The 56,349-nt window shown below is 66.4% G+C and carries 47 protein-coding genes and 1 rRNA gene (1 of these 48 only partly in view); 26 read left to right on the plus strand and 22 right to left on the minus strand.

From position 1 onward, the window contains the following. The first annotated feature begins 64 nt into the window (after positions 1–64). A 5S ribosomal RNA gene (gene rrf, locus ACM1PE_RS05985) occupies positions 65–177 on the plus strand. Between the two features lie 148 nt (positions 178–325). Here the strand turns inward: rrf and ACM1PE_RS05990 are convergent. Both ACM1PE_RS05990 and ACM1PE_RS05995 read right to left on the minus strand, forming a co-directional pair. Beyond that, positions 326–1,735 carry a sigma-54-dependent transcriptional regulator gene (locus tag ACM1PE_RS05990; protein ID WP_419342680.1) on the minus strand — a complete coding sequence of 470 codons (1,410 nt, stop codon included), beginning with the start codon at positions 1,733–1,735 and terminating at the stop codon, positions 326–328. Then, positions 1,719–3,698 carry a sensor histidine kinase gene (locus ACM1PE_RS05995; protein ID WP_419342681.1) on the minus strand — a complete coding sequence of 660 codons (1,980 nt, stop codon included), beginning with the start codon at positions 3,696–3,698 and terminating at the stop codon, positions 1,719–1,721. The genes ACM1PE_RS05990 and ACM1PE_RS05995 overlap by 17 nt, the downstream gene beginning before the upstream one ends. Before the next feature lie 292 nt (positions 3,699–3,990). Here ACM1PE_RS05995 and ACM1PE_RS06000 point away from each other — a divergent pair, with 292 nt between their 5' ends. Continuing rightward, a complete protein-coding gene (locus ACM1PE_RS06000) occupies positions 3,991–5,364 on the plus strand; it encodes a dicarboxylate/amino acid:cation symporter (RefSeq protein ID WP_251877094.1) in 1,374 nt (457 codons plus the stop codon). 131 nt (positions 5,365–5,495) lie between these two features. Here the strand turns inward: ACM1PE_RS06000 and ACM1PE_RS06005 are convergent, their stop codons facing one another. From ACM1PE_RS06005 to ACM1PE_RS06035, 7 genes are all read right to left on the minus strand, one after another. Next, the gene (locus tag ACM1PE_RS06005; RefSeq protein ID WP_419342682.1) at positions 5,496–6,110 is read right to left on the minus strand and encodes a Maf family protein; all 615 of its coding nucleotides are present in this window, start codon (positions 6,108–6,110) and stop codon (positions 5,496–5,498) included. 35 nt (positions 6,111–6,145) lie between these two features. Beyond that, entirely contained in the window at positions 6,146–6,616 is a 471-nt protein-coding gene (gene rlmH, locus ACM1PE_RS06010) for a 23S rRNA (pseudouridine(1915)-N(3))-methyltransferase RlmH (protein ID WP_059378867.1), read from the minus strand. Positions 6,617–6,623: 7 nt separating this feature from the next. Next, positions 6,624–7,025, minus strand: a complete 402-nt coding sequence (rsfS, locus tag ACM1PE_RS06015) for a ribosome silencing factor (protein ID WP_013392761.1) — start codon at positions 7,023–7,025, stop codon at positions 6,624–6,626. 75 nt (positions 7,026–7,100) lie between these two features. Beyond that, the gene (gene nadD / locus ACM1PE_RS06020; RefSeq protein WP_059378868.1) at positions 7,101–7,688 is read right to left on the minus strand and encodes a nicotinate (nicotinamide) nucleotide adenylyltransferase; all 588 of its coding nucleotides are present in this window, start codon (positions 7,686–7,688) and stop codon (positions 7,101–7,103) included. Continuing rightward, complete coding sequence (gene hemF / locus ACM1PE_RS06025; protein ID WP_059378870.1) at positions 7,685–8,596, minus strand: oxygen-dependent coproporphyrinogen oxidase; 912 nt, start codon at positions 8,594–8,596, stop codon at positions 7,685–7,687. The genes nadD and hemF overlap by 4 nt, the downstream gene beginning before the upstream one ends. Before the next feature lie 12 nt (positions 8,597–8,608). Continuing rightward, positions 8,609–9,916, minus strand: coding sequence for a phosphoribosylamine--glycine ligase (purD, locus tag ACM1PE_RS06030; RefSeq protein WP_419342683.1), 1,308 nt, complete (start codon positions 9,914–9,916; stop codon positions 8,609–8,611). Positions 9,917–10,054: 138 nt separating this feature from the next. Then, positions 10,055–10,786 (minus strand): YebC/PmpR family DNA-binding transcriptional regulator, encoded by a 732-nt coding sequence (locus ACM1PE_RS06035; RefSeq protein WP_059378872.1) that lies wholly within the window; start codon positions 10,784–10,786, stop codon positions 10,055–10,057. Between the two features lie 161 nt (positions 10,787–10,947). Here ACM1PE_RS06035 and ACM1PE_RS06040 point away from each other — a divergent pair, with 161 nt between their 5' ends. The 3 genes from ACM1PE_RS06040 (at position 10,948) to ACM1PE_RS06050 (ending at position 14,687) form a co-directional block, all read left to right on the plus strand. Next, a complete protein-coding gene (locus ACM1PE_RS06040) occupies positions 10,948–12,474 on the plus strand; it encodes a helicase HerA-like C-terminal domain-containing protein (protein WP_059379031.1) in 1,527 nt (508 codons plus the stop codon). Positions 12,475–12,626: 152 nt separating this feature from the next. After that, positions 12,627–13,694 (plus strand): tartrate dehydrogenase, encoded by a 1,068-nt coding sequence (locus ACM1PE_RS06045; RefSeq protein ID WP_059379033.1) that lies wholly within the window; start codon positions 12,627–12,629, stop codon positions 13,692–13,694. 33 nt (positions 13,695–13,727) lie between these two features. After that, positions 13,728–14,687: a hypothetical protein gene (locus ACM1PE_RS06050; RefSeq protein WP_059378873.1), complete on the plus strand. Its 960-nt coding sequence runs from the start codon at positions 13,728–13,730 to the stop codon at positions 14,685–14,687. 55 nt (positions 14,688–14,742) lie between these two features. On the opposite strand, the gene ACM1PE_RS06055 is transcribed toward ACM1PE_RS06050, so the two are convergent. From ACM1PE_RS06055 to ACM1PE_RS06075, 5 genes are all read right to left on the minus strand, one after another. Beyond that, positions 14,743–16,341, minus strand: a complete 1,599-nt coding sequence (locus tag ACM1PE_RS06055; RefSeq protein ID WP_118933613.1) for a DHA2 family efflux MFS transporter permease subunit — start codon at positions 16,339–16,341, stop codon at positions 14,743–14,745. Beyond that, complete coding sequence (locus tag ACM1PE_RS06060) at positions 16,338–17,531, minus strand: efflux RND transporter periplasmic adaptor subunit (protein ID WP_118933612.1); 1,194 nt, start codon at positions 17,529–17,531, stop codon at positions 16,338–16,340. The genes ACM1PE_RS06055 and ACM1PE_RS06060 overlap by 4 nt, the downstream gene beginning before the upstream one ends. A 22-nt stretch (positions 17,532–17,553) precedes the next feature. Beyond that, the gene (locus ACM1PE_RS06065; protein WP_059378877.1) at positions 17,554–18,975 is read right to left on the minus strand and encodes an efflux transporter outer membrane subunit; all 1,422 of its coding nucleotides are present in this window, start codon (positions 18,973–18,975) and stop codon (positions 17,554–17,556) included. Between the two features lie 96 nt (positions 18,976–19,071). Further along, the gene (locus ACM1PE_RS06070) at positions 19,072–19,578 is read right to left on the minus strand and encodes a MarR family transcriptional regulator (RefSeq protein ID WP_059378879.1); all 507 of its coding nucleotides are present in this window, start codon (positions 19,576–19,578) and stop codon (positions 19,072–19,074) included. Positions 19,579–19,611: 33 nt separating this feature from the next. Next, positions 19,612–20,505 (minus strand): DMT family transporter, encoded by an 894-nt coding sequence (locus tag ACM1PE_RS06075; RefSeq protein ID WP_059378881.1) that lies wholly within the window; start codon positions 20,503–20,505, stop codon positions 19,612–19,614. Between the two features lie 76 nt (positions 20,506–20,581). On the opposite strand from ACM1PE_RS06075, the gene ACM1PE_RS06080 reads away from it, so the two are divergent. From ACM1PE_RS06080 to ACM1PE_RS06125, 10 genes are all read left to right on the plus strand, one after another. Then, positions 20,582–21,559 carry a DMT family transporter gene (locus ACM1PE_RS06080; RefSeq protein WP_419342684.1) on the plus strand — a complete coding sequence of 326 codons (978 nt, stop codon included), beginning with the start codon at positions 20,582–20,584 and terminating at the stop codon, positions 21,557–21,559. A 71-nt stretch (positions 21,560–21,630) separates the two neighbouring features. Then, complete coding sequence (locus ACM1PE_RS06085) at positions 21,631–22,620, plus strand: quinone oxidoreductase family protein (RefSeq protein WP_059378888.1); 990 nt, start codon at positions 21,631–21,633, stop codon at positions 22,618–22,620. Between the two features lie 181 nt (positions 22,621–22,801). Next, complete coding sequence (gene styD, locus ACM1PE_RS06090) at positions 22,802–24,313, plus strand: phenylacetaldehyde dehydrogenase StyD (protein ID WP_059378890.1); 1,512 nt, start codon at positions 22,802–22,804, stop codon at positions 24,311–24,313. 68 nt (positions 24,314–24,381) lie between these two features. Continuing rightward, the gene (locus ACM1PE_RS06095; protein ID WP_059378892.1) at positions 24,382–25,260 is read left to right on the plus strand and encodes a transporter; all 879 of its coding nucleotides are present in this window, start codon (positions 24,382–24,384) and stop codon (positions 25,258–25,260) included. Positions 25,261–25,292: 32 nt separating this feature from the next. Continuing rightward, on the plus strand, positions 25,293–26,483 hold the full coding sequence (locus ACM1PE_RS06100; RefSeq protein ID WP_251877076.1) for an amine dehydrogenase large subunit: 1,191 nt from the start codon (positions 25,293–25,295) through the stop codon (positions 26,481–26,483). Next, on the plus strand, positions 26,480–27,037 hold the full coding sequence (locus tag ACM1PE_RS06105) for a MauE/DoxX family redox-associated membrane protein (protein WP_280016801.1): 558 nt from the start codon (positions 26,480–26,482) through the stop codon (positions 27,035–27,037). Before ACM1PE_RS06100 ends, ACM1PE_RS06105 begins: the two co-directional genes overlap by 4 nt. 11 nt (positions 27,038–27,048) lie before the next feature. Then, positions 27,049–27,687 (plus strand): methylamine dehydrogenase accessory protein MauD, encoded by a 639-nt coding sequence (gene mauD / locus ACM1PE_RS06110; RefSeq protein WP_059378898.1) that lies wholly within the window; start codon positions 27,049–27,051, stop codon positions 27,685–27,687. Continuing rightward, a complete protein-coding gene (locus ACM1PE_RS06115; protein WP_419342685.1) occupies positions 27,671–28,192 on the plus strand; it encodes a methylamine dehydrogenase light chain in 522 nt (173 codons plus the stop codon). Before mauD ends, ACM1PE_RS06115 begins: the two co-directional genes overlap by 17 nt. Positions 28,193–28,230: 38 nt before the next feature. Next, complete coding sequence (locus tag ACM1PE_RS06120; RefSeq protein WP_419342686.1) at positions 28,231–28,713, plus strand: c-type cytochrome; 483 nt, start codon at positions 28,231–28,233, stop codon at positions 28,711–28,713. 148 nt (positions 28,714–28,861) lie between these two features. Further along, positions 28,862–29,821 carry a helix-turn-helix domain-containing protein gene (locus tag ACM1PE_RS06125; RefSeq protein WP_251877070.1) on the plus strand — a complete coding sequence of 320 codons (960 nt, stop codon included), beginning with the start codon at positions 28,862–28,864 and terminating at the stop codon, positions 29,819–29,821. Here ACM1PE_RS06125 and ACM1PE_RS06130 read toward each other — a convergent pair whose 3' ends face one another. Together ACM1PE_RS06130 and glnE are read right to left on the minus strand one after the other, a co-directional pair. Beyond that, a complete protein-coding gene (locus tag ACM1PE_RS06130) occupies positions 29,822–30,496 on the minus strand; it encodes an epoxyqueuosine reductase QueH (protein WP_054458727.1) in 675 nt (224 codons plus the stop codon). A gap of 86 nt (positions 30,497–30,582) precedes the next feature. Further along, positions 30,583–33,363 (minus strand): bifunctional [glutamate--ammonia ligase]-adenylyl-L-tyrosine phosphorylase/[glutamate--ammonia-ligase] adenylyltransferase, encoded by a 2,781-nt coding sequence (gene glnE, locus ACM1PE_RS06135; RefSeq protein WP_419343816.1) that lies wholly within the window; start codon positions 33,361–33,363, stop codon positions 30,583–30,585. Between the two features lie 112 nt (positions 33,364–33,475). Here glnE and ACM1PE_RS06140 point away from each other — a divergent pair, with 112 nt between their 5' ends. Continuing rightward, a complete protein-coding gene (locus ACM1PE_RS06140; RefSeq protein ID WP_419342687.1) occupies positions 33,476–37,111 on the plus strand; it encodes a YhdP family protein in 3,636 nt (1,211 codons plus the stop codon). Positions 37,112–37,224: 113 nt separating this feature from the next. On the opposite strand, the gene rho is transcribed toward ACM1PE_RS06140, so the two are convergent. Together rho and trxA are read right to left on the minus strand one after the other, a co-directional pair. Further along, positions 37,225–38,484, minus strand: a complete 1,260-nt coding sequence (gene rho / locus ACM1PE_RS06145; RefSeq protein WP_054458721.1) for a transcription termination factor Rho — start codon at positions 38,482–38,484, stop codon at positions 37,225–37,227. A 117-nt stretch (positions 38,485–38,601) separates the two neighbouring features. Then, the gene (gene trxA, locus ACM1PE_RS06150) at positions 38,602–38,928 is read right to left on the minus strand and encodes a thioredoxin TrxA (protein WP_006218534.1); all 327 of its coding nucleotides are present in this window, start codon (positions 38,926–38,928) and stop codon (positions 38,602–38,604) included. Positions 38,929–39,254: 326 nt separating this feature from the next. On the opposite strand from trxA, the gene ACM1PE_RS06155 reads away from it, so the two are divergent. The 5 genes from ACM1PE_RS06155 to ACM1PE_RS06175 all read left to right on the plus strand — a co-directional run bounded on the left by ACM1PE_RS06155 (position 39,255) and on the right by ACM1PE_RS06175 (position 46,123). Then, positions 39,255–41,216, plus strand: a complete 1,962-nt coding sequence (locus tag ACM1PE_RS06155; RefSeq protein ID WP_054458719.1) for a DNA topoisomerase IV subunit B — start codon at positions 39,255–39,257, stop codon at positions 41,214–41,216. Next, positions 41,216–41,821: a YcxB family protein gene (locus ACM1PE_RS06160; protein ID WP_054458717.1), complete on the plus strand. Its 606-nt coding sequence runs from the start codon at positions 41,216–41,218 to the stop codon at positions 41,819–41,821. The genes ACM1PE_RS06155 and ACM1PE_RS06160 overlap by 1 nt, the downstream gene beginning before the upstream one ends. 35 nt (positions 41,822–41,856) lie before the next feature. Beyond that, the gene (gene parC / locus ACM1PE_RS06165) at positions 41,857–44,193 is read left to right on the plus strand and encodes a DNA topoisomerase IV subunit A (RefSeq protein ID WP_280016176.1); all 2,337 of its coding nucleotides are present in this window, start codon (positions 41,857–41,859) and stop codon (positions 44,191–44,193) included. A gap of 110 nt (positions 44,194–44,303) precedes the next feature. Next, positions 44,304–44,927, plus strand: coding sequence for a TetR/AcrR family transcriptional regulator (locus ACM1PE_RS06170; protein ID WP_251877066.1), 624 nt, complete (start codon positions 44,304–44,306; stop codon positions 44,925–44,927). Beyond that, positions 44,924–46,123, plus strand: coding sequence for a DUF418 domain-containing protein (locus ACM1PE_RS06175; protein WP_118933601.1), 1,200 nt, complete (start codon positions 44,924–44,926; stop codon positions 46,121–46,123). The genes ACM1PE_RS06170 and ACM1PE_RS06175 overlap by 4 nt, the downstream gene beginning before the upstream one ends. Here the strand turns inward: ACM1PE_RS06175 and ACM1PE_RS06180 are convergent, their stop codons facing one another. From ACM1PE_RS06180 to ACM1PE_RS06195, 4 genes are all read right to left on the minus strand, one after another. Then, positions 46,124–48,742 (minus strand): TRAP transporter permease, encoded by a 2,619-nt coding sequence (locus ACM1PE_RS06180; RefSeq protein WP_419342688.1) that lies wholly within the window; start codon positions 48,740–48,742, stop codon positions 46,124–46,126. Between the two features lie 148 nt (positions 48,743–48,890). Further along, entirely contained in the window at positions 48,891–49,895 is a 1,005-nt protein-coding gene (locus tag ACM1PE_RS06185; RefSeq protein ID WP_059378914.1) for a TAXI family TRAP transporter solute-binding subunit, read from the minus strand. 156 nt (positions 49,896–50,051) lie between these two features. Continuing rightward, positions 50,052–51,392 (minus strand): aspartate aminotransferase family protein, encoded by a 1,341-nt coding sequence (locus ACM1PE_RS06190; RefSeq protein WP_280016179.1) that lies wholly within the window; start codon positions 51,390–51,392, stop codon positions 50,052–50,054. Positions 51,393–51,440: 48 nt separating this feature from the next. Next, positions 51,441–52,373 (minus strand): MurR/RpiR family transcriptional regulator, encoded by a 933-nt coding sequence (locus ACM1PE_RS06195; protein WP_059378917.1) that lies wholly within the window; start codon positions 52,371–52,373, stop codon positions 51,441–51,443. A gap of 260 nt (positions 52,374–52,633) precedes the next feature. Between ACM1PE_RS06195 and ACM1PE_RS06200 the strand changes: the two genes are divergently transcribed. The 5 genes from ACM1PE_RS06200 to thpD form a co-directional block, all read left to right on the plus strand. Further along, positions 52,634–53,182 (plus strand): MarR family winged helix-turn-helix transcriptional regulator, encoded by a 549-nt coding sequence (locus ACM1PE_RS06200; RefSeq protein WP_059378921.1) that lies wholly within the window; start codon positions 52,634–52,636, stop codon positions 53,180–53,182. Further along, on the plus strand, positions 53,179–53,739 hold the full coding sequence (gene ectA / locus ACM1PE_RS06205) for a diaminobutyrate acetyltransferase (protein ID WP_059378922.1): 561 nt from the start codon (positions 53,179–53,181) through the stop codon (positions 53,737–53,739). Before ACM1PE_RS06200 ends, ectA begins: the two co-directional genes overlap by 4 nt. A 123-nt stretch (positions 53,740–53,862) precedes the next feature. Then, positions 53,863–55,170, plus strand: coding sequence for a diaminobutyrate--2-oxoglutarate transaminase (ectB, locus tag ACM1PE_RS06210; RefSeq protein ID WP_118933598.1), 1,308 nt, complete (start codon positions 53,863–53,865; stop codon positions 55,168–55,170). After that, a complete protein-coding gene (locus ACM1PE_RS06215; protein ID WP_006387829.1) occupies positions 55,167–55,571 on the plus strand; it encodes an ectoine synthase in 405 nt (134 codons plus the stop codon). The genes ectB and ACM1PE_RS06215 overlap by 4 nt, the downstream gene beginning before the upstream one ends. A 17-nt stretch (positions 55,572–55,588) precedes the next feature. Beyond that, positions 55,589–56,349, plus strand: the 5' portion of a protein-coding gene (gene thpD, locus ACM1PE_RS06220) for an ectoine hydroxylase (protein ID WP_059378925.1). The gene runs 166 nt beyond the window's last position; only the first 761 of its 927 coding nucleotides appear in the window; the start codon lies at positions 55,589–55,591; the stop codon falls past the right edge of the window.

Raw genomic sequence — 56,349 nt, forward strand, 5'->3', positions numbered from 1 at the left:
CACGCGTTGTGTTTCTTCCAAGATTGGAGCAGTTGCCTCAACCGCAGCCGCTCAACCAGTTACGCTTGACGACCATAGCGAGTTGGTCCCACTCCTTCCCATCCCGAACAGGACAGTGAAACGACTTTGCGCCGATGATAGTGGACGGACGTCTGTGAAAGTAGGTCATCGTCAAGCTTTTATTCCGCAAAACCCCACAGGTAACCCCTGTGGGGTTTTGTCTTTGTGGTGCCGCGTCGATGATTAGACTCATGCGGTCCGCAACCTCCAATGAAAAAGCCCTCGCAGGATGCTCCTGCGAGGGGCAATGCGGACGCCGCGCAGCCTACTGTTGCGTGTACTGCTGGCGGTCGATGCCGTGGCGCTGCAGCTTGTCGTAGAAGGTCTTGCGCGGAATGCCCAGCGACTCCAGAGTGGCCTTGATGTCGCCCTGGTGCGCCTGGAGCGCCTCGCGGATGAGCTGCGCTTCGAAGCGCTCCATCCGGTCCGGCAGGCTCGCCGCGGCGTCCTGGGCCATGGAGGTTGGCGGGGCAGGGGTATTCAGCACGCCAAGAACGACGCGTTCGGCGAAATGCGCGAGTTCACGCACATTGCCGGGCCAATCGTGCGTCATGACATGTTGCTTGATGGACGCCGGCATTTCCGGGATGTCGCGCTGGAAGCGGCGCGATGCGTGGCCAAGGTAGTGGGCAAACAGCAGCGGAATGTCCTCGCGGCGCTCGCGCAGCGGCGGAATCCGGATGGTGACGACATTGAGGCGGTAGAACAGGTCCTCGCGAAACTTGGCGCGTATGGCCGGACTGCCCAGGTCTTCCTTGGTGGCGGCGACCACGCGCAGGTCCAGATTGCGCACTTCGTTGCTGCCCAGCGGAGTGATCTGGCGGGATTCAAGCACGCGTAGCAACTTGACCTGCACTGCCAGCGGCATGCTTTCGATCTCGTCCAGGAACAGCGTGCCGCCACTGGCGTGCTCGATGCGGCCGATACGCTTCTTTTGGGCGCCGGTGAAAGCGCCGGGCTCGTGGCCGAACAGTTCGCTTTCGATGACGCTTTCGGGCAAGGCGCCGCAATTGATCGCGACGAGAGCGCGGTGCCTGCGGCGGCTCAGGCGATGCAAGGCGGTGGCAACGACTTCCTTGCCGGTTCCGGTCTCGCCTTCGACCAGGACGTCCACGTCCGCATCCGCGATATGCCGCAGCGTTTGCTTGATGCGCTGCATGGCGGGCGTGGCGCCGATGAAAGGCACTTCGTCGGCCTCGACGGCGAACGCGGCCTCGCGCAGCCGGCGGTTTTCCAGCACAAGGTGGCGCTTTTCCGCAGCGTGCATGATGGCGGTGATCAGCCTGTCGGCGGCATAGGGTTTCGCCAGGAAGTCGTAGGCGCCGTCTCGCATGCATTGCACGGCGGTGGCGATGTCGCCATGACCGGTGATCAGGATGACGGGAATGTCGGGGTCGATGTCCCGCAAGCGCTGGAAGAGCTGCAAGCCGTCCATGTCGGGCATACGAATGTCGCTGACGACCACGCCGTCGAAATCGCGCGTCAGCGCGGGCAGCGCAGAGCGCGCGCTGGCATGCGCGTCCACGGCGATGCCATGCAGTTTCAGCGTCTGCGCATTGGCGCGCAGCAGTTCGTCGTCGTCGTCGATGAACACGGCGCGCTGCGAGAACGGCTGGCGCAGGCTGTCGTCGATGGATGCCGGTGCGGCGGGAGGAAATTCAGGAGCGCGGTTCATGGTGTAGCTCGGTAGCGTTTTGCCGGCCAGGCGCCTTGCGCAACGTCAGGATGAACATGGCTCCGCGGCCCGGGGCATGCGGAGCCGGAAAGACGGGATCGGCCGGGCCGGCGGCGATCAAGTCGCCACCGAATTCGGTGACGATGTCGCGGCAGATGACCAGCCCCAGCCCGAGTCCTTCGGCCTTGGTCGTGTAGAAGGGAGTGAACAGGTGCGCCCGCGCCTCGGCCGACAGGCCGGGGCCGTTGTCGCTGACGTAGACCTGCACGGTCGCACCCAGGTCTTGCAGCGCTACGACGATGCGGCCGTCTGGCCGGCCTTCCAGGGCTTCCATCGCGTTTTGAAGCAGATTCACCAGCACCTGTTCCAGCCGTATGCGATTGGCCAGCACCTGGTAATTCTGATCCGCGGGCGGACGTTGCAGGACGATGCCCTGGCGCCGCGCCCGCGGGGCAACCAGCAGTAGCGCGCCCTCCAGGCAATCCTTCAGGCTGGCGGGTCCGATGGACGTGTCAGCCTTGCGCGAAAAGGCGCGCAGTTCCCCCGTGATGTGGCCGATCCGTTCCGTCAATGCGGCGATGGTGCCCAGGTTCTCCTGCGCCGAGCCTTCGTCTTGCCGGCGCAGGAATTCGGCGGCGTTGTCCGCATAGGCGCGTATGGCCGCGACAGGCTGGTTGATCTCGTGCGCCACGCCGGCAGCCACCTGTCCCAGCAGCGCGAGCTTGCTGGCCTGGACCAACTCCTCTTGCATGGTGTGCAGGCGGGCGGCGGTGCGCTGGCGCTCGTCCATCTCATCGACTAGTTGTTCGTTGACTTGCAGCAATTGAGCCGTGCGTTCGTCGACCAGGGAGGCCAGCTGTTCGTGGACGGCGGCCTGCTGTTCGGCGCGCTCGCGGTTGCGGTGGCGGCGGAAGAGAATGATGCCTACCAAGGCGGCCAACGCGCACTGCGCCAGCAGCGCGCCCAGCTGGGCGTTGGCGGTAGCCTGGTTGATGGCCGCCTGCACGGGTGATAACAGATGCAGCGTCCAACCTGGGGACTCGACGATGGGCAGCGTCGTGTGCACCATTGGCGTTCCTGCCGGGATCTGCGGCAGGGTTACGTCGGCGCGTATGAGCTGGCCGTGGCTGATGGGCTGCAGCTGCGGCCGCAAGGGCAGCGGCAGGAAGGGCGCGTCGCCGAATTGCAGGCTGGTGCGCAAGGTCCGGGCCAAGTCTGGGGTGAGCGGAGCCAGCACGTCGAAACGCCAGTCGGAAATACTGCCCAACAGCACCACGCCATGCTCGTCGGTGACGAAAATGGGCGAGACCGACTGGCGCCAGTCGGCCTCCAGGTCCCGGAAATCCACTTTCAACACGACTACGCCCAGCAGGGCGCCGTTGACGTCGTCCACGCGCCGCGACAAGTACAGCCCGGCCTCGTGGCTGATCGTGCCCAGGGCGAAATGTTCGGCCGAGCCATGGGCTACCGATCCCTGGAAATAGGGCCGGAACTGGTAGTCCACGCCGACAAACGTGGCGGGTTCGCGCCAGTTGCTCGCAGCGATTGCAAGGCCTTTCTTGTCCAGCACGTAAATGGCGGATGCGCCTACGCCGCGGCTTAGCGTATCGAGCTTCTCATCCAGGGATTCGATCTGTCCGTGCGAACCTTCCTGCAGCGCCGCGCGCACGTCGACATCGCGCGTCAGGACAAAGGGCAGCGCCCTGAACTTGTCCAGGTTGTTTCGCAGCAATGCCGCGTTGAGCTGGGCTGCCACGCGTGCCTGTTCCCCGGCATTCTTCAGCGCGCCGTCGCGCGCCCAGAGGGTGGCGGCGTGCAGCACCCCGTAGACGATGGCGACGACCAACAAGATGGCGATGGCCTTCCAGGGCCAAGGCCAGACGGGCGTATGCCGTGGGCGGCGCGGCTGGCTGGCCTGGTCCGGACCGGGCCAGGCATCGCGGGGGGAGGAGCGGGTCGACATGGGATGTGCGGTTTTTCGCACATTCTATATCTATTCTGTGTGAAATTCCGCCAAAAATCGTCGGGCCAGTGCGCCGGGGAAGAAAAAAGTTCGTTTCTGATCAAGGGCTTGGAGCTCAGGCGCGAGGCTGGTCGATGTTGGCATGCCTCTTGCATTAGTAAAGCCAAGCCTGGTGGAGCCGTCTGCCGGGTGAAATCGGCTTGCGGCGAGACGCGCTGGCCAGAAAACAGATAACGCCCCGTCGCCCGCGCTGAATCGCCCGGAGCAAGGGGCCTTGGTGGGGACAATCCCAATGATCGACGTGGATCAAGTCGCGCCCGCGCGCAAGCTCAAGTTCTATCAAATCCTTTATGTGCAGGTGATTTTCGCCATCGTGGTGGGCGTGCTGCTGGGCGCATTCAAGCCCGAGCTTGGCCAGCAGATGCAACCGCTGGGCGACGCCTTCATCAAACTGGTGAAGATGATCATCGCGCCGGTGATCTTTTTGACCGTAGCCACCGGCATCGCCGCGATGAGCGACCTGAAGAAGGTCGGTCGCGTGGCGGGCAAGGCCATGCTGTACTTCCTGGTGTTCTCGACGCTTGCGCTGATCGTAGGCATGATCGTCAGCCACATCGTCCAGCCGGGCGCCGGCATGCACATCGACCCCAAGACGCTGGACGAGAAGGCAGTGTCGGGCTACGTGGCCAAGGCGCATGACTCGACGATCACGGGCTTCCTGATGAACGTGATTCCGACCACGATCTTCAGCCCGTTTGTCGGCGGCGACATCCTCCAGGTGCTGTTCGTGGCGGTGTTGTTCGGCATTTCGCTGGCCATGGTGGGCGAACGTGGACAGCCGATACTGAACTTCATGACCGCCCTGGCGCAGCCCGTCTTCAGGCTGGTCGCCATCCTGATGAAGGCCGCACCCATCGGCGCCTTTGGCGCGATGGCCTTCACCATCGGCAAGTACGGCATCAAGTCCGTCATCAATCTGGCGATGCTGGTGGGTACGTTTTACGCAACCTCGGTGCTGTTCGTGGTCGTGGTGCTGGGCCTGGTGGCGCGCTACAACGGCTTTTCGATCCTGAAGCTGGTGCGCTACATCCGCGAAGAACTGCTGCTGGTGCTGGGCACCAGTTCGTCCGAAGCCGCGTTGCCTACGCTGATGCAGAAGATGGAACGGGCCGGCTGCTCGAAGTCGGTGGTCGGGCTGGTCGTGCCCACCGGCTACTCGTTCAACCTGGACGGCACCAACATCTACATGACGATGGCGGCGCTGTTCATCGCGCAGGCTTGCGACATTCCGCTGTCGTTGGGCGACCAGATCCTGCTGCTGCTGGTGGCGATGCTGAGCTCCAAGGGCGCGGCGGGCGTGACCGGGGCGGGCTTCATCACCTTGGCCGCGACCCTCTCGGTGGTGCCTTCCGTGCCGGTCGCCGGCATGGCGCTGATCCTGGGCGTGGACCGCTTCATGTCGGAATGCCGCGCGCTTACCAACCTGGTCGGCAACGCGACTGCCGCCGTGGTCGTGGCGCGCTGGGAAGGGGAACTGGACAAGGAACAGCTGCATGCCGCGCTTGAGGGCGAGCTGCAGCCCGTGCCCGTGCCTGCCCCGGCTCCGGTTCAGGAAGCGCCGAGGACTGGCGGCCTGCCCATGGGCCAGCCGATGCAGCACGGCTGAAGCGGTGTAGATCCGCAGTCGCCTGCGCGCGGCCGCGTCTGTTGATGCGGCGATGCTGCCCGGCGGTAAAAAGAAAATCCCCCGGACCGTGACGGTCTCGGGGGATTTTTTCCGGCAGGACGCCGCAGCTTTCAGGGCACCTGTATACCTGCCGCGCGCAACAGGTTCGCGGTTTCGAACAAGGGCAGGCCCATCACGCCGGTGTAGCTGCCGGCGATATGTGAAATGAACGTGCCTGCCAGGCCCTGGATGCCATAGGCGCCGGCCTTGCCGTAGGGTTCGCCGCTGTCGCAGTAGCGGCCGATTTCCTCATCCGTCAGCGCGCGCATGCGGACTTCGGTGATGGACACGGCCTCCAGCAACTGGTTTCCAGTCCAGACGGCGACAGCGGTATGCACTTCGTGGGTGGAGCCGGACAGGGCCCGCAAAATGCGCATGGCGTCGTCGCGGTCGGCCGGCTTGCCCAGTACCGCGCCCGCCAGGATGACGGTGGTGTCGGCGGCCAGCAGCGGCAGTTGCGGCAGGTCCTGGCTGAGCATCCAATCGCGTCCGCGCAAGGCCTTGTCGCGCGCAGTGCGTTGGACGTAGTTGGCGGCGCTTTCGCCAGGGTGCTGGGGTTCGTCCTCGCCCGGCGGGGCGGGTACGAGCAGGACTTCGTGGGCCAGGCCGACCTGGGTCAGCAGCTCGCGCCGCCGGGGACTGGCGGAGGCAAGGTAGAGGCGCGCGGAGGTTGGGGTGTCGGTCATGCGTCAGCGGGATGGGCGCCGGCCCGGCCAGAGGGTCAGGCGCGGTGGTAGGGATGGTTCGTCATGATGGCCCAGGCCCGGTAGAGCTGTTCGGCCAGCACCACGCGCACCATGGGGTGCGGCAGCGTCAGCGAGGACAGGCGCAATTGGCCGGAACAGGATGCCTTCAGGTCGGCATCCAGCCCGTCCGGGCCGCCGACGAGAAAAGCGACATCCTGGCCGCCTGCGCGCCATTGTTCCAGCTTTTGCGACAACGCCATGGTGGTGAGGTCGCGTCCGCGTTCGTCCAGCGCCAGGCGCAACGCACTGGCGGGCAGGGCGGCTTCGATCCGCTTGGCTTCCGCCGCCATCATCTGGGCAGGGGTTTTACCGGTGGTGCGGGGTTCGGGTTTGATTTCGCGCAGTTCCAGCGCGCAGTCGGCCGGCAGGCGCTTGGCGTAGTCGTCCCAGGCGGTTTGCACCCAGTCCGGCATGCGTGTGCCCACGGCCACGACGATCAGCTTCACGGCGCGCTCAGTACTCGGCGTCGTGCGCGCCGTCGTTGGCGACCGGCGCGGGGCGGGTGGACTCGGGCAGGAGCTTCACGCGCACCGGCTTGCCGCCCCAGATTTCTTCCAGGTTGTAGTACTGGCGGATGGCGGGTTGCATGATGTGCACGACTACGTCGCCCAGGTCGACCACGACCCATTCGCCGGTGTCTTCGCCTTCGATGGTGATGCCGGAGAGGTCGAGCGCGCGGCCGCGGTCCGCGACGCTGGAAGCGAGGGCGCGGGTCTGGCGGTTGGAGGTGGCGCTTGCAATCACGACGCGATCGAACAGGCTGGTCAGATGCGTGGTGTTGTAGACCTTGATGTCTTGCGCCTTGACGTCTTCGAGGGCGTCGATGACGGCGCGTTGGAGTTTTTGTATATCCATAGTCAGTAAATATAACCCGCGGGCGGACAGCGGATGCTGGCCCCGTGGCGCTTTCAGCGCACCGCGGGTGTAGGTTTATCGGTAAAGATGGTGCGCCGCAATATACGCGGCCACCGGTGCGGCAAGCAGGCCCTCGGTCGATTCGCCTTGCGCCAGGCGCTGGCGGATCTGCGAGGCCGAAACCGGCATGGGAGCAAAAGGCAGCTCCTGTAGTTCGCGACCCTGGTGGCGCAGGTGTTCGGCCAGCGCCGGCGGGGCGGTGAGCGCCGTGCCCGGGCGGGTGGCGACGGCCAGGTCCACCAGGCTGGCGATGTCCTGCCAGTCGCGCCAAGTGCAGAAATTCGCCAACTGGTCGGTACCCAGCAACCAGACATAGCGCGCGTCCTGGGGGAGGGCGCGCAGCGTGTCTATGGTGTAGGTCGCGCCGCCGCGTTCGATTTCAATGGGATTGACGATCAGGTGCGCATGGCCGGCGATGGCCAGTTGGAGCATGTCGCGGCGTTGTTCGGCCGTGGCGTGCAACGCCGCACGCTGCCAGGGATTGGCCGCGGGGATGAGCTGCACCTCGGCCAGGCCCAGCGTCTGCAAGGCATTTTGCGCCAGGGCGATGTGCGCGACGTGGACGGGGTCGAAACTGCCACCCAGCAGGCCGATGCGCTTCAAACCCAGTCCCGCGGTTTGAGGTAGGCGGCCAATTCGGCCTCGGGCGTGCCCGCTTCGGGCTGCCAGTCGTAGCGCCACTGCGCCAGCGGCGGCATGGACAGCAGGATCGACTCGGTGCGTCCGCCGGACTGCAGGCCGAACAGCGTGCCGCGGTCGAAGACCAGGTTGAACTCCACATAGCGTCCACGGCGGTAGGCCTGGAAATCGCGCTCGCGTTCGCCGTAGGATTGGTCGCGGCGGCGTTCCACGATCGGCATGTACGCCGGCAGGAAGGCGTCGCCCACCGAACGGGTCAGCGCGAACGAGGCGTCAAAGCCGGGAGCGTTCAGGTCGTCGTAGAAGATGCCGCCCACGCCGCGCGTTTCATTGCGGTGCTTGAGGAAGAAATACTCGTCGCACCAGCGCTTGTAGCGCGGGTAGTAGTCGGCGCCATGGCCAGCCAGCGCATCGCGGCAGGTGGCGTGGAAATGGCGGGCGTCTTCCTCGTAGGGATAGTAGGGCGTCAGGTCGATGCCGCCGCCGAACCAGAAGACGTCGGCCTCGTCGTGGCCAGGCCGCGCGGCGGCCAGGAACATGCGCACGTTCATGTGCGTGGTGGGCACATAGGGATTGCGCGGATGCAGCACCATGGACACGCCCATGGCTTCCCAGGAACGGCCGGCCAGTTCCGGGCGGTGCGCGCTGGCCGAGGGCGGCAGCTTGCTGCCCTGGACGTGGCTGAACAGCACGCCGGCCCGTTCGAACAGCGAGCCGCCTTCCAGCAGGCGCGACAGCCCGCCGCCGCCCTCGGGGCGGACCCATTCGTCGGTACGGAAGGCTGCGCCCTCGGCGGCTTCCAGGGCGCCGACGATGCGGGCCTGCAAGCCGGTGAGGTAGTCCCGGACGGAAGAGACGGGCAAGGCGTTCATTGACGGTTCCGGCTAGACGTTGGGCTTGGACTTCTGCTGCGAGGGCTTGAGCGCTCGCCAGCCGATGTCGCTGCGGTACTGGCGGCCGTCGAAGTGGATGCCGTCGATCGCTTCGTAGACGCGGTCGCGGGCCATCTTGACGGAGTCGCCCAGCGCCGTGACGCACAGCACGCGGCCGCCGGTGGTCTTGACTTCGTCGCCGTCGAGCTTGGTGGCGGCGTGGAACACCATGCAGTCTTCGGCGTCGGCGGGCAGGCCGCGGATGACATCGCCGGTGCGCGGCGTGTTGGGGTAGTTGTGCGCGGCCAGCACGGCGCCCAGGGCGGTACGGCGGTCCCAGGTGATGTCGGCCTGGTCGAGCGTGCCGTCGACGGCATGCTCCAGGGCGTCCAGCAGGTCGCTCTTGACGCGCATCATGATGGGCTGCGTTTCAGGATCGCCCATGCGGCAGTTGAATTCCAGGGTCTTGATCTCGCGGTCGGGGTCGTCGCCCGGGGCGATCATCAGGCCGGCGTACAGGAAGCCCGTGTACGGGATGCCGTCGCGCGTCATGCCCTGCACGGTCGGCAGGATGATTTCGCGCATGATGCGGTGGTGCAGTTCCGGGGTGACGATGGGCGCGGGCGAATACGCGCCCATGCCGCCGGTGTTGGGGCCCTGGTCGCCGTCCTGCAGGCGCTTGTGGTCCTGGCTGGTGGCCAGGGCCAGCACGTTGCGGCCGTCGCACATGACGATGAAGCTGGCTTCTTCGCCCACCAGGCATTCCTCGATGACGACGCGCGCGCCGGCGGCGCCCATGGAGCCGTCGCCCAGCATGGCGTCCACGGCGGCATGCGCTTCTTCCAGCGTGGCGGCGACCACGACGCCCTTGCCCGCGGCCAGGCCGTCGGCCTTGATCACGATGGGAGCGCCTTCCTGGTCGATGTAGGCATGCGCCTTGGCCGGATCGGTGAAGGTTTCGTAGCGGGCGGTCGGGATGTTGTGCCGGACCATGAAGGCCTTGGCGTAGTCCTTCGAGCTTTCCAGCTGAGCGGCGGCCTTGGTGGGGCCGAAGATCTTCAGGCCGCGGGCGCGGAACACGTCGACGACGCCGGCGGCCAGGGGGGCTTCAGGGCCGACGACGGTCAGGGCGACGCCTTCGCGTTGCACGAAATCAGCCAATTCCTCGGCATTGGTGAACGGGACGTTCTCGATCTGTTCGGCGCGTTGCGTGCCGCCGTTGCCGGGAGCGACGTATACCTTGTGGACGCGCGGGGAGCGGGCCAGCCGCCAGGCGAGGGCGTGTTCTCGGCCGCCAGAGCCAATTACCAGGAGTTTCATGTTGCGTGGTTCTTAAGGTTGCCAGTCGAGCGCCGCAAGGCGCCAGCCCGTGGAGTAGGCCAGGATCCAGGCGGACCCGGATCCGGTGACAGCGTGGCGCCGGACAGGCAAGGCCCGCCCGGCGCCAGGGTAATGGGTTTACTGCGCTTCGTCGAAAACGACGTTCGTATAGACTTCCTGCACGTCGTCCAGGCCTTCCAGGGCGTCGAGCAGTTTTTGCATCTTGATGGCGTCTTCTCCGGCGAGTTCGGTCTCGTTCAGGGCCTTCATGACGATGCCGTCCACTTCGGCCTTCAGGCCGGCGGCGTCGAAGGCGCCGCGCACGGCGGCGTAGTCAGCCGGGGCGCAGACCACTTCGATCACGCCTTCCTCGTCGGTCGTCACGTCTTCGGCGCCGGCTTCGAGGGCGGCTTCCATGACCTTGTCTTCCGAGGTTCCGGGGGCGAACACGAATTGGCCGCAATGCTTGAACATGAAGGCGACCGAGCCTTCCTGGCCCAGGTTGCCGCCGTTCTTGGCGAAGGCGTGGCGCACTTCGGCGACGGTGCGGGTGCGGTTGTCGGTCATGCAGTCGACGATCACGGCTGCGCCGCCGATGCCGTAGCCTTCGTAGCGGACTTCTTCGTAGGCCTCGCCGTCGGCGCCGCCCGCGCCGCGCTGGATGGCGCGCTGGATGTTGTCCTTGGGCATGTTGGCGTCGGTGGCCTTGTCCCAGGCCATGCGCAGACGCGGGTTGCTGTCCGGGTCAGGGCCGCCGGCACGCGCCGCCACGGTGATTTCACGAATGATCTTGGTCCAGAGCTTTCCGCGCTTGGCGTCTTGGCGCCCTTTGCGGTGCTGAATATTGGCCCATTTGCTGTGTCCGGCCATGGCTTCCCAGGGTAATTTGTCTGCAAAAATGGCATTTTACCGTGCCAGCGCCCGGCGCGCCCGGGGGCGGACCGCATGTGTCCATATTGCCACGCGCACAAGCGGCGCAGCAGGCTCTACACTTGGGCATCCATCTGATTCCCTGGTCCGGAGAGCTGCACATGCCCAACCCCATCGTCATCGCCAAGAATGCACAGACCGAATTGGCGCTGCTGCCCGCCCTGGCGAACCGCCACGGCTGCATCACGGGGGCCACGGGCACCGGCAAGACCGTCACCCTGCAGGTTCTGGCGGAATCCTTCTCGCGTATCGGTACGCCGGTGTTCATGGCCGACGTCAAGGGCGACCTGACCGGCATTTCCCAGGCCGGCGCGGCGACTCCCAAGCTGCTGGAACGCCTGAAGAACCTGGGCCTGAGCGAACCGGCCTGGGCGGCCAGCCCCGTCACCTTGTGGGACGTGTTCGGCGAGCAGGGGCTGCCGGTGCGGGCCACCGTGTCGGACATGGGGCCGCTGCTGCTGTCCCGCATCCTGGAATTGAACGATACGCAGGAAGGCGTGCTGACGCTGGTCTTCAAGGTTGCGGATGACGAAGGCCAGTTGCTGCTGGACCTGAAGGACCTGCGCGCCATGCTGCAGAACGTCGCCGACCGCGCTTCGGAACTGAAGACGCGTTACGGTAATGTGTCTTCCGCCAGCATCGGCGCGATCCAGCGCGGCTTGCTGGCCCTGGAATCGCAGGGCGCGGAGAAATTCTTCGGCGAACCCATGCTGGACGTGGCCGACCTGATGCGCACGGACGCGCAGGGGCGCGGCATGGTCAACGTGCTGGCCGCGGACAAGCTGATGCAGGCGCCGCGCCTGTATGCCATCTTCCTGTTGTGGCTGCTGGCGGACTTGTACGAGAAGCTGCCCGAAGTCGGCGACATGGACCAGCCCAAGCTGGTGTTTTTCTTCGACGAAGCCCACCTGCTGTTCAATGACGCGCCCGCCGCGCTGCTGAACAAGATCGAGCAGGTGGTGCGCCTGGTCCGCTCCAAGGGAGTGGGCGTCTATTTCGTGACGCAGAATCCGCTGGACATCCCCGACACCGTGCTGGGGCAATTGGGCAACCGCGTCCAGCACGCCTTGCGGGCGTTCACGCCGCGTGACCAGAAGGCGGTGAAGACGGCGGCCCAGACGATGCGGCCCAATCCGGGGCTGGACATCGAGGCCGCCATCACCGAGCTGGGCGTGGGCGAGGCGCTGATTTCCTTGCTGGACCCCAAGGGGCGGCCGATGCCGACCGAACGCGCCTACATCGTGCCGCCGGCCAGCCGGATCGGCCCGGCGACCGACGCGGAGCGGCAAGCGCTGCGCCAGGGCAGCCCGCTGGCGTCGAAGTACGAGAAATCGATAGACCGCGAGTCCGCCTATGAAGTGCTGGCCGGGCGCGCGGCCAAGCCGGCGGACCAGGCCGGCGCGGCCAGGAACGGTTCCGCGCAGCCCGAAGGCAAGGGCGCCGCGGAAGAATCGGGCGGCGGTCTGATGGACAGTTTGAACGAGGTTCTGTTCGGGTCGACGGGCCCGCGCGGCGGCAAGCGCGACGGTGTGGTGCAGACCATGGCCAAGAGCACGGTCCGGTCGATCGCGCGTGAATTGACCCGGGGCATCTTGGGTTCCTTGCTGGGCTCGAAAGGCCGGCGTTGAATCCCTCGTCCGGCGAGCCTGCCGGACGTCGTTGGTACGCCCGATTTGGGGCCGTATCGAGTAACATTCCCGTGCAATGACAAGGAGGTCGCGCGTGGCCGCTCAGACCCGTGGCACGCGCGATGCATCCAAAGAAAACAAAGGAAGACGTGGTGGCAAAGAAACACAAGATAGCGGTGATTCCCGGAGACGGCATCGGCAAGGAAGTCGTGCCCGAAGGCTTGAAAGTGCTGGATGCGGTCGCAACGCGATTTGGCATCGATTTTCAGTGGGACCATTTCGACTGGAGCTGCGACTACTACGCCAAGCACGGCAAGATGATGCCGGACGACTGGCAGGCGCAGATCGGCCAGCATGAAGCGATTTTCTTCGGCTCGATAGGCTGGCCCGCCACGGTGCCTGACCACGAAGCGCTGTGGGGCTCGCTGTTCAAGTTCCGCCGCGAGTTCGACCAGTACATCAACCTGCGCCCGGTGCGCCTGATGCCCGGCGTGCCTTCGCCGCTGAAGGACCGCCAGCCCGGCGAGATCGACTTCTTCATCGTGCGCGAGAACACGGAAGGCGAATACTCCAACAGCGGCGGCCGCCTGTTCGCGGGCACCGAGCGTGAAGTGGTCATTCAGGAAAGCGTCTTCACGCGCATCGGCGCCGATCGCGTGCTCAAGTTCGCTTTTGAACTGGCCCAGAAGCGCGGCAAGCACCTGACCGCGGCTACCAAGTCCAACGGCATTTCCATTTCGATGCCCTGGTGGGACGAGCGCGTGGCCGAGATGGGCGAAAAGTACCCGGACGTGCGCTGGGACAAGTACCACATCGACATCCTGTGCGCGCATTTCGTGCAGCATCCCGATTGGTTTGACGTGGTGGTGGCTTCCAACTTGTTTGGCGACATCCTGTCCGACCTGGGGCCGGCCTGCACGGGCACCATCGGCATCGCGCCTTCGGCCAACCTGAACCCTGAACGCAAGTTCCCGTCCCTGTTCGAACCGGTGCACGGTTCGGCGCCGGACATCTACGGCAAGGGCATCGCCAACCCGATCGGCCAGATCTGGAGCGGCGCGCTGATGCTGGATTTCCTGGGTTATCCAGACGCGTCGGCGGCGGTCGTCAAGGCCATCGAGACCGTCCTGGCGGAAGGTCCGCGCACCCGGGACATGAAAGGCACCGCCTCCACAGCCGACGTCGGCAGCGCGATTGCCGCGCTGGTCGCGGCGGGCTGAGGCAAGCCGCTGGCTAGGCTCACAGACTAGTCCATGGACGATTCCGTTTTTTCCCCTTCCTCCGCCCCCGTGGGCGGTGGAAGGGCCGACCGGTTTGCGCGCAAGCTGTTCCGCGTACTCCGGTCGCGCACGCAGCGGCACAATCAACATCTGTGGCCGTTCGTGCGCATCTGGAGGGATCGATCGGGCGTCATTTGCGGCTTTCGCGCCTTTGGCCGGTCGCAGCCAGTCACGCCGCTAGCCCAAGGCTACGATGCTGCCGACGAGGAAATTCATCTGATCCTGAGCGGACCGTCGGTTACTCAGATACCCTACGACCGGCTGAATATCCGTACGGCGATGGGCGTGAACGGCGCCATCATGCTGGCGCGCAAGTTCGATCTGCCGTTCAAGTATTACTGCATCATCGACCAGAACTTCGTGCGCCAGCGTATCGATCTGGTGCGCGAGATCGTGTCGCGCGACCTGACCCTGTACGTCTTGCCCGAGGTCCTGCGCTACATCATGCAGGGGCTGCCGCAGGAGTCGATCCGCTGCCGCATCTGCATCATCGAACTGATCGCCGAACGCGCCTACCAACGCATTTCCGCGCCGGCCGTGCTGCAGCGCATGGCGGCAGCCTCGCCCGACGTGCAACTGCTGGACGCGAAAAGGGGCATGGGATTCAGCTTCAATGTGGAACTGGGCGTGTTCGACGCCGATACCGTGGCCTATGCCGCCTTGCAGGTGCTGGTATCCAGCGGCGCACGCAAGGTCTACACGCATGGGCTGGATCTGACGCTGCAGAACGGCTTGCGCTTCTACAATGAAGGGCAGACGCCGCAGTCCAGCAGGCTGGCGCGCAAGTTCGCGCAACTTATCGAGCCATCGTTCCGCTTCGCGGCAGCGCAATGGCGCGCGCGCGGCATCTCGGTGTTCAACCTGTCGCCCATCAGCGCCTTGCCGGCCGACGTCATCGAGCGCGCCGACTGGCAGGTCTTGTTGAAGGAATAGGGGAAGGTATCGCCTGGTCCTGGACGCAACGCGATCCGGGACCAGGCGCTGCGCCCTAGTGGGCGCCTGCGGCCGCTTCGGCCGCGCCGCCGCCGCCCGCCTTGGCCGACCGGGGACGGGCGAACCACACCAGGCCGGTCAGGGCCAGGAAGATGATCGCGGAGGCATAGAACACGTCCACCGCTGACATGGTGAAGGCTTGCGCATTGATCAGTCCGTCCACCATCGTCAGCGCTTGCTGATGCGTCACGCCCAGCCCGTTCTGCAGCGTCGCCATGGTCTGGTCAAACGCCTGCTGGCCGGGCTTGGCGACTTCGGTGAGCTGCGCGTGATGCATGGTTGCGCGGTTTTCCCACAGCGTGGTGGCGATGGATGTGCCGAACGCGCCCGCGGTCAGGCGCAGGAAGTTCGACAGGCCCGAGGCCGCGGGGATGCGCCACGGCTCGATGCTGGACAGCGTGATCGAGGTAAGCGGCACGAAGAACGTCGCCATGGCCGCGCCCTGGATGATGGTCGGCACCATCAGCGTGCGGACATCGGTCTGGGTGTTGAATCCGGAACGCATGAAGCACACCAGCGCGAAGATCAGGAACGCCACCGTCGCGATTTGCCGCGGATCGCGCGTGGCCAGCATCTTGCCGACGATGGGCGTCAGCAGGATCGCCAGCAGGCCCACCGGCGCGGTCACCAACCCCGCGTAAGTCGCGGTGTAGCCCATGTTGCTTTGCAGCCAGAGCGGCAGCAGCACCACGTTGCCGAAGAAGACGCCGTAGGCCACCGCCAGCGTCAGCGCGCCGACCGTGAAATTGCGGATCTTGAACAGGCGCAGATCCACCACGGGGTGGGCGTCGGTCAGTTCCCAGATCAGGAAGAAGACGAAGGCGACGAAGGCGGTCGCGGCCAGCGCGATGATGGTGCCGCTGGCGAACCAGTCCAGCTCCTTGCCCTTGTCCAGCATGATCTGCAGCGCGCCTACCCACAACACCAGCAGCGCCAGGCCGACCTTGTCGATCGGCAGCTTGCGCGTGACCGATTCGCGGTCGCCATAGATGCGCCAGCTGATCCAGGCGGCCAGCAGGCCCACCGGCACGTTGATGTAGAAGATCCACGGCCAGGTGTAGTTGTCGGAGATCCAGCCGCCCAGCAGCGGCCCGGCGACGGGCGCGACCAGCGTGGTCATGGACCAGACCGCCAGCGCCATGCCCGCCTTGGACTTGGGGAAGCTCGCCAGCATCAACGCTTGCGACAGCGGAATCATGGGACCGGCGACCGCGCCTTGCAGCACGCGGAACGCGATCAGCGCTTCCAGCGAGGGCGCAAAGCCGCACAGCCACGACGCCAGCACGAACAGCAGCGTGGAAACCAGAAACAGCCGCACCTGTCCGAAGCGTTGCGTGAGCCAGCCCGTCAGCGGCACCGTGATCGCGTTGGCCACGGCAAACGAAGTGATGACCCAGGTGCCCTGGCTGGTGCTGACGCCCAGGTCGCCCGAGATGGTGGGGATGGACACATTCGCGATCGAGGTGTCCAGCACGTTCATGAACACCGCCGTGGACAGCGCGATGGACCCGATGATGCGGGTCGCGCCTTCCAGCGGCGGGTGGGAGCCTGGCGGGGGCGCCGGCGCGGCGGCAGGCTGCTTGGCGGCGCTCATGATGCGAGGTTGGCCTCGATGATCTTGCTGATCATGGCGTCGACTTCATCATGGGCCGGCTCGAAGGCGCGCGTCGACCAGGCCGGTTCCTTGCGTTCGGCCTGCGTCAGCGGTTCGCCTTCCTGCTTGCCCACGTCGACTTCCACGTCCATAGACAGACCCACGCGCAGCGGGTGCTTCTTCAGGTCCTCGGGGTCCAGCGCGATGCGCACCGGCACGCGCTGCACCACCTTGATCCAGTTGCCGGTGGCGTTCTGGGCGGGCAGCAGCGCGAAGGCGCTGCCCGTGCCGGCGTCCAGGCCCGCGATGGTGCCGTGGTAGGTGACCGCGCTGCCGTACAGGTCGGCCACCATCTTGGCCGGCTGGCCGATGCGCATCTTGCGCAGCTGGCCTTCCTTGAAGTTGGCTTCGACCCACACCTGGTCCAGCGGCACCACCGTCATCAGGGCCGAGCCGGGCGCGACGCGCTGGCCGACCTGCACACTGCGCCGGGCCACCACGCCGCCCACCGGAGCGGGCAGTACGGTGCGCGACTGCGCCAGCCAGGCGTTGCGCAGGCCGGCGGCGGCCTGCTGCACGTCGGGGTGGTTGGCGACCGTGGTGCCCTGGGTCAGGGCCTGGTTGGTGGCCAGCTTGGCGCGGGAAGCTGCCAGCGCCGCGCGCGCTTGCGCCAGGCCGGACTGGGCGGACTTCAGCGCGGCTTCGGCGTGCAGGATCTCTTCGCCGCTGACGCCGCCGGACTTGGCCAGCTGCTGGCGGCGGTTGACGTCGCTTTGCGCGCGGGTCAGCTCGGCCTGGGCGCGCAGGATGTCGGCGTTGCGCAGGTCGACGTCGGCGGCCAGGGCGTCGTTCTGGACGTAGATGGTGCGCACCTGGCGCACCGTTTGCGCCAGCTTGGCCTGGGCCTGCTGCAAGGCCACGTCGGTGTCGGCGGGATCCAGGCGCACCAGCGGCTGGCCTGCGGCCACGGTTTCGGTGTCATCGGCCTCGATGGCCACGACCGTGCCGGGCACTTGCGGCGTGATCTGCACCAGGTTGCCGTGCACGTAGGCGTCGTCGGTGCTCTCGAAGTGGGCGCCGAACAGCGCCCACCAGATGCCGTAGGCGATCGCGATGAGTATGAAGGCCCCGGTGGCCAGCAGCAGCAGGCGTTTGCGGGCGGGGTTGGCGGCGGGTGTGGCTGCGGTCATGACGTCTGAGTCCGGGGAACGTTCAATGGGTGGAGTTCGTGGCGGGGGCCGGCTCGGCCGCGGGGGCGTAGCCGCCGCCCAGCGCGTTGGCGAGACTGGCGTCCAGCTGATAGGCGCGGATACGCAGATCGGTGTCCAGCCGCGCCTGGGTCAGCACGCCGGTCTGCGCGATGAGCACGGAGATGTAGTTGCCCATGCCGGCCTTGTAGCGCTTGACGGCCAGGTCATAGGCAGCGTCGATGGCTTCGCGGGCCTGACGCTGCTGGGCCTTTTCCTGGTCCAGCAGGCGCAGACCGTCGAGCGCGTCGGCCACCTGGTGCACGGCGTCCAGCACGGTCTGGTTGTAGTCCGACACCGCGAGGTCGGCGTCGGCGCGCCGGCCCGCCAGGTTGGCGTTCAATTCGCCGCCGTGGAAGATCGGCAGCGTGACCGCCGGGCCGAAACCGGCCATGCGGGCATCCGCGCCCAGCAGGTTGCCGGTGCCCATGGCCTGGAAGCCGACGAACGCCGCCAGGTTCACATTGGGGTAGAACTCGGCGCGGGCGCTGTCGATGGCGTGGCGGGCGGCTTCGGCGCGCCATTTCGCGGCGGTGACGTCGGGGCGGTGGCCCAGCAGGTCCAGCGGCACGTTGGCGGGCACGCCGCCGGCGGGCGCCGTCAGCGCCACCGGCTGCAAGGATTGCCCGCGCTGCGGACCGGCCCCGGCCAGCGCGGCGACCTGATTGCGCAGCTGCGCCAGCGTGGTGTCGGTCTGGGTTAGTTCGACCTTGCCGGCGGCCAGCGACGATTCCGCCTGTTTGACTTCCACTTGGGTGTCCAGCCCGGCAGTGTAGCGGCCCTGGGTCAGCGACAGCACCTCGGCGCGCTGGGCCAGCACGCGGTTGAGCACGTCGCGCTGGGCGAAAGCGTTCTGCAGGTTCAGGTAGGCGCGGACCAGGGCGCCGGCCAGCAGATTGCGCGCCGCCTGCGCGTCGGCCGCGGCGGCGGCTTGCTGCGATACGGCCGCTTGCAGGCGCGAGCGGTTCTTGCCCCAGAAGTCCAGCTCATAGCTGAAGTCCAGCGCCAGGCGGTTGTCGCTCACGACCGAGCCGCCCATGGGAGCGGGGTAGATGTAATCCTTGGATAGGTGTTCGCGGGTCAGCGTGTAGTTGGCGTCCACCCGGGGCAGCAGCGGGGCGCGTGCGATGCCGACCGCGGCATTGGCCTTGGCCAGGCGGGCTTGCGCCGCGCTCATCGAGGGGTTGTTGGCCAAGCCCTCGTCCAGCAAGGCATTGAGCTGCGGATCGCCGTAGCGCTGCCACCATTGGGTTTCAGGCCAGACGGTGTCCTGGCTGGTGAGCCCCAGCTTGGCGCCGTCCAGCGCGGCCACGGGCTCGGAGCCGGATTCCATCAATGCGCAACCGCTCAGGGCCAGCACCAATACGGTAGTAAGAAGGCGTTTCATCCTGACTGTTTGCTGAAAGTAATTGATTGATCTGTATTTGCCTAGGCAATCATTATGCCAAATAAAACCCCGAAAGCCGGGGTTCGCTGGCGGCCCTTAGCGGTTTGGAGGTGCTGACGAGGCAGAGCCGTTGGCGATCATCCGGCGCAGCAGGTGCTTGAGCTGCGCGACTTCGTCGCTGGAAAACCCGCGCAGGTGGTAATTCAGTACTCGCGCAATATTGGGCGGGATCGCGCGCGCCTTGGCCTCGCCGATCTCGGTGAGTTCGATCTTGACGACCCGGCGGTCCGTCTGGCACCGGTTGCGGCGCAGCAGGCCCTTGGCTTCCAGCCGGTCCAATGCGCGGGTCATGGCGCCCGTGTCCATGCCGGTGAGCCTGGCGAGTTCCGCGGGCGTATCGGCGCGGCCCTGGAACACCAGCAGCACGGGACGCCATTGCATCGCGGTGAGCTCCAGCGGGGCCATTTCCTGGTCCAGCATCCGGTTCAGGGAATTGGAGACCAGCTTGATCAGGAAGCCGGCGTTTTCATCCATCACGCAGCTGGCGTCTGCACGGTAATGGACGGGGCCGTCGGACGAGGAAGGGGGAGGCGCAGCAGTCATATGCGCCGAATTTTACTGCCTAGTCAGTTATTGTCAAGGCTGTGTTTTCACCGCAGGGTCCGGCTGTGCGGCGGGCGCCTGCTTGCGCAGGCCCGACCAGACGATGGCGGCCACGATCAGGGCGGCGCCCGCCATCATGCGCGGCGTGGGTTCCTGGCTGAACAGCGCCCAGGCGAACGCGATCGCGTAGACGGGCTCCAGCGCGATGACCAGTCCGGCGCTGCGCGCGTTCAGCCGCGTCAGGCTGGAGACGAACAGATAGTGGGATAAGCCCGTGCAGAAGACGCCCAGCAGCGCCAGCCAGAACCAGTCCAGCGCAGGCAGCGCGGGCAACTGGGACACGGCGAAGGGCAGCATTACCAGCGCCACGATCAGGTTCTGCCAGCAGGCTACCTGCATCGGGTCCATGCCCGAGGCCGAACGGCGGTTGCTCAGCGCCAGCAGGGCGAAGCTCAGGCCCGACAACAGGCCCCAGGCCAGACCGATGGTGCCCTGGTCGGCCAGGTCGAACGCGGGGGTGACCAGAACCAGGCCTGCAGTCACCAGGCCCAGCAGCAACCATTCGGTCGGGCGGATGCGTTCCCGGAAGAGCAACCCCTCGAACAATGTGATGAAGGCGGGGAAACTGGCGAAACCCAGCGTGGCGATGGCGATGCCGCCGACTTTCACGGCGATGAAGAAGGTGACCCAGTGACCCGCAAGCAGGGCGCCGGATACCACCAGCACGAACAGCTGCGCGGGCGTCAGGGCGCCCAGCAGCGGCTTGCGGCGCATGCGCGCGAACAGCCCCAGCGCGAGCACCGCAAAGACGGCCCGGCCCAGCGTGATCACGGCGGCGCTGGCCTGGATCAATTCGCCGAACACGCCGGTCAGGCCGAAAAGCACGGCGGCAACGTGGATGTAGGTGAGGGCGCGGTGTCGGGTCATGCGTGAGGCAGGCGTATGGCGAAGAAAGCGTGGGTAAAGGCGTGCGGTGTTTTTGCACTGAACTTAAAATCATCGCATGAATCGCCTTGCCAAGCTTTCGCCGCCCTTCCGCCTTTCCAACCGCACTGCCGGCTTTTTCCTGGCAACCCTGGGCGCAGTCCTGTTCTCGGCCAAGGCCATCGTGGTGAAGTTCACCTACCGCTATGGCATCGACGCGGTCACCCTCATTGCTTTCCGCATGCTATTCGCCATGCCGTTCTTCGCGGCGGTGGCCTGGTATCAGTCGCGCCGCGCGGCGCGCGGCGAAATCCCCGTGATGACCTGGAAGGAGCGCGCGCAGGTCTGCGTGCTGGGCCTGCTGGGCTATTACCTGTCCAGCTTCCTGGACTTTCTGGGGCTGCGCTATATCACAGCCAGCCTGGAGCGCCTGATCCTGTTCCTGTCGCCCTCGCTGGTGGTGCTGTTGTCGGCGTTCTGGTTCAAACGCCCGGTCGAGCGCCGCCAGTGGATGGCCATGGCGCTGTCCTATGCCGGGGTGGTGCTGGTGTTCGCCCACGACCTGTCCTTCGGCGGTAGCGAGGTGCTGTTAGGGTCTTTGTTCGTTTTCGGGTCGGCCGCAAGCTATTCTGTGTACCTGATCTGTTCGGGGGAACTGGTCAAGCGCTTGGGCGCGACGCGCCTGGTGGCGTATGCCATGCTGGTGTCCTGCGTGGCCTGCATCATCCAGTTCTTTGCCGTGCATCCCCCGTCCATGCTGATCCAGCCTGCCGGGGTCTACGGGTATTCGGTGATCCACGCCACGCTGAATACCGTGGTGCCGGTGTTCATGCTGATGTGGGCGGTGGCGCTGATCGGCGCGCCCACCGCGTCGCTGCTGGGCATGATCGGGCCGGTATCGGTGCTGTTTCTGGCGTCGTGGTTCCTGCAAGAGCCCATCACGGTGTGGCAGATGGCGGGGACCGCGTTGGTGCTGGCAGGGGTATTCGTGCTGATGGGGGGCGGGGCCGGCAGGCTGGCGTCCGTCAGGCAGGACGAGGCCCGGCCATCGCGTTGAATCTGGTTTTTCTCGTTCAGGGGCCGCAGACAGGCTCTCGTTAGCATTTTTTCCAATGAAAGGAGGCCAGCATGGCCAGCAATCTCGTCAAGGCAATTCGTATCGAGCAGCACGGTGGTCCTGAAGTCCTGAAGCTGGTCGAGGTGGAAGTGCCTCCGCCCGCCGCCAATGAAGTCACGATCGAGCAGCACGCCGCCGGCCTGAACTTCATCGATATCTATTACCGCACGGGCTTGTATCCCCACGCGCTGCCGCATGGCCTGGGCTTCGAGGGCGCGGGCGTCGTGACCGCCGTCGGCGCCGACGTCACGCATCTGAAAAAGGGCGACCGCGTCGCCTACGGCCAGAGCCCCATCGGCGCCTACGCCAAGGCGCGCAATGTGCCGGCGGCGCAGGTCGTCAAGGTGCCCAAGGGCATCGGCTTTGACGAAGCCGCAGCCCTGATGCTCAAGGGCCTGACGGTGCAATACCTGTTCCGCCAGACCTACCGCCTGCAAGGCGGCGAGACCATCCTGTTCCACGCGGCTGCGGGCGGCGTGGGCCTGATTGCATGCCAATGGGCCAAGGCCCTGGGCGTGAAGCTGATCGGCACCGTCTCCAGCCCCGAGAAGGCCGAGCTGGCCCGCGCCAACGGCGCCTGGGAAACCATCGACTACTCGCGCGAGAACGTGGCCGAACGCGTGCTCGAGCTGACCGGCGGCAAGAAGGTGCCGGTGGTGTACGACGGCGTGGGCAAGGACACCTGGGAAACCTCGCTGGACTGCATCGAGCCGCGCGGCCTGATGGTGAGCTTCGGCAACGCGTCCGGCCCCGTGTCGGGCGTCAACCTGGCGACGCTGAACCAGAAGGGCTGCCTGTACGTGACGCGCCCGTCGCTGGGCCTGCACGTGAACACGCTGGCCAAGCTGCAGGCCGCCTCCGAGGAGCTGTTCGACCTGGTTCTGAAGAAGAAGATCAAGGTCCGCATCGACCAGCGCTACTCGCTGGAGCAGGCCGGCGAAGCCCAGACCGCGCTGGCCGCGCGCAAGACCACCGGCGCCACGGTGCTGATGCTGGACTGATCCGACGTCCGCGGTGCGCGGGCCCCAAAGGGGCGCCGCGCCAGGCCTGGCACCGCGCGGCGCGCATTGCCGGGCCTTTTTTTGCGCCGTGCGCAGAATGACAAATCGCCATGCACGGTCCGACAAGCCTTCCGGGAAGGCCGTTGCTATCCTGGCTTCAACCATTTCGTTGGAGCTTCGAATGTCTTCAGCAAGCGCAAGCGCCGCCGGCCACGCCGGATCTGACCGCCCGGAACTGGCCGCCATCCGGGAAGCCATGCTCATCGATGGCAAGCCGGTGCGCGAAGGACAAGGCGCGCCCATCGCCGTGCATGATCCGGCCACGGGCGCAGTCATCGCCCATCAGCCCGACGCCGGGCCGCGGCAGGTGGACCTGGCGGTGCAGGCCGCCAGGCGCGCCTTCGAATCCGGTCCCTGGCGCGACATGCTGCCCGCCGGGCGCGAACGCCTGTTACTGAAACTGGCCGACCTGATCGAGCAGCACGGCACCGAACTGGCCCGCCTGGAAACCCTGAACAACGGCAAGCTGCTGGGCGTGGCGCAGGGCCTGGAAGTCGGCTCGGGCGCACAGTGGCTGCGCTACATGGCGGGGTGGGCGACCAAGATCACGGGCGACACCTTGTCGCTGTCCATACCGTTTCCTCCGGGCGTGCGGTACAGCGCCTATACCTTGCCGCAGGCGGTGGGCGTGGTGGCCGCGATCATTCCGTGGAATTTTCCGCTGTTGATGGCGATCTGGAAGATCGCGCCCGCCTTGGCCGCGGGCTGCACCGTCGTGCTCAAGCCCGCCGAGGAAACGCCGCTGACGGCGCTGCGCCTGGCCGAGCTGGTGCTGGAGGCGGGCTTCCCGTCCGGCGTCGTCAACGTCGTGACCGGCCGGGGCGAGACTGCCGGCGCCGCGCTGGTCGCGCATCCTGGCGTGGACAAGATCGCGTTCACCGGTTCGACCGAAGTCGGCAAGCTGATCGGGCGCGCCGCGATGGACGACATGAAGCGGGTCTCGCTGGAGCTGGGCGGCAAGTCCCCCGTGATCGTGCTGGACGACTGCGACGTCGACCGCGCGGTGCAGGGTGCCGCCGCCGCCATTTTCTTCAACCAGGGGCAGGTCTGCACGGCGGGCTCGCGCCTGTATGTGCAGAAGGGCCTGTATCCCAAGGTCGTCCAGGGGCTGGCGGATCTGGCCGCCGGCATGAAGCTGGGTTCCGGATTCGATCCGGCCACGCAGGTCGGCCCGCTGGTGTCGGCCCGCCACCAGAAGCGCGTCATGGATTACATCGGCCTCGGACGCAGCGAAGGCGGACGGGTGCTGGCGGGCGGGGGTAGCGGCAGCGGTTCGGGCTACTTCGTGCAGCCCACCGTTTTTGCGGACGTGCCGCCGGGGGCGCGCATCGTCCGCGAGGAGATCTTCGGACCCGTGGTGGTGGCGCAGCCCTTCGACACGTTGGACGATGCGGTGCGGCTGGCCAATGACAGCGCCTACGGCCTGGGCGCCAGCCTCTGGAGCAACGATCTCTCCCGCGTGCAAAGCCTGATCCCGCGCATCGACGCCGGCACCGTCTGGGTGAACACGCACAACATGCTGGATCCCAACATGCCTTTCGGCGGATTCAAGCAGTCCGGCATCGGCCGCGAGCACGGCCGCGCCGTGCTGGAAATGTACCTGGAACGGAAGTCCGTTTGCATCGCTTACTAGAACGATGAGCGCTCGGCCCAAGCCGGGAAATACCGGTGGCCGCGCCTTCATGACACCAAGGGGAAGACATGGCAGGGACAGGTAGCCTGGCCCGCAGGCGGGCCGTGCTGTTGCTCGCGTGCGCGGCAGCGTCGCAGACGGCATGGGCGGGAGACCCCAGCGCGCGGGATTGGATACCCGCGCCGGTGGGCACCAATATCATCGCCGGGTATCTGGCGGGACTGCGATCCTCGGGCTTGTACTCCGAGGGGCAGCGGGTGGACGGCGCGTCCGTCGACGTGAATGCGCTGGTGTATCGCCAGATGCACTATCGCGACTTCTACGGCAAGACGATGCAGCTCGAATTCATCGTGCCGATGTATCGGACCTCGCTGGACCTGCCGGGCGCGCCCGGCGACCACCAGACGGGTATCGGCGACCTGACGCTCGGGTCGGCCATCTGGCTGTACAACAATGAGCAGACCAAGACCTGGTTCGCCTGGGAACCCTTTGTGGTGGCGCCGGTGGGCCGATACGACGGTTCGCGTCCCGACGTGTCTCCAGGCAAGAACCGCTGGTCCACCATCCAGGATTTCGCTTTCGTGCAGGGCTTCGGCGAATCCACCTATCTCGAAGCCATCGCCGAAGTGGAGATCTACGGCCGCAATACGGACTGGTATGGGCAGACGCTGAAGAAGGACCCCTCGTTCCGCTTCTTCGCGCTGGCCTCGACCAACCTGACGCCGGACACCTACACCGGCATCCGTTACCGCTACGAGACAGGCGGCAAGGAAACCTCGTCCGGCGAGACCGTCGCCACGCGGGCGCGCAATCATCAGCTGGCCGTCGAACTGACGCATCAGATCAACGACGCCAACCAGATTCAGATGCAGTACATCCACGACCTGAAGGTCGAGAACGGACCGCGGATGCGTGGCGTGCAGTTGCGCTACGTCTATGCGTTCTAGGAGAACCGGACCATGAGACCAGGAGAATATCGATGAACGCGCCTAGCGCCAGATCATGCGCATCGCGGGCCGGACGGTGGGCGCTGTGCGCCGCCCTGGCGGCGTCGGCGGGCCTAGCCCGGGCGGACCTGCCCGTGGAAGAGCTCAAGGGCGGCACCCGCCTGCCGCCGGCCACGCCGCACAGGCTGTACGTGATGGATGCCGTCTTCAACCACCTGGTCGACAGCCGGGTCAACATCTACGACGGCGACTCCATGAAGTTCCTGGGCATGGTGCCCGCGTCGTTCAACGGCCACATGACCGTGTCCGCGGACGGCAAGGACATCTACGTCATGACGACCTACTACGAGCGCTTGAACCGCGGCAAGCGCACCGACGTGGTGGAGGCTTGGGACGCCGAAACGCTCACGCCCAAGTACGAGGTGCCGATCCCGCAGAAGCGCGCGCAGGCGCTGAACTACCGCAACTATCTGCAGCAGAGCACGGACGGGGCGCTGCTGTTCGTGCAGAACGCCACGCCCGCGTCCTCGGTCACGGTGGTGAACCTGCAGACGCGCCAGTTCGCGGACGAGGTCACCGCGGCCGCAGGCTGCTGGAGCATCATCGTGCTGCCTTCGCGCCCGCGCAGCTTCGCCAGCATCTGCGGCGACGGCGCGCTGCTTACCGTGGACCTGGACCCGGCCGGCAAGCCAGCCGGGCAGCAGCGCAGCCAGCCCATGTTCGACCCCGAGAAGGATCCCATCTTCACGCACACCGAGAACCTGGGCGATACCTACTACTTCGTGTCCTACAACGGCAATGTCTACAGCGCCGATTTCAGCGGCAAGGAAGCCGCGTTCGGCAAGCCCTGGTCCCTGCTGGACGCTGCGGGCAAGGACCAGGGCTGGCGCCCTGGCGGCTACAACCTGCTGGCCATCAACAAGGCCGCCAAGCGGCTGTATGTGGGCATGCATCCCAACGGGGCCGAAGGTTCGCACAAGACGCCGGCCGCCGAGATCTGGGTCTACGACCTGGCCACGCACCAGCGGGTGGCGCGGGTGCCGGGCCAGAATGCCTTGTCGATGTCGGTTTCGCAGGACGACCAGCCGCGTCTGTACACGATCGACGGCGGCAACGTGAACGTCTACGACGCCGCGCCGGCCGCGCCGGTCCTCAAGGGCACGATCCAGGCGGCCGGCGAAACCGCGCTGCAGGTCGAACCGCAACCGCGAGGTGCGCGATGAACGATCCCGTGCTGCTGTATGCCGCGAGCGCGGCGCTGGCTTGCGTGCTGCTCCTGGGGGCGCTGGAAAAGCTGAAGGACATTGCAGGCTTCACCGCCATCGTGTCGGCCTACCGCATCCTGCCGGCGGGGTGGAGCGGCGCGTTCGCGTGGCTCTTCGTGCTGAGCGAAGCGCTGGCCGGCGCCTTGCTGCTGGCCCCGGCGCGACAGGCGGCGGGCGCGCAACTGGCGCTGCTGGTGTTGGCGGCTGCGACGCTGGCGCTGGCCTTCAACCTGCTGCGCGGCCATCGCGACATCGACTGCGGTTGCGGCGGTCCCGCCGCCAGCGGGCCGGGACGCGGCGCGCAACGTGGCGGGCTGTCGTGGTGGCTGGTGCTGCGCAACGCGTTGCTGGCGCTGTGGGCTGCGCCCGCGCTGATCGCCGCGGCGGGCCAATCGCGTGGCCTGCAGTGGGCCGACTCCGCCGCCGTCTTCGGCCTGGCCATGGCTGCCGTGGGCCTGTACTTCACCGCCAATCACCTGTTGGCCTCCCATCTCAAGTTGCGCAATCTCTGAAGGAAACTCACATGGATGCCTTGATCATTTCCAATTTCCTGCTGTGGGGCGTGGTGCTCTGCCTGGTGCTGGTCATCCTGGCGCTGTCGCGGCAGATCGGCGTGCTGTACGAGCGCGTGGCGCCGATGGGGGCGCTGACGATGGACAAGGGCCCTGGCGTGGGCGAGCCTGCGCCGCGCTTCGAGCTGCCGGATCTGCTGGGCCGCCGTATCGTCGTGGGCGAACGCGGCCAGCACAGCCAGCTGCTGTTCTTTCTTTCCCCGACCTGCCCGGTTTGCAAGAAGCTGCTGCCGATCCTCAAGTCGGTGGCCAGCACGGAAAGCGCCTGGCTGCGCATCGTGCTGGCCAGCGACGGCGAAATGCCCGAGCACCTGGCGTTCTACAAGCAGGCGGGCCTGGAGCGTTTCCCGTATTTGCTGTCGACCGAGCTGGGCATGAAGTTCCAGATCAGCAAGCTGCCCTATGCCGTGCTGATCGATGAAACCGGAACCCTGCGCGCCAAGGGCCTGATCAACTCGCGCGAACAGCTCGAAAGCCTGTTCACCGCGAAGGAGCTGGGCGTGGCTTCGGTGCAGGAGTTCCTGGCCGCCGGCACGCTGGAAGAAACCCGGATTTCCCGCAAGGAGAGCGGCAATGCAATGGCTGGATAAACTCGCGGAGCGCGCCGCGCGCTCGGTTGCGCACACCACTTCCCGGCGCAGCGTGCTCAACCGCATCGGCCGGGCGCTGGTCGGAACGGCATTCCTCATGCCGGTGCTGCCGGTGGCGCGGTCCGCGCCCACGGACCCCAAGAAGCCGCAGATGGACGACACGGCGTGCGACTACTGGCGCTATTGCGCGGTGGACGGCTTTCTGTGTTCATGCTGCGGGGGCAGCATGACGTCCTGCCCGCCAGGCACCTCGCCTTCGGCCGTGTCGTGGGTCGGCACCTGCCACAATCCCTTGGACGGCAAGGACTACCTGATCAGCTATAACGATTGCTGCGGCAAGGCTGCTTGCGGCAAATGCATGTGCGCGTCCGCCGAGCGCGAGCGGCCGGGCTATCAGATGTTCCTGCATAACGATGTGAACTGGTGCATGTCCAACGAGTCCTCCATCTTCCACTGCACGACTTCGGTGATCGTGGGTCTGGCCAAGCCGAAGCCAAAATCATGAGGCCGGAAAGGCGACCGCCGCGGCACGGGTGGCGCGGGTTGTGCGCCGCCGTCCTGCTTTGCGTGGGCGGGGCGGCGGCCGCAGAGCAGGCGGCCGCTGGCGGCGCCGCGGCCGACAGGCTGCGCGCGGCTGTCCGCGCCGACTACGTGCTGCAATGCGCGGGCTGCCATCGCGTGGACGGCCGCGGCAGCGGCCGCCATGGCATTCCTGATTTCCGCAATTCCGTGGGCGCGTTCGTGCATCTGCCGCAGGGCCGCGACTACCTGGTCCGCGTGCCGGGCGCCGCGCAATCGCAGCTCAGCGACGCCGAGCTCGCGGCCGTGCTGAACTGGGTGGTGCAGGAATTCAGCGCGGCGCAGTTGCCGCAGGATTTCCGGCCGTACACGGAACAGGAAGTCGCGCAGGTCCGGCCGCGCCGCTACGAGGACGTGGTGCCGGTGCGTCATGGCCTGGCTCAGGCGCTGTCGCAACTCGGTTTCCAATTGGCCGACTATTCCTATGGCAGCGACAGAAAACCTTAGAGGAACAGGCACTTAGGGGTTGTCACCGATACTCCCTGGCGCCGACCGATGCTAGAAAGAGGCAGCATTCCATTCAACGCTGTAGCTGTGTCGCCAGGCAGGCCGTCCCAGGCAAACAGGCACGCCGTTTCGAGACGCCGGAGTCGCCATGTCCCCATCCCTTCTGCGCAGCGAGCCCAGGCACTTCCTGGACTGCGCAAGCTGGCAGGAAAATGTCAGCGATACCTTCGTTCCCCTGGAAGTGTCCGCGGTGTTTCCGGCCCGTTTCCGCAACAGCGTGGCGGTGGATTCGCTGGGCTGGATGCAGGTCTGCGAGTTGCGCAGCAGCGCCCAGCGCGTGCGTCGCAGCAAGCTGCTGGCCAACCGTTCCGAGTCGTCCGGCTACAAGGTGACGCTGCAGCTCGCGGGCCGCAGCGAGATCCGCCAGTCGGGGCGCAGCGCCTTGCTGGTGCCGGGCGAATGGAGCATCTACGACACCACCCGGCCGTACGAAGTCGACGTCGACGATGGCGCGCACTTCCTGGTCATGCAGGTGCCCGGCAAGCATTTCGAGGCCTGGCAGTCTTTCATGCAGAATGCCGTGGCGCGCAGCTTCAGCGCGCGCCAGGGTTGCGGGCGCATGGCGATGGACTTGTTGCGCGTGGCGCTGACCGAGCACGCGCATCTGTCTGAAAGCGCCTCGCGCGATGCCGCCAATGCGGTGCTGCAGATGATGGGGCTGGATATCAGCGAGCGGGCAGGGGGGCAGGCCGAACACGACCAGGCCGAACTGCGCCAGGCGCAATTGCGCCGGGTGCAGCAGCACATGCTTGAAAACCTGCATGATCCGGCGCTGTCGCCGGCGACAGCTGCCGCGGCCTTCCGGATGTCGCGCCGCTATCTCTACAACCTGTTCGCGCAGGCTTCCACGACCCCGGCCGACTTCATCCTCAGCGCGCGGCTCGAGCGTTGCTGCGATACGCTGTGCGACCCCGTTCAGGCCGCGCGGCCGATCGGCGACATCGCCTACAGATTCGGGTTCTCAGATGCGGCGCGTTTCAGCCACGCGTTCCGCAAGCGTTTCGGCGTGTCGCCGTCGGAGTACCGGCGCCATGGGCGCCCGTCCTGATCAGAGCTGTTCCTCGTTGATCAGGTCTTCCTTGCCGTAGAACTTCACGCCGATGTGGATGCGTTCGCGGCCCTGCGAGCGGCGATGGCGGTTGGTGTCGCGCAGCGAATAGACGCAGCCGCAATACTCCTGCTGGTAGAAGTTTTCGCGCTTGCTGATTTCGATCATGCGGGCCGAGCCGCCGCCCTTGCGCCAGTTGTAGGTCCAGTAGATCAGATCGTCGTAGCGCGCCGCGGCGCGTTCGCCGCAACCGTTGATCTGGTTCATGTCCTTCCAGCGCGAAATGCCCAGCGAGCTGGTGATGGTGTCAAAGCCATGCTCGTGCGCGTAGAGCGCCGTGCGTTCGAAGCGCATGTCGAAGCAGGCCGTGCAGCGTTCGCCGCGTTCGGGCGCGTTTTCCATGCCCTTGACGCGGTCGAACCAGTTGTCCATGTCGTAGTCGGCGTCGATGAATTCAATGCCGTGCTGCTCGGCGAAGCGGATGTTCTCCTGCTTGCGGATTTCGTACTCTTTGACCGGGTGGATGTTCGGGTTGTAGAAGTAGATGGCGTAATCGATGCCTGAGGCGGTCATCGCTTCCATGACTTCGCCGGAACAGGGCGCGCAGCACGAGTGCATCAGCACCTTGCGGCGGCCGGCGGGCAGGTCGAGTTTGGGGCGCACGAGTTCGGACATGGCTTGCAGGAAACAAATAAGGCGGAAAACCCCTTATTTTACGCTGAGTTGCCGCTGAAGGGGGGCGCCCCGTCCCCCCCATGCTTTCAGCCCAGCACCGCGTCCCAGAGTTCGCGCACGGCAGCGCGCTCCTCCAGCAACTGGTCCTGCGGCACCCGCGCCTTTTCCACGCCTTGCAGGCGCATCTGGTGCTGGATGCGGCGCAGGGTGCGGTAGGCGTCGCCGGCGCGCGCGGCCAGCTCGGGAGCAATCAGGCCGGCCTCGCCGGACAGGCGCAGCAGGGCGATATTGCCCAGGTTGCGCACCAGCACCGGATGCGTGCCCGAGTGGCAGAGCACCAGGTATTGCGTGACGAACTCCACGTCGACCATGCCGCCGCGATCGTGCTTCAGGTCGAACAGCGGGCTGCTGTTGGGGTGGCCTGCGTTGATTTTTTCGCGCATCGCCAGCACTTCCTCGCGCAGCTTGGCGGCGTCGCGCGGCAGCACCAGGATGTCCTCGCGGATCTGCTCGAAGCGCGCGCCGACGCTGGCGTCGCCCGAGGCGTAGCGGGCGCGGGTCAGCGCCTGGTGCTCCCAGGCCCAGGCGTGCTTGTGCTGGTACTGCTCGAAAGCTTCCACGGACACCGCCAGCAGGCCGGCGTCGCCGTCCGGCCGCAGGCGCAGGTCGACTTCGTACAGGCGGCCGGACGAGGTCATGGTCGAGAGCCACGATGTCATGCGCCGGCCCAGCTTGGCGTAGACCTCGGCGGCGTCGTCGCGCGGGTCGTCGAACAGGAACACCAGGTCCAGGTCCGAGGCATAGCCCAGTTCCTTGCCGCCCAGCTTGCCGTAGGCGATGACGGCGAAGCGCGGTTCGGCGCCCTCGGCCTTGTTGACCAGCGGCCAGGTGCGGCGGATGGTTTCGGTCAGCAGCAGGTCGGCCAGCGCGGACAGCTGGTCGGCCAGCTTTTCCACGGTGAGTTCGCCTTCCAGGTCCTGCGCCAGCAATTGGAAGCTGGCCTGGCGCTGCATGTCGCGCATCAGGTTCATCTGGCGCTCGATGTCCGGGTCGCCGTCGGGCAGCCGGCAGGCGTCCAGATCGGCGGTCAGCTGGCGCGCGATCTGGCCGAAGTCGAGCGGTTCGAACAGGGTGCGCCAGTCGATCAGGCTGTCCAGCAGCAGGGGGTGCTGGGTCAGGTATTGCGCGGCCCAGGGGCTGGCGGCGACCATGCGCGCCACGCGCGCCAGAGTGTCGGGGTATTCGGCCAGCAGGGCCAGGTAGGCGCTGCGCTGGGCGATTTTCTCGATCAGGTCGAACAGCCGCACCGTGGCTTGCAGCGGCGCAGGGGTCTGCAGGGCCGCTCGCAGGGCGGCCGGCAGCAGCGCGTCCATGCGCTTGCGGCTGCTCTCGGGCAGGCTGCGCACGCGGTGGCTGCCCAGCAGGGTTTCGGTACGGCGCAACAGGTCCTGCGCGTCGTCGCCGAAGGCCTGGCTGATCTGTTCGGCCAGTTCGCAACTGCTGTCTGGCTCGTCCGGGCCGGACCCGGGGTCGGCAACGCCGGGCGCGGGCGCCGGCACTTCGGCGTCACCCATGCCGACCAGCCGGAATACGTTGCGGAAGGTCTGCGAGACGAATTGGCGGTGCGCGGTGAGCGTGCTTTCGAAGTCCGCGGGACTCATGCCCAGCGCCGCGGCCAGGGCGGCGCGCTGTTCGGGGTCGCCCGGCAGCAGATGGGTCTGGGCGTCCTCGCGGTATTGCAGGGCGTGCTCGGTGCGGCGCAGGTAGCGGTAGGCCTCTTCGAGCCGGCGCGCGTCTTCCTCGGGCACCAGGCCGGCGGCGCTTTCCGCGTGCAGCGCTTCCAGCAGGCCGCGCTTTTGCAGCGCGGGCATGCGGCCGCCGCGGATCAGCTGGGCAAGCTGCACCACGAATTCGATTTCGCGGATGCCGCCGTCGCCCAGCTTGATATTGTTGGCGCTGTCGATGCCGTTGCGCGCGCTGGCGCGCCGCTGCCAGTCCTGGCGGATGCGTTCCCGCAGCGCGCGCAGGGCCGAGAGCGCATCGAAGTCGAAATACTTGCGGTAGACGAAGGGCACGCGCAGGCTTTCCAGCTGGCGAGCCTGGGCGGCGCTGTCGCTGCCTTCGAAGGCCTGGGCCGGGATCAGCCGGGCCTTGAGCCAGGCGTAGCGTTCCCACTCGCGGCCCTGGCCGATCAGGTAGTGCTCCAACGCGTCCAGGCTCCAGGCCAGGGGACCGGCGTCGCCGTCGGGGCGCAGGCGCAGGTCGGTGCGGAACACCTGGCCGTTGGCGTCGACTTCGGACAGTACCGGCATCATGCGCCGCGTCAGGCGGCCGTAGAACTCGTGATGGCTGATGCGGCGCGGGCCGTCGGTTTCGCCTTCTTCGCCGTACAGCATGATCAGGTCGATGTCGGACGAGACATTCAGTTCGCAGCCGCCCAGCTTGCCCATGCCCACGATCAGCATTTCCTGGGGCAGGCCGGTGGCCGGGTCGCGCGGCACGCCATGCACGGCGGCGAGGTCCGCCGCCACGCTGCGATAGGCCGAGGCCACCGCGGTGTCGGCCAGCGTGGTCATGGCGCCCACGACTTCTTCCAGATCGGCCTGGCCGGTCAGGTCGCGCACGATGAGCGTGTTGAAGACCCGTTCGCGCAGCTTGCGCAGCACCATGCGGCAGGCGTCCACCGGCAGCGTGTCGCCTGCCTGGGGTCCGGCCAGCTCTGCCTGCCAGCGCGCGATCTGCGCGGGCGTGACGGGTTCGCGCACGGCATCGTTCAGCCAGGCGGCCAGATCCGGGTGGGCATCCAGGCGGCGGCGCAGATGGCCGGACCAGGCAAGGGCGGGGGCAAGCGTAGAGGGCGTGGACATGGCGAAAGGGGCGGCGCAATGGGCGCGTTTCAGGTATAAGTGGGGACGATACTGCAAGACCTCTTCTCCTGCCCACCGATCCGTGTCTGTTTCAAAAAAAGTGCTCTGTTGGGTGTTCTGGGCCGTACTGACCGTCTATGGCGTCGTGGCTCTCGGACTGTTGGGCGTGCGCTATTGGGTCCTGCCCCGCGTGGACCAATGGCGTCCCCAGATCGAAGCCTACGCCAGCAAGGCGTTGGGCTCCCGAGTGACCATCGGCTCCATCCAGGCGAACTGGCACGGCCTGAACCCCAAACTCGATCTCACCTCCGTCCAAGTCTACGACGACGAGGTGGACCCCGTGCTGTCCTTGCCTTCCGTTTCGGCGGTGCTGGCCTGGCGCAGCATCCTGGTCCTGTCGCCCAAGCTGCTGCGGCTGCAGCTCGACCGGCCCGAACTCCTTTTGCGGCGCGATCCCGCCAATCACCTGTGGGTCGCGGGCCAGGACATCGATCTCAATAGCGGCGATCAGCGTTCCGACCTGGACCATCCGGCCCTGCGCTGGCTGGGCGCGCAGCGCGAGCTGCGCATCCGCGGCGCGACCATACGCTGGCAGGATGAGTTGCGCCGCGCGCCGGAGCTGACCCTGACGGGCGTCGACTTCCTGGCGCGCAACGGCAGCTTGTCGCATCGCTTCGTGCTCAAGGCCGCAGCGGGCGACGCGTTGGCGCGCAATGTCGAGCTGCGCGGCGAATTCAACCGCAGCCTGTTTTCGGTGAACGCGGCGAATCCCGGTAATTGGGGCGGCCAGCTGTATGTCCAGCTGGACGACGCCGAACCGCTGGCGTGGCAGCCGTGGTTCGAGGTCCCGGCGGTAGCGGGCCGCCTGAGCGGGCGGGCATGGCTGCAGCTGGAGCGTGGCAAGTTCACTGACCTGACCTCGGACGCTGCCGTGCGCGGCCTGCAATGGACCGAGACGGCGCAAGGGGCCGCGGCGCCCGGTTTCAAGGCCGGCTATGTCCAGGCCCGCGTCCAGGGCTTGCCGGGCGACTTCATGCAACTGGAGAGCGTGCCGCTGGCGCGCAGCCCTGGCGCCCCGGCGGTGTCGGTCAGCGGCAAGGCCGAGCACTTGACGCTGTCCTTGCCCGGCGTCTTCGAGCAACCCACGCTGGCGGTGCGCGACGTGGCGCTGGATGCCTCCGTCAAGGGGCCGGACGCCAAGCATTGGTTCGTGGACATAGGCCAGCTGCAACTGGTCAACGACGACCTCGACGTGCGCGTGCAAGGACAGTGGCGCCCCGAGGGCAAGACCGCGGCGGGCAGCGTCGACATGCACGGCGTGATGGCGCGCGGCTCCATGTCCGCCATCCATCGCTATCTGCCGCTGGAGGTCAACGCCGATGCGCGCGAATGGCTGGCTATCGGCTTGCCCGCGGGCGAAATGCAATCCGCCTCCATCACGCTCAAGGGCGATCTCGACGAGTTTCCTTTTGGCGCGCCTGGGGCTCAGGGCGAATTTGTGATCGCCGGCGCATTCAGCGGCGCCAAGGTCGATTACGCGCCTGCGCGCGAACGGCGCAAGGGCTGGCCGATGCTGGAGAACCTGTCCGGCAATTTCCGCATCGACAAGGTCAGCCTGGCGCTGGACAGCGCGGGCGGCGCGGTCGCGCATACCGGGCCGGGGAATACCGTAACGCTCGGGGCGGTTTCCGCAACCATTCCCAACATGGAAGAGAACTCCGAACTGCTGCTGACCGGCGAGACGTCCGGCGCCGTGCCGGCCTATCTGGCGCTGGCCGCCAACTCGCCCTTGGGCGAGCTGCTGGATGGCGCGCTGGACGAGGCGCGCGGCACCGGCGACTGGCGGGTGGGGCTCAAGCTCAAGGTGCCGCTGTTGAACACCGATGACACCCAGGTCCAGGGGAACATCCTGTTCGCGGGCAACTCCTTCACCTTCATGCCGGAGATGCCGCTGCTCAGCCAGATGCACGGCGACCTGGCGTTCTCGGAGACGGGTGTCGAGGCCAAGGATCTGAGGGCCCAGTTCCTGGGCGGCCCGGCGCGGATATACGGACGCCTGGCGCAGAGCACGGACGCCCTGCGCTTCGAGGGCACGCTGGCCGGGCCGGCGCTGACCCAATTGAGCAACACGCCGTCCATGTCGCGCTTTTCGGGCAAGGCGGCCTACAAGGGCAAGGTGGGCTATCAGCGCGGCGGCGCGGTGGACATCTCCGTCGAATCCGATCTGATGGGCATGGCGATCGACATGCCCGCTCCGGTGGGCAAGGCCGCCCAGGCCTCGCAGTTGCTCAAAGTGCAATGGTCGCCCGCGCAGGACCGTGGGGCGCAGAACCGGCGCTGGCTCACCGCCAGCCTGGGCGATGGCGTCAACGCGTTGTTCGAACGGGCGCCGTCCGAAGGGGCGCAATCCTATTTCGCGCGCGGCGCGCTGGGCATCAATCGTCCGGCAAGCCTGCCGGAACGCGGATTCAGCCTGAACGCGAGCCTGCCCGAACTGGACATGGACGCCTGGGAAAAAGTGTCCGACGGCTTCAGTGCGCCTGCGGCCAAGGGCCGTGCCGCGCCCAAGCCCATGCTGCCTGCGGCCGAACGCATCAGCCTGGCGGCCGGCGTCTTGCGGACCGGCGGCTTTACCCTGAACGACCTGACGCTGTACGCGACCCGGCCGGGACCCGCGCAATGGCGCGTGGATCTGCAATCCAAACAGGCCACGGGTTCGCTTGAATGGCGCGAGGCTTCGGGCGCCATCGCCGGCCAGATCACCGCGCGCCTGAAGCACCTGTCGCTGGGCGGCGAGGGCGACACCAACAAAGCCGACGAGGCGCTGTCCTCTGGTAACGACCTGTCCGACATCCCGGCGATCGACCTGCAGGCCAAGGAATTCCTGCTGTACGGCAAGAATGTGGGCGAACTCCAGGTGCAGGGCACGAACCTGCAGCGCGGCCGCCAATGGCGCCTGGACAAGCTGTCCATCGTCAACGACGCGGCCTCGCTCAACGCCACCGGCAACTGGAACCTGGAAGGCCAGGGCCGCGGCCTGACCGTGGACGCCTCGGTCAAGTTCGAAGACGTAGGCAAGTTCCTGGACCGCATCGGCCTCGAGAAAGTGGTCTCGGGCGGAAAGGGCACGATGCAGGGCAAGGCCACCTGGTGCAATCTGCCCTGGACCCACAAGGTCGAAGACCTGACGGGCGAGGTCGACGTCAGTCTGGACAAGGGCCGTTTCATGCACGTCAACTCGCGCACCGCGCGACTGTTGGAGCTGCTGTCCCTGCAGTCGCTGCAGCGGCTGGCGCGGCTGGATGTGAACCCCACCAATCTGCTGCGCGACGGCTTCCCCTTCGACACCATCCGCGGCAAGGTCAAGCTGGCCGACGGCACGGCGTCGACCGAGGGCTATAAGATCAACGGGCCGGTGGCGGCCATCGTGCTGGCGGGCGGCGTCAACATCATCCGCGAACGCTGGGACATGAAGGCCGTGGTGATTCCGAACCTGGACGCCAGCGGGGCGGCCATGGTGACGGCGCTGGCGGTCAATCCGCTGATCGGCCTGGGTGCTTTCGTGACGCAGTGGCTGCTGAAGCAGCCGCTGGCGCGGGCCATGACCATGGAATACGCCGTCACCGGCAGCTGGGACGACCCCAAGATCGAGCCGATAGACGCGTCCGGCAAGCCGGCAGGCAACAAGCAGACCCCACGCCCGGCGCCGCAGCCCGGCACGCTGGAGGAGTTCATGGGCGGGCAGTGAGCCGCGCAGGCAGTCTGTCCGATCCATGAAAGAAAAACGCCCTGGGCGCAAGCGCTCCAGGGCGTTTTTCATGGCCGGGTCCGCGGCGCAGGCGCCGCGGACCGCGACTGGGCTTACTTCTTCTTCATCATGTCGAAGAATTCGGCGTTGGTCTTGGTGGCGCGCATCTTGTCCAGGATGAATTCCATGGACTGGACTTCGTCCATGTCGTGGATGAACTTGCGCAGCACCCAGACCTTCTGCAGCAGGTCCGGAGCGATCAGCAGCTCTTCGCGGCGAGTGCCGGACTTGTTCAGGTTGATCGACGGGTAGACGCGCTTTTCGGCCAGGCGGCGTTCGAGGTGGACTTCGGAGTTGCCGGTGCCCTTGAATTCTTCATAGATGACTTCATCCATGCGGCTGCCGGTTTCGATCAGCGCCGTACCCAGGATGGTCAGCGAACCGCCTTCTTCCAGGTTGCGGGCCGCGCCGAAGAAGCGCTTGGGGCGTTGCAGGGCGTTGGCGTCCACGCCGCCGGTCAGCACCTTGCCGGAGGCCGGCACCACGGTGTTGTAGGCGCGGGCCAGACGGGTGATCGAGTCCAGCAGGATCACGACGTCCTTCTTCATTTCGACCAGGCGCTTGGCCTTTTCGATGACCATTTCCGCGACCTGCACGTGGCGGGTGGCGGGCTCGTCGAAGGTCGAGGCCACCACTTCGCCGCGCACCGTGCGCTGCATTTCGGTCACTTCCTCGGGGCGTTCGTCCACCAGCAGGACGATCATGACCGCGTCGGGATAGTTGGTGGTGATGGCGTGCGCGATGTGCTGCATCATCACCGTCTTGCCGGACTTGGGGCTGGCGACGATCAGGCCGCGCTGGCCCATGCCGATGGGGGCGAAGACGTCGAGAATGCGGCCGGTGAGGTTTTCCTCGCTCTTGATGTCGCGTTCCAGGCGGATGTTGCGGTTCGGGTGCAGCGGCGTCAGGTTTTCGAACATGATGCGATGCTTGATCGCTTCCGGCGCCACGCCGTTGACCTTGTCCACCTTCACCAGGGCGAAATAGCGCTCGCCGTCCTTGGGCGTACGCACTTCGCCTTCGATCGAGTCGCCGGTGTGCAGGTTGAAGCGGCGGATCTGCGAGGGCGAGATGTAGATGTCGTCCGTGCTGGCCAGATACGAGGTCTCGGGCGAGCGCAGGAAGCCGAAGCCGTCGGGCAGGACTTCCAGGACGCCGTCGCCGAAGATCTGCTCGCCTTGCTTGGCGCGCCGTTTCATGATGGCGAACATCAGTTCCTGCTTGCGCAGGCGGTTGGCGTTCTCGATTTCCAGGCCGGCGGCCATTTCCAGCAGCTGCGAGACGTGCAGCGCCTTCAGTTCGTTGAGGTGCATCGCGGTGGATTTTTGGGGGAAAGTGAAGGAGAGTTCTGGCGGCGCGCCACGGACGGGCACACGCGGTATTGAATGAGCGCCGCCCCGAGGGCGGCGCCTTCGTTCACGGCACGCGGCTTACAGCGCGCCGTCCAGGAATGCGGTCAGTTGCGACTTCGACAGCGCGCCAACTTTGGTGGCGGCGGCTTGGCCGTCTTTAAAGAGCATAAGGGTGGGAATGCCGCGGATGCCGTACTTGGTGGCGGTGCCCTGGTTTTCGTCGACATTCAGCTTGGCGATCGTCAGGCGGCCAGCGTACTCCGTGGCGACTTCTTCCAGGATCGGGGCAATCATCTTGCAAGGGCCGCACCAGGCAGCCCAGTAGTCCACCAGCACCGGCTGGCCGGATTTCAACACATCGGCATCGAAGCTGGCGTCACTGACGTTCTTGATTTGGTCGCTCATGATGGTGATTCTCGGTTCGGCAGCAAAAGGCGCGTAAAAAGGGACGCGCCCCGCCGTTGTTCTTGTTTGTGGATGGACTCAAGCATACCACTGTCAATATCAACAGGCATACCACTGTTAATAACAACAGGAGTTGCTGGATTTGTGTAGGATGTTGCGGCGCAGTTATCGCGATCCGGGCCGTATCGACCCGATGCGCTGGCTGTGACTGTCATCATCCTACCGAATTCGGAGCTGCTCAGGTCGTGCTCATCCCACTGGGAGCCGCGCAGAATCTAGACTTATCCGTAAAATGTCGGTTTTTTTCCACAGATGTTGGGGATAACTTGGCCACTCCACGTTACACCGAGGCGTCCATTCGCGTCCTGAAGGGACTGGAGCCCGTGCGGCAGCGCCCGGGCATGTACACCCGAACCGAAAACCCCCTGCACGTCGTGCAGGAGGTCATTGATAACGCCGCAGACGAGGCATTGGCCGGCTACGGCAAGCAGATCCAGGTCACGCTGCACGTCGACGGCAGCGTTTCCGTCGAGGACGACGGGCGCGGCATTCCCGTCGGCCTGCACCCTGAAGAGAACGCTCCCGTGGTGGAGCTGGTGTTCACGCGCCTGCACGCGGGCGGCAAGTTCGACAAGGCGGGCGGCGGCGCCTACGCCTTCTCCGGCGGCCTGCACGGCGTGGGCGTGTCCGTCACCAATGCCCTGGCCACGCGCCTGGAAGTGGTGGTGTGGCGCGACGGCGCCGTCAACCGCCTGGTTTTCAAGGGCGGCGACGTGGCCGAGCCCCTGGCGCCCTACGACCAGGGCGGCCGCAAGAAGTCCGGCACCCGCGTGCGCGTGTGGCCGGATGCCAAGTATTTCGACAGCCCCAACATTCCGCTGGGCGAGCTGACGCACCTCTTGCGCAGCAAGGCCGTGCTGCTGCCGGGCGTCAAGGTGTCCCTGGTCAACGAGAAGACCGGCGACACCAAGACCTGGCAGTACCAGGACGGCCTGCGCGGCTATCTGTCCGAGGCGCTGGCCGGGGCGGAGCTGATGGTGCCGTTCTTCGAAGGCGAACAGTACGCCGGGGCCGACCATGAGAACTTCGCCGAAGGCGAGGGCGCCCAGTGGGTAGTGGCCTGGACCGAGGACGGCAACGCAGTGCGCGAGTCGTACGTGAACCTGATTCCGACGCCGGCCGGCGGCACCCATGAATCGGGCTTGCGCGAAGGCCTGTTCGGCGCGGTCAAGGGTTTCGCCGAACTGCACAGCCTGCTGCCCAAGGGCGTCAAGCTGCTGCCGGAAGACGTGTTCGCCCGCGCCAGCTTCGTGCTGTCGGCCAAGGTGCTGGACCCGCAGTTCCAGGGGCAGATCAAGGAACGCCTGAACAGCCGCGACGCGGTGCGCCTGGTTGGCGGCTTTTCCAAGAGCGCGCTGGACCTGTGGCTGCACAGCAACGTCGAGTACGGCAAGAAGCTGGCCGAACTCGCCATCCGCCAGGCCCAGGCGCGCCAGCGCTCGGCGCAGAAGGTCGAAAAGCGCAAGAGCTCGGGCGTGGCCGTGCTGCCGGGCAAGCTGACCGATTGCGAGTCCAGCGACGCGACCCGCACCGAAGTCTTCCTGGTCGAGGGCGACTCCGCCGGCGGTTCGGCCAAGATGGGCCGCGACAAGGAATTCCAGGCCATCCTGCCGCTGCGCGGCAAGGTGCTCAATTCCTGGGAAGTGGACCGCGACCGGCTCTTTGCCAACAACGAAATCCATGACATTTCCGTCGCCATCGGCGTGGACCCGCACGGCCCCGGCGACACGCCGGACCTGTCGGGCCTGCGCTACGGCCGCATCTGCATCCTGTCCGATGCGGACGTCGACGGCTCGCACATCCAGGTGCTGCTGCTGACGCTGTTCTACAAGCACTTCCCCAAGCTGGTCGAGGCCGGCAACGTGTTCGTGGCCAAGCCGCCGCTGTTCCGCCTGGACGTGCCGGCGCAGGGCAAGCGTCCGGCGCGCAAGATCTACTGCTTGGACGAAGGCGAACTTGAAGCCGCGCAGGACAAGCTGCGCAAGGAAGGCGTGCGTGAAGGCGCCTGGGCCGTCAGCCGCTTCAAGGGCCTGGGCGAAATGAACCCCGAGCAGCTGTGGGAAACCACCATGAATCCGGACACGCGCCGCCTGCTGCCCGTGGGCTACGGCGACCAGACTCCCGAGGACACCACCCGCATGTTCGACATGCTGATGGGCAAGGGCGAGTCCTCGCAGCGCCGCGCCTGGATCGAAGAGAAGGGCAACCTGGCGGAGCTGGACATCTGATGGCCGGGTCCGCGCCTGGCTCGGCCCGCATGGACGTCCAGATGACGGCCGACGACTACGCCGACTTCGCCGCTTACGTGTACAAGCGGCCGGAGCTGCGCCGCCGCCGCTACCGGTCCCATCTGCGATTCGCGGTCCTGATGATCGTGGCCCTGCTGGCCTACCTGATCTGGCAGACCTGGGACGGCAATACGCCGAACTGGGGGCGGATCCTGCCCGTGTATTTCCAGGGCTTGGCGGTGGGCCTGGGCATACTTGCGCTCCTGGCGCTGGCCTACGAGTACGTCCTGCCCTCGCTGGTCAGGATGAACACGCGCCGCATGTTGAAGCGACAGCCCGACGAGTTGTTCCTGGGCCGCCATCAGCTGGATTTCGGCCCCGATGGCATCACGGATACCACTGCCACCGCCTCCGGACGCATGGACTGGTCCGATGTGCGGCGGGTCGAGGAAACTCCGCAACATCTCTATGTCATTCTCGGCACCTTGCAAGGCGTGATCATCCCCAAACGCGGGCAGGATGCCGCCACGTTGGATGCGGTGCGGACCCAGTTGCGCGCGCATGTCGCCGATACGCAGCTGATGTCGTCCGCGCAGGCGCTTTGACGCCGTTTCGATGAAATTGTCTACCTGAATACATCATGACCGACAGCAATCAACCCGGCTTGTTCGATTCCAACCCGCCCGGCGGCGATGGCGGCGGCGATGGCGATGCCGCCATCACCCTGGCGCGCTACGCCGAGCAAGCCTATCTGGACTACGCGGTGTCCGTGGTGCGGGGCCGCGCCCTGCCGGACGTGGGCGACGGGCAGAAACCCGTGCAGCGGCGCATCCTGTTCGCCATGCAGGCGATGGGGCTGGCGGCTGGCGCCAAGCCCGTCAAATCCGCGCGCGTCGTGGGCGACGTGCTGGGCAAGTATCACCCGCATGGCGACCAGGCCGCCTATGACGCCATGGTGCGCATGGCGCAGGATTTCTCGCTGCGCTATCCGTTGATCGACGGCCAGGGCAACTTCGGTTCGCGCGACGGCGACAACGCCGCCGCCATGCGCTACACGGAAGCCCGCCTTACCCCCATCGCCAAGCTGCTGCTGGACGAGCTGGACGAAGGCACCGTGGACTTCGTGCCCAACTATGACGGCAGCCAGCAAGAGCCGCAGATGCTGCCGGCGCGCCTGCCCGTGATGCTGCTCAACGGCGCCTCGGGTATCGCGGTCGGCATGGCGACCGAGATCCCGCCGCACAACCTGCGCGAAGTGGCGCAGGCTTGCGTGGCGCTGCTGAAGCATCCGCAGATGCCGGACGCCGAGCTGCACGCCCTGATCCCGGGGCCGGACTTCGCGGGCGGCGGGCAGATCATCACGCCGGCCGAGGACATCGCCCAGATCTACGCGGGCGGCCGCGGTTCGCTCAAGGTGCGTGCGCGCTGGCAGTTCGAGGAAATGGCGCGCGGCCAATGGCAACTGGTGGTCACCGAGCTGCCGCCGGGCACCTCGGGCCAGAAGGTGCTGGAAGAGATCGAGGAAATCACCAACCCCAAGGTCAAGACCGGCAAGAAGAGCCTGACGCCCGAGCAGACGCAGGCCAAGGCCGTGATGCTGAACCTGCTGGACGCCGTGCGCGACGAGTCGGGCAAGGATGCCGCCGTGCGCCTGGTCTTCGAACCCAAGACCTCGCGCGTGGACCGCGACGAATTCGTCAACACGCTGCTGGCGCAGACCAGCATGGAAAGCAGCTCGTCCATCAACCTGGTGTGCATTGGCACCGACGGCCGGCCGCGCCAGAAGGGGCTGCGCGACATCCTGGTCGAATGGCTGGCGTTCCGCACCAATACCGTGGTGCGCCGCACGCGCTTCCGCCTGGACAAGGTCATCGACCGCATCCACGTGCTGGAAGGCCGCATGGTCGTCTACCTGAACGTGGACGAAGTCATCCAGACCATCCGCGAATCCGATGAGCCGCGCGCCGCGCTGATGGAACGCTTCAAGCTGTCCGAACGCCAGGCCGAGGACATCCTGGAAATGCGCCTGCGCCAGCTGGCGCGCCTGGAAGGCTTCAAGATCGAACAGGAACTGGCCGACAAGCGCGACGAGCAGGTGCGCCTGCAGGAACTGCTGGACAACCCCGCCTCGCTCAAGCGCCTGCTGATCAAGGAAATCGAAGCCGACGCCAAGCAATACGGCGACGACCGCCGTACGCTGATCGAGACCGCCGAACGCGCCGTGCTCGAAACCAAGGTGCTGGACGAACCCGTCACCGTGATCGTGTCGCAAAAGGGCTGGCTGCGCGCCCGCCAGGGCCACGGCCATGATGCGTCGCAATTCGGCTTCAAACAGGGCGATGATCTGTACGGCGCCTTCGAGTGCCGTACCACCGACACGCTGATCGCCGTGGGCGACAACGGCCGCGTCTATTCGGTGCCGGTCGCCGGGCTGCCTTCGGCGCGCGGCGACGGCCAGCCGGTCACCACCATGATCGACCTGGGCAGCGGCACGCGCATCGTCCACACCATCGCTGCCGCGCCCGACAGCCGCTGGCTGCTGGCCACGCGCGGCGGCTACGGCTTTGCCGCCAAGCTGTCCGACATGGTCAGCCGCCAGCGCGCCGGCAAGCAGTTCATCACCCTGGAAGAGGGCGACGAACTGCTGCGTCCGGTGCCGCTGTTCGACGGCGCCAAGCAATTGGCGCTGCTGTCGCACAAGGGCAAGTTCCTGGTGTTCGGCCTGGACGAGGTCAAGACGCTGTCCGGCGGCGGCCGTGGCACCATCCTGATGGGGCTGGACGGCAGCGACAAGCTGGACCAGACCGTGCCCATCGGCGCGGGCGGCCTGCGTGCGGCCGGCATCTACCGCAACAAGCACACCGAAGACATCCTGGTGGGCGACGCGCTGGCGCCTTACATCGGCAAGCGCGCCCGCAAGGGCCGGGCGCTGGATGTGCGGCCCAAGCAGCCGGTGCTGTCGCCGGTGCTGGGCTAGGCGTCGGGCAGGCAAGAGAATGGCGGGCTGCGGCCCGCCATTTTTTTCGTCTGTTGACTGGCTGCACGATTCCGGCATTTAATAGATAGATCGTTCAGTCTATTAATAACATGCGCAAGATCGACCCCATCAAACAGCAGGAACGGCGCAACCAGATATTGGCCGCCGCGGCGGATTGCTTTGCCGAGCACGGCTTCCACTCGACCTCGACGGCGCAGATCTGCGCCCGCGCCGGCATGAGTCCCGGCAACCTGTTCCACTACTACGGCAGCAAGGCCGAAATCATCGAAGCGATGATCGCGTCGGATACCGAATCCGCGCGCGACCGCATGCGGCAAGCGTGCGCCGCGCCCGACGCGAGGCGGGCGCTGGCGGACTGGGTCGCGGCGCAGTTGGCGCAGCATCAAGATCCGGCCTACGTCAGGCTGGGCATGGAGATCCTGGCCGAGGCCGTGCGCAACCCGCGCGTGCACGCCCTGGTGATGGAGAACGAGGCGGCGCGCAAGGCCGGCCTGGTGGCCTTGCTTGAAACGGTTTGGGCGCAACGCATGCCGCCGCAGCCCCTAGCCGAGATGGCCGATACGCTATTGCTGCTGCTGGACGGCGTCTACAGCCGGTCGGTGGTGGACCCCGCCTTTGGCGCGGCGGCGGGCAGCCGTCTCCTGGAGCAGGCCCTGTCGCGGTGCCTGCCTGATGGCGCGCAACAAGGCTCAGCCGCAGGGAGGCGGGCATGAACGCGCCGGCAACCCACGCGCGTCTGGCGCAGGTCGATGCGCTGCGCGGTTTCGCGCTCTTCGGCATCCTGGTGGTCAATATCGGCGTGTTCTCTTCGCCGTTCTATGGCGCCGGCGTGGCCGACCCGGCGTACTCGCAGCCCTTGGATCTGACCGTGCGCTGGCTGATCGCCTGGCTGTTCGAGACCAAGTTCTATCTGCTGTTCTCATTCCTGTTCGGCTACAGCTTCACCTTGCAGATGAGCGCCGCCGAACGCGGCCAGGCGGCTTTCGCGCCGCGCTTCCTGCGCCGCTTGGCGGGCCTGGCTTTGCTGGGGCTGGCGCACGCGGTGCTGTTCTACCAGGGCGACATACTCCTGACCTACGCGCTGCTGGGCCTGGCGTTGCTGCTGTGCCGGCGGATGGAGCCGCGGCGGGCGCTGCGCATTTCGCTGTGGCTCATCGTGCTGACGGCATCGTTGTGGGCCATTCTGGGCGCGTTGAGCTACCTGGACCCGGTGGCGCCCGGGTACGAGGCGCAGTATCAAGCGGACGCCCTGGCGGCGATCGATGCATACCGGGGCACCATCGGCACGACCATTGCGCAGCATTGGAATGAGCTGACCGGGGGCGTGTGGTTCACGGTGCTGTTCGTGCAGGGGCCGTTCGCGTTCGCCATGTTCCTGGCGGGCTACGCGCTGGGCCGCCGCAACGCGCTGGCCGATCCCTGGCGTCAGCCGCGGGCGCTGTGGCTGCTGTGCGCGCTGGGACTGGCGCCAGGCCTGGCCGGTTCCGCGGCCTATGCCTTCAGCACGCTGCCGTCGGCGGGGGCAGCCTGGGAATTGCCGGGCCTGGCGGTGGACCTGCTGACCGCGCCGCTGCTCAGCATGTCGTACGCGGCAGCCTTGCTGCTGGCCATGCGCACGCAGCCGGGGGCGCGGCTGGCGGGCTGGCTCGCGCCCGCCGGGCGGATGGCATTGAGCAATTACCTGATGCAATCCGTGGTCTGTGCCTTTCTCTTCACCGCCTGGGGCCTGCGCCTGTTCGGCTCGGTGTCGCCGCTGGCGACGTTCTGCATTGCCGTGGCGATATTCGCGGCGCAGTTGCCGCTGTCCGCCTGGTGGCTGCGGCGCCACGCCTACGGCCCGGTCGAGTGGTTCCTGCGCGCGCTCACCATCGGCGCCTGGCCGGCCTGGCGGCGCGCGCGGACAGACTGATCAGACCGGCTTGGCGCGCAGCCGGCCGACGGGGGCGCCGCCGTCGCGCCGGCCCTGGCGTGCCCACATTCCCGCCAGCAGCAGCAATGCGGGCACATAGACCCAGAAGTCGGACCAGCGCTGCGGGTTGGGCGCTTTGACTTCCAGCACGTCCCAGCCTTGTTCCCAGCCGGCGCGCTGGGCGCGGCTGCCGAAGCGCACGCCGCCGATCTGCGTCTGGTCGCCCAGGCTCATCAGCGTCAGTCCGGCTTCGGCCAGGCGCTTGCGGCCCGCGTCCTGCCCGGCTGCGTCGCCGGTCAATTCGGGCAGGGCAACGGCCACGGTCTTGGTCAGTTCATCGCCTTCCAGGTTGATGCCGCGCAGCACCACCGTCAGCCGTCCGTTGTCGGGCAGCGCGCCCGCGATGGCTTGCATCTCGGACGCCGGACGGCTTTCATGGCGCGGCGCGAAATGGTCCATGAACCAGTCCGGACGGAACAGCATGAACGTGATCAGCAGCAGTACCCCGACCTCGGCCAGCGTGCAGCGCACGCGGAACCAGCGCATGGTGGCGGCGGCGAAGGTCAGCGAGGCGATCGTGGCGCCCGTCACGACCAGCGCCAGTTCCCAACCGTAGGTGACGTCGATCAGCAGCAGCATGGGGTTGAACACGAACATGAACGGCAGGATGGCCGTGCGCGCCGCGTAGGTCACGCCCTGGATACCGGTCTTGATCGGGTCCTCGCCCGAGATGGCGGCGGCCGCGAAGGTCGCCAGGCCGACGGGCGGCGTGATGTCGGCCATGATGCCGTAATAGAAGACGAACATGTGCACCGCGATCAGCGGAATCACCAGGCCGCTCTGCGCGCCCAGCTCCACCACCACGGGCGCCATCAGCGTCGCCATCAGGATGTAGTTGGCCGTGGTCGGCATGCCCAGGCCCAGGATCAGGCACACCACCGCCGTGAAGATCAGCATCAGCAGCACGTTGCCCATCGACACCAGCTCGACGAAGGCCGTCATGCGCAGGCCCAGGCCGGTCAGTGTGATGGCGCCGACGATCAGTCCGGCGGTGCCGCAGGCGATGGCGATGCCTATCATGTTGCGGGCGCCGTCCTCCAGGCCGCCGAGGGCGTCGCGCCAGCCATGGCGCCAGGCCGCGGACACCGGCTGCTTGCGGAACCAGGCGATCAGCGGACGCTGCGTCACCATCTGGAACAGCATCGCCATCGCCGCCCAGAACGCCGACAGTCCGGCCGACAGCTCTTCCACGCTCAGGCACCAGACCAGGATGCCGATGGGTATCAGGAAGTAGAGTCCGGCGCGCACCGTGGGCCAGGGCTGCGGGCGCACGGGGTGGTTGATGTCGATGTCCTGCGGCAGATCGGGGTGGCGCGCCGCCACGCGCAGCAGCCACAGATAGAGCACGGCCAGGATGGCCAGCAGCACCCAGATGGCCGCGGCGCCCGCCACGGCCTGCACGCCCGTGCCTATCCAGTAGACCGCGCCCATCACCAGCAAGGTGCCGCTGATGCCCATGCCCCATCCGGCCAGCTTCTGCAGCGGCGTGCGGGCGGGGCCCGAGGCCATCATGGGCTGGATGCCCAGTTTCAGGGCTTCCAGGTGGACGATGTAGAACAGCGCGATGTAGGAGATCGCGGCCGGCAGGATCGCGTGGCGGATGATGTCGGTATAGGGGATGCCTACGTACTCGATCATCAGGAAGGCGGCCGCGCCCATCACGGGCGGCATGATCTGGCCGTTGACGGACGAGGCGGTCTCGATGGCCCCGGCGCGCACGCCGCCGTATCCGGCCTTCTTCATGAGCGGAATCGTGAAGATGCCGCCGGTCACCACATTGGCCACCGACGACGCCGACACCAGGCCGTTGACGGCGGAGGACACCACCGCCACCTTGGCCGGTCCGCCGCGCAGGTGCCCCAGCAGCGCGAACGACACCTGCATCATGTAGTTGCCGGCGCCGCACTTGTCCAGCATCGAGCCCAGCAGCACGAAGATGAAGATGTACGACACCGATACGCCCAGCGCCACGCCATAGACGCCTTCCGTCGTCAGCCACATGTGCGACATCAGGCGCTCCAGCGAAGCGCCGCGGTGCGCCAGCACGTCGGGCAGCCAGGGCCCGGCCAAGGCATAGGCCACGAACACCAGGCCCAGCACCGTCATGGGCAGGCCGAGCGCGCGGCGCGTCACCTCCAGCAGCAGGGCCAGGCCGATCGCGGCCGTGGCCACGTCCATGGTCGTGGGTTGGCCGGGGCGGCCCGCCAGCTCGTTGTAGAACAGGTACAGATAGCTGCCGCAGAAGCCCGCCATCAGCGCCAGCGCCCAGTCGTACCAGGGCATGCGGTCGCGCGCCGAGCGCTTGCTGGCCGGGTAGGCCAGATAGCCCAGGAACATGGCGATGCCCAGGTGCAGGGCGCGCGCCTCGGTGTCGTTGAAGATGCCCCAATTCAGGGAGAACGGCAACGGCGACGCGTACCAGAGCTGGAAGAGGGACCAGATCAGCGCGCCCGCCGCCAACGTGGCGCCCGCCAGGCCACGCACATTGCGGCCTCCGCGGTCGGCGTCGGCGACCAGCTGTTCCAGGTCCGGGGCCGGCGTATGCGGCTCTTTATTCATGAAATTCCCCTACGTGTCATGGCGCGCGCCGGCGGCGCGGCGCGCGTTGAGTCCCCGCGCTTGCTGTGCGTCAGGGACGGCAGCCTGCGTGGCCGGGCTGGACCGGGCTCCGCTGGCGTGCCGTTTCAGCGGCCCTTGGGCCCGGGCCTCAGAGCAGGCCCTTTTCCTTGAAGTACTTCTCGGCGCCCGGATGCAGCGGCGCCGACAGCCCGTTCTTCACCATGTCCGCCGCCTTCAGGTTGGCGAACGCGGGATGCAGCTTCTTGAAGTCGTCGAAGTTGTCGAACACCGCCTTGACCACGGTGTAGACAGTGGCTTCGGGCACGTCGGCCGAGGTGACGAAGGTGGCCGTCACGCCGTAGGTCTTGGTTTCCGTCGGGTTGTTCGGATACAGCCCGGCCGGAATCGAGGCGTGGGCGTAGTACGGGTACTTCTCGACCAGCTTGTCCACGGCCGGGCCGGTCAGCGACACGAGCTTGGCGCCGCAGCTGGTGGTGGGGTCCTGGATGTTGGCCGAGGGGTGGCCCACGCCATAGAAGAAGCCGTCGATCTTGCCGTCGCACAGCGCCGAGCCGTGCTCGTCGGGACGCAGTTCGGACGCCAGCGAGAAGTCCTTCAGGGTCCAGCCCATGGTGCTCAGCAACTCCTCCATCGAGGCGCGCGTGCCCGAGCCAGGGTTGCCGACGTTGAAGCGCTTGCCCTTGAGGTCTTCGAAGCTCTTGACGTTCGCTTCCTTGCGCGTCACGACGGTGAAGGGCTCGGGGTGGATGGAGAACACCGAGCGCAGCTTGGTGTACGGCCCGGCCTGCTTGAACTGGCCTTCGCCCTTGTAGGCGTTGAAGCCCACGTCGGATTGCACCACGCCCAGGTCCAGTTCGCCGGCCTTGATGGTGTTGGCGTTGAAGACCGAGCCGCCGGTCGATTCGACCGAGCAGCGGATGCCGTGGCTGGAGCGGTCTTTATTGACCAGGCGGCAGATGGCGCCGCCGGCGGCATAGTAGACGCCGGTGACGCCGCCCGTGCCGATGCTGACGAACTTCTGTTGAGCGGCGGCGGGCGCCGGCGCCGTGGACAGCAAGGCCGTGGCGAGGCCCGCGGCTGCGAGCGTCCAGGCGTTGCGATGGCCCAAGGGGTGTTTGACGGACGTGGTCATGCAAACTCCTTTTGGGGTTTTTCCCCGTGATATTGCCGGTCTTGGCCGGCGGTTGGTGCGCCCCGCGAGCCGCGGAGCACCCTGTGCGTATCATCACGAGCCCGCGCCAGGCGGGCGGCGCGGCGCATTCCCTTGCGCCGCGCTTGCAGCAGGCGGCTAGGCGCGCGCCTGCGCGATAGCGGCGTCGATGGCGCCGCTCAGACGTTCGGTCAACTGGTCCAGCTCATCGTCGGAGATGATGAAGGGCGGGGCGAGCAACACGTGGTCGCCGTGGCGGCCGTCGATGGTGCCGCCCATTGGGTAGACCATCAGGCCGCGCGCCATGGCCTCGCGCTTGATGCGGGCGTGCAGCGACAGCGCGGGGTCGAAGGTCTGCTTGCTGGCGCGGTCCTGCACCAGCTCGATGCCCATGAAGAGGCCGCGGCCGCGGATGTCGCCGACGTGCGGATGCGCGCCCAGCGCGCTGTCCAGCCGCTGGCGCAAGCCTGCGCCCTGCGCTTGCACGCGCGCCAGCAGGCCGTCGCGCCGGATCACTTCCTGCACGGCGAGCGACGCGGCGCAGGCGATCGCATGGCCCAGGTAGGTATGGCCATGCTGGAAGAAGCCGCTGCCTTGCTGCATGGCCTCCACGATGCGCTGCTGCACCATCACCGCGCCGATCGGCTGATAGCCGCCGCCCAGGCCCTTGGCGATGGTGATCAGGTCAGGCGTGACGCCTTCCTGTTCCACCGCGTACAGCGTGCCGGTGCGGCCCATGCCGCACATGACCTCGTCGGCGATCAGCAGCACGCCGTGACGGTCGCAGACTTCGCGGATACGGCTGAAATAGCCCGGCACCGCCGTGACGGCGCCGGCGGTGGCGCCGACCACGGGCTCGGCCACGAAAGCCATCACCGTGCCCGGACCCAGGCGCTCAAAGGTCTGTTCCAGTTCCTGCGCCAGGCGCTCGCCGTATTGCTCGGGGCTTTCGTCCTCGCGCTGGTCGCGGTAGGCGTAGCAGGGCGACACGTGCTCGACCTCGATCAACAGCGGCGCGAACTGCGCGCGGCGCCAGGCATTGCCGCCCACCGCCAGCGCGCCCAGCGTGTTGCCGTGATAGCTCTGGCGCCGCGCGACGATGTGGCGGCGTTCCGGCTGGCCGATTTCCACGAAATACTGCCGCGCCATTTTCAGCGCGGCTTCGACGGCTTCCGAGCCGCCCGAGACGAAGTAGGCGTGGGAAATGCCTGGCGGCGCATCGGCTACCAGGCGCTCGGCCAGTTGTTCCGCGACCTCGGTCGTGAAAAAGCTGGTGTGGGCATAGGCCAGCGCATCGATCTGCGCGTGCATGGCGGCCTGGATGTCGGGGTGGTTGTGTCCCAGGCAGGAGACCGCCGCGCCGCCCGAACCGTCGAGGTAGGAGCGGCCGGAGCTGTCATAGACCCACACGCCCTGGCCGCGGACTGCGACGGGAGGCGTCTGGCGCAATGAACGATGCATGACATGGGTGTGGCTCATGGGGCAATTCCGCAATGCAGGAGGTTGAAGGCGAATCCGGACGGGATGTCAGGCGGGGCGGCGCGGCGGCGCGCTGCTCCAGTAAACGTTGTCGTTGAGCAGGCGCTGCTCCACTTCGGTCAGGCGGTTCAGCACTTCCTCGCCGCCGCGCGCGGTCAGGCGGGCGATCAGGTGCTCGGCCAGGCCGAGCAGGCCGGCGGTGGTGTGGAAGAACGACCCGGGGCCCTGGCGCGCCGGGCGCGCCCGCACGCCTTCGCGATCCGGGGGCGCGAAGCGCAAGGTGTGGCGGGCGTCGACCGCCAGCGGCGACAAGGGGTCATCGGTCAGCGCGATCAGCGCCACGCCGCGCTGCACGGCCTGGCGGGCCAGCTGCACGGTGGCGGTGGGATAGGGCGCCTGCGAGATCACGATGAGCGCATCGCCGGTTCCCAGGTTGTCGGCCTGTTCGGCGGGGGCGCCGCCCAGACCGTCGATGAGCACGCTGTTGCGCCGCACCAGCTGGTACGCATAGCGCATCTGGAATGCGATGCCGAAAGCCGAGCGGGTACCCAGGAAGCCGACCTGCCTGGCTTCCAGCAGGGTCTGCACCGCAGCGTCGAAGGCGGAGGGCGGGTTCAGCGCGCAGACTGAGCTCATGGCCTGGACCTGATAGTCGGTGAGCACGTCGTGCCCGGCCGCCGCGGGTTCGCCCGCCGCCGCCTGCAGCGCGGCGGCGCGGTCACGCAGTCCTGGCGTGGCTTGTCCGGCCAGGGCCTGCTGGAAGGGTTGGCGGAAATCCTCATAGCTGGAAAAGCCGACGGCCCGCGCCAGCCGCAGCATGGTTGCCGGCGCCACGCCCAGGGTCTGGGCCTGGCGCCGCATGGACCACAGGCCGACCTCGGCGGGGTGTGCCACGACCCAGTGCGCCGCCCGCTGCAGTTCCGGCGGCAGTTGTTCCAGTTTTTCCTGGAGGGTCAGAAGGAGGTCGGACGGCAAGGACATGTACGGCGGCTGGAGTGCGTAAAAAACAGATGATAAATCTGTGTTCGATAAAAAAACATATGTTTTTATAAGGATTTCCACCTAGAACGCTTGTCGGCGAAGGCAAGGCTATTCTCAGGTAAGTCCTTGAAATTCGCTGCCAATTCCAGCAAATAGGAGCTTATTTACTTACATCATGCAACGGGATTTTTGTTTGACGGGAATGAATCGTGCGCATATCATTTGTGTAGAAATGAATTTGACCGAACACGCTTTTTCCCATGACTGACGCCGCGAAATCCGATCCCTCACAGCAATACGATTTGCGCATCTTGCGGGCGCTGCGCCGCATCACGCGTTCCATCGCCTTGCATTCGCGCCAGCTATCCGCGGTCAGCCACATTACGGCGCCGCAGCTGATGTGCCTGCGCACCGTGATCGCCAACGGCCCGATGACGGCCACCGCGATCAGCCGCGAAATGCACGTCAGTCCCAGCACCGTGGTCGGGATCCTGGATCGCCTGGAAGACAAGGGCTTGATCCGCCGCGAACGCGGCCGCGAAGACCGCCGCATCGTATTCGTCACGGCCACCGACGCGGGCCGCGAGTTGGCGCAAGGCGCGCCGTCGCCGCTGCAAAAGCATCTGGCCGACGCGCTCAATGCCTTGCCCGAACTGGAACAGGCCACCATCACGCTGTCCCTGGAGCGCATCGTGGCGCTCATGGAACAGGACGGCCAGGCCGCCGCCGACACGCATGGCGACGTGTCGTCGCCCATCCTTGAAGTGCCCACGGGCGGGGCACCCCCTGAATCGGGAATCGTTGCATGAAGAAAACCGAACTGGATACCCCAACCCTCTCAAGTGCCGTGGCGCCGGCGGTCAGCGCGCAGACCCATACCATGCGTCTGCCCGACCGCAAAGACGGCGCCGCCATCCACCGCCTCATTTCCGAGTGCCCGCCGCTCGACCTGAATTCCCTCTACGCGTACCTGCTCCTCGCTGAGCATTTTCGCGACACCTGCGTCCTGGCCGAAAGCGCCGGCGGACGCATCGACGGTTTTATCTCCGCATATGTGATCCCGGACCGGCCCGACACCTTGTTTGTCTGGCAGGTCGCGGTGCACACCCGCGCACGCGGCCATCGACTGGGCCGCGCCATGCTTCGCGAGCTCTTGCGCCGCAAGGGTCTCGAGCATGTCCGCTATCTCGAAACCACGGTGGGGCCTGACAACCAGGCATCGCGCCGCAGCTTTGCCGGCCTGGCCGGCGAACTTGGCGCCCACGTCTCCGAGCAGCCGTTCTTCGACCGGCAACTGTTCGGCGGCGCGGACCACGACGACGAGATGTTGTTGAGGATAGGTCCGTTTGCCTTGCCGGCCCCCTAGGGGCGGCGCAAGCCCAGCGGTCTTATCGAATACCGGGATGGTTGGCAGATCCGGATGCGCAAGCGCACCCGGAGGGGTTCTGGCCGTCCGTCCACTTATGAGATGAAAAAGGGAGGATTAATCATGGACTTGAAGATCTTTGACCGGATGGAGTCGGAGGTACGGGGCTACATCCGGTCGTTCCCCGTGATATTCAGCCAGGCCAGGGGCTCGACCCTGATCGATGAAGACGGCACCGAATACATCGATTTCTTCAGCGGCGCCGGCACGCTGAACTATGGCCACAACAATCCTGTTCTCAAGGAAAAGCTGCTGGAGTACGTCCAGTCGGACGGCGTGGTGCACGGCCTGGACATGGCCACCAGCGCGAAGAAGCGTTTCCTGGAGACGGTGGACCGCGTGCTGCTCAAGCCGCGCAACTGGCAGTACACCTTGCAGTTCACCGGTCCCACCGGCACCAACGCGGTGGAAGCCGCGCTGAAGATCGCGCGCCAGGTCAAGGGGCGTCCCAACGTCATCTCGTTCACTCACGGGTTTCATGGCGTGAGCGGCGGTTCGCTGGCCGTGACGGCCAACATGAAGTTCCGCGACGCGTCCGGCTATGCGCTGGGCAACACCACCTTCATGCCCTATGACGGATACTTCGGTCCGGACGTGGACACCATGGCCTATCTGGAGCGCATGCTGGAGGACCCCAGCAGCGGCATGGACAAGCCGGCGGCCGTCATCGTGGAAACGGTGCAGGGCGAAGGCGGCGTCAACGTGGCAACGCTGCGCTGGCTGAAGGAACTGGAAAAGCTGTGCAAGCGCCACGACATGTTGCTGATCGTGGACGACATCCAGGTCGGCTGCGGCCGCACCGGCACCTTCTTCAGCTTCGAGGCCGCCGGCATCCGCCCCGACATCATCACCCTGTCGAAATCGCTGTCCGGCTTCGGCCTGCCGATGTCGCTGGTGCTGATGAAGCCCGAGCTGGATATCTGGAAACCCGGCGCCCACAGCGGCACCTTCCGCGGCAACAACCTGGCTTTCGTCACGGCGGCCCAGGCCTTGGAAACCTATTGGGCCAACACAGCCTTCACCGCCGAGATCCAGCGCAAGGAGCGCCAGGTGCGCGACTGGCTGGAAAACCTGGTGCATAGCTATCCCAATGCCGGCCTGTCGGTGCGCGGCCGCGGCCTGATCCAGGGGCTGGTCTGCAACGCCACGCCGGCGCTGGCCAACCGCATCGCGCAAAGCGCCTTCAAGAAGGGCGTGGTGATCGAGACGTCCGGCGCGCACGATGAGGTGCTGAAGCTATTGCCCGCCCTGACCATCGAGGAAGAACTGCTGGGCAAGGGCCTGGACGTGATTGAAGCCAGCGTCGCGGAAGCGCTCGCCGAAGAAGGGCAGTCCGCCCGCATCCTGAAATTTGGAGGAAAACGTCAATGATCGTACGCAATGTCAAAGATGTGATCGGCACCGCCGACGAAGTCCGCACGGATACCTGGGTCAGCCGCCGCGTGCTGCTGAAGAAGGACGGCATGGGCTTCTCCTTTCACGAGACCACCATCTTTCCGGGCGGCCGCACCCACATCCATTACAAGAACCATCTTGAAGCGGTGTGGTGCATCGAAGGCGACGGTTCCATCGAGACCATCGCCGACGGCAAGAAATACGAACTGGGACCCGGCGTGGTCTACGCCCTGAACGAACACGATGAGCACTGGCTGTGCGGCGGCAAGGAGCCGCTGCGCGTCATCTGCGTCTTCAACCCGCCGCTGACCGGCCAGGAAGTGCACGATAAAGAAGGCGTCTACGCCTTGCCTGAAGCCGAAGCCCAAGCGGCCTGAAATACAAGGAGGTTCGCATGATCTCACCTGCACAGGATCCGTACGCCTCCCGTACGGATCGAAGTTCCGCCATCATCGCCCGCCAGGATCCGGTGGTCTATGAAAACGGCCAGTACGCCAGCGCGTTGAACGCCGGCCAGGTCGAGCAATACGAGCGCGACGGCTTCATCCTGCTGGAGAACCTGTTTTCCGACGATGAAATCCGCGCGCTGTCCACCGAGGTCGAGCGCATGACGCGCGACCCCTCGATCGTGCGCCGCGAAGAGTCCATCACCGAGCCAGGCAGCAATGCGGTGCGCTCGATCTTCATGGTGCACGTGCTCAACCCCATCCTGTCGCGCCTGGTGCGCGATCCGCGCCTGGTCAACGTGGCGCGGCAGATCCTGGGGTCAGAGGTGTACATCCACCAGTCGCGCGCCAACATGAAGCCCGGTTTCAAGGGCAAGGAGTTCTACTGGCACTCCGACTTCGAAACCTGGCACGTCGAAGACGGCATGCCGGCGATGCGTGCGCTGAGCTGCTCGGTGCTGCTGACCGACAACAACGAATGCAACGGCCCCCTGATGCTGGTGCCCGGATCGCATCGTCAGTTCATATCGTGCGTGGGCGAAACGCCCAACGAACACTACAAGCAGTCGCTGAAGAAACAGGAGTACGGCGTGCCGGACCCCGTCAGCCTGCAACTGCTGGTGGAGCAGGGCGGCATCCGCTCCATGACGGCCAAGGCCGGTTCGGTGGTGTTCTTCGACTGCAACACGATGCACGGCTCCAACAGCAA

Source organism: Achromobacter sp. PD1 (assembly GCF_048541815.1).
Taxonomy (GTDB): domain Bacteria; phylum Pseudomonadota; class Gammaproteobacteria; order Burkholderiales; family Burkholderiaceae_B; genus Achromobacter; species Achromobacter bronchisepticus_A.

Excerpts from the sequence above, each read along its gene's own strand:
- ACM1PE_RS06075 (WP_059378881.1), bottom strand. The coding sequence starts at position 20,505 with ATGACCCGACACCGCGCCCTCACCTACATCCACGTTGCCGCCGTGCTT.
- ACM1PE_RS06170 (WP_251877066.1), top strand. The coding sequence starts at position 44,304 with ATGCGCAAGATCGACCCCATCAAACAGCAGGAACGGCGCAACCAGATA.
- ACM1PE_RS06005 (WP_419342682.1), bottom strand. The coding sequence starts at position 6,110 with ATGACCGACACCCCAACCTCCGCGCGCCTCTACCTTGCCTCCGCCAGT.
- ACM1PE_RS06160 (WP_054458717.1), top strand. The coding sequence starts at position 41,216 with ATGGCCGGGTCCGCGCCTGGCTCGGCCCGCATGGACGTCCAGATGACG.
- ACM1PE_RS06215 (WP_006387829.1), top strand. The coding sequence starts at position 55,167 with ATGATCGTACGCAATGTCAAAGATGTGATCGGCACCGCCGACGAAGTC.
- ACM1PE_RS06115 (WP_419342685.1), top strand. The coding sequence starts at position 27,671 with ATGCAATGGCTGGATAAACTCGCGGAGCGCGCCGCGCGCTCGGTTGCG.
- ACM1PE_RS05995 (WP_419342681.1), bottom strand. The coding sequence starts at position 3,698 with ATGTCGACCCGCTCCTCCCCCCGCGATGCCTGGCCCGGTCCGGACCAG.
- styD (WP_059378890.1), top strand. The coding sequence starts at position 22,802 with ATGTCTTCAGCAAGCGCAAGCGCCGCCGGCCACGCCGGATCTGACCGC.
- ACM1PE_RS06055 (WP_118933613.1), bottom strand. The coding sequence starts at position 16,341 with ATGAGCGCCGCCAAGCAGCCTGCCGCCGCGCCGGCGCCCCCGCCAGGC.
- trxA (WP_006218534.1), bottom strand. The coding sequence starts at position 38,928 with ATGAGCGACCAAATCAAGAACGTCAGTGACGCCAGCTTCGATGCCGAT.
- ACM1PE_RS06000 (WP_251877094.1), top strand. The coding sequence starts at position 3,991 with ATGATCGACGTGGATCAAGTCGCGCCCGCGCGCAAGCTCAAGTTCTAT.
- ACM1PE_RS06130 (WP_054458727.1), bottom strand. The coding sequence starts at position 30,496 with ATGTCCGAACTCGTGCGCCCCAAACTCGACCTGCCCGCCGGCCGCCGC.
- ACM1PE_RS06050 (WP_059378873.1), top strand. The coding sequence starts at position 13,728 with ATGGACGATTCCGTTTTTTCCCCTTCCTCCGCCCCCGTGGGCGGTGGA.
- ACM1PE_RS06200 (WP_059378921.1), top strand. The coding sequence starts at position 52,634 with ATGACTGACGCCGCGAAATCCGATCCCTCACAGCAATACGATTTGCGC.
- ACM1PE_RS06195 (WP_059378917.1), bottom strand. The coding sequence starts at position 52,373 with ATGTCCTTGCCGTCCGACCTCCTTCTGACCCTCCAGGAAAAACTGGAA.
- hemF (WP_059378870.1), bottom strand. The coding sequence starts at position 8,596 with ATGAACGCCTTGCCCGTCTCTTCCGTCCGGGACTACCTCACCGGCTTG.
- ACM1PE_RS06085 (WP_059378888.1), top strand. The coding sequence starts at position 21,631 with ATGGCCAGCAATCTCGTCAAGGCAATTCGTATCGAGCAGCACGGTGGT.
- ACM1PE_RS06185 (WP_059378914.1), bottom strand. The coding sequence starts at position 49,895 with ATGACCACGTCCGTCAAACACCCCTTGGGCCATCGCAACGCCTGGACG.
- ACM1PE_RS06040 (WP_059379031.1), top strand. The coding sequence starts at position 10,948 with ATGCCCAACCCCATCGTCATCGCCAAGAATGCACAGACCGAATTGGCG.
- ACM1PE_RS06070 (WP_059378879.1), bottom strand. The coding sequence starts at position 19,578 with ATGACTGCTGCGCCTCCCCCTTCCTCGTCCGACGGCCCCGTCCATTAC.
- purD (WP_419342683.1), bottom strand. The coding sequence starts at position 9,916 with ATGAAACTCCTGGTAATTGGCTCTGGCGGCCGAGAACACGCCCTCGCC.
- ACM1PE_RS06035 (WP_059378872.1), bottom strand. The coding sequence starts at position 10,786 with ATGGCCGGACACAGCAAATGGGCCAATATTCAGCACCGCAAAGGGCGC.
- ACM1PE_RS06100 (WP_251877076.1), top strand. The coding sequence starts at position 25,293 with ATGAACGCGCCTAGCGCCAGATCATGCGCATCGCGGGCCGGACGGTGG.
- ACM1PE_RS06095 (WP_059378892.1), top strand. The coding sequence starts at position 24,382 with ATGGCAGGGACAGGTAGCCTGGCCCGCAGGCGGGCCGTGCTGTTGCTC.
- ACM1PE_RS05990 (WP_419342680.1), bottom strand. The coding sequence starts at position 1,735 with ATGAACCGCGCTCCTGAATTTCCTCCCGCCGCACCGGCATCCATCGAC.
- ACM1PE_RS06105 (WP_280016801.1), top strand. The coding sequence starts at position 26,480 with ATGAACGATCCCGTGCTGCTGTATGCCGCGAGCGCGGCGCTGGCTTGC.
- ACM1PE_RS06175 (WP_118933601.1), top strand. The coding sequence starts at position 44,924 with ATGAACGCGCCGGCAACCCACGCGCGTCTGGCGCAGGTCGATGCGCTG.
- ectB (WP_118933598.1), top strand. The coding sequence starts at position 53,863 with ATGGACTTGAAGATCTTTGACCGGATGGAGTCGGAGGTACGGGGCTAC.
- ACM1PE_RS06065 (WP_059378877.1), bottom strand. The coding sequence starts at position 18,975 with ATGAAACGCCTTCTTACTACCGTATTGGTGCTGGCCCTGAGCGGTTGC.
- ACM1PE_RS06190 (WP_280016179.1), bottom strand. The coding sequence starts at position 51,392 with ATGAGCCACACCCATGTCATGCATCGTTCATTGCGCCAGACGCCTCCC.
- glnE (WP_419343816.1), bottom strand. The coding sequence starts at position 33,363 with ATGTCCACGCCCTCTACGCTTGCCCCCGCCCTTGCCTGGTCCGGCCAT.
- ACM1PE_RS06180 (WP_419342688.1), bottom strand. The coding sequence starts at position 48,742 with ATGAATAAAGAGCCGCATACGCCGGCCCCGGACCTGGAACAGCTGGTC.
- rho (WP_054458721.1), bottom strand. The coding sequence starts at position 38,484 with ATGCACCTCAACGAACTGAAGGCGCTGCACGTCTCGCAGCTGCTGGAA.
- ACM1PE_RS06080 (WP_419342684.1), top strand. The coding sequence starts at position 20,582 with ATGAATCGCCTTGCCAAGCTTTCGCCGCCCTTCCGCCTTTCCAACCGC.
- mauD (WP_059378898.1), top strand. The coding sequence starts at position 27,049 with ATGGATGCCTTGATCATTTCCAATTTCCTGCTGTGGGGCGTGGTGCTC.
- parC (WP_280016176.1), top strand. The coding sequence starts at position 41,857 with ATGACCGACAGCAATCAACCCGGCTTGTTCGATTCCAACCCGCCCGGC.
- ectA (WP_059378922.1), top strand. The coding sequence starts at position 53,179 with ATGAAGAAAACCGAACTGGATACCCCAACCCTCTCAAGTGCCGTGGCG.
- ACM1PE_RS06125 (WP_251877070.1), top strand. The coding sequence starts at position 28,862 with ATGTCCCCATCCCTTCTGCGCAGCGAGCCCAGGCACTTCCTGGACTGC.
- ACM1PE_RS06060 (WP_118933612.1), bottom strand. The coding sequence starts at position 17,531 with ATGACCGCAGCCACACCCGCCGCCAACCCCGCCCGCAAACGCCTGCTG.
- rsfS (WP_013392761.1), bottom strand. The coding sequence starts at position 7,025 with ATGGATATACAAAAACTCCAACGCGCCGTCATCGACGCCCTCGAAGAC.